Raw genomic sequence first — 55,547 nt, 5'->3', positions numbered from 1 at the left:
TCGTAGTGGCGCTGGCCGATCGAACGGAAGGCGGCTTCACGGGTGACGGCGAAGGCTTCGTCCATCAGCTGGTCCAGCGTCTGTCCCTTGGCCAGGCGTTCCTTGAACAGGACCGTCTGGTGGGCCAGTTCCTCGTCGCTCATCGCCTTGTACTTCGGCTCCAGCGCGTTGATCTTCTGGACCCGGGACATGAAGCCCTTGACCTTGCGATCATTGGAGGAACCGAACAGCAGTTTGGCGATAGCCAGCATGGGAAACCCTAAGTAACAGAGATGCCTAAGCAACAGAGATTAAAGAGCGCTTTTCAGGCCTTGCCTTGGCGGGCATTTTTCTGGCTTATTTCTTGCTTAAGAAGTTTTTGGCCGTAAAAATGCTCTTGAACAGGTAAGGGGTGAAAACCGCTTTTCAAGCGCGGGAATGACTTAAGCGGCGGAATGGTGTATGTCAACGCGGCAGCCGTTAACGGCTCCGGCATTTAAAGTGTTAATGGCGATTGGGGCGGTACTCATGTCATTGAAATCAAACTTCGGACGCATGATCATGCTGTCCGTGCTTGTGGCTGGCAGCCTGACCCTGGCGTCGTGCCAGAAGCCCCAGACGACGGAACGCCCGCCGGAGCCCGGCGACATGGCCGTGGCGCGCGTCGATGGCCACACCATCTGGTCATCGGATGTGCGTAACGAAGCGATTGCCCAAGGCCAGATCGGCCCGGGCGAACCGCTCGACATGACGTCGGACCTGTTCAGCCGCACCCTGGAAGAAGTGATCGACCAGCGGCTTCTGGCGCGCGCTGCGTCGCAAAAGGGCCTGGACCGCTCGATCGCCGCCCAGCGCCGTCTCGATGCCGCCCGCGACCGGATCCTGGGCGACATGCTGGTCGAAAACACCATTGACCGCGATATCGACGAAAAGTCGGTGAAGGCGCACTACGACGAACAGGTCAAGCTGTCGAAGCAGTCCGAAGAGATTCGCGCCCGCATCATTCTCGTCAAGAGCAAGGCCGACGCCGAAGCCATCCTGAAGCAGATCCAGGGCGGTGGCATCTTCGAGGCCCTGGCCATGGAACGCTCGATCGACCAGGCGACGCGCTTCAACGGTGGCGACATGGGCTATTTCACCACCGACATCATGCCGTCCTCGTTCAAGCCGGTGCTGACGACGGCCAAGACTGGCGACACGGTCGGCCCGGTCCAGGCCGAAGGCGGCTGGGCGCTGTTGCGCGTCGAGGACCGCCGTCCCGAACAATTGCCGACGCTTGAGGAAGAGCGCCCCGTCATCATGCGCTTCCTGATCTATAACCAGGTCGCGGGCCTGCTGACCAACCTGCGGAAGAAGTCGAAGGTCGACTACCTGATCCCGAAAGGTCTGAGCGGCGGCGAGGATCAGGAGCCGGCCAGCGCCGGGGCGGTCACCGCCGACAGCCAGGCCTCGGATGCGGCTGCCGAAGCGTCGCAAAGCGCGTCGGGTGTCGCCGTGGCGCAGCCGCTGGGCACTGCCAAGCCAGGGACCTCGCAGCTTCTGGCGGCGACCCCGCCCTTGCCCAAGAAAAATTAGGGCGTGAAACCAAAGGCCGCCGTCTCCAACCGGCGGTCTTTTTTTGCCCGCGCGGTTGCAAAGGCGGCAAAGCGCGATTAAGGCCGGAAGCTGGACTATAATGAGAAGCGCACATGGCCAAGACACCCTCCAAGAGCGATAAATCGCCGAAGCTGGAACGCGCGCTCGATCCGCTGACTAATGCCATAAAAAGTGCCGTGCAGCAGGGCGCAGAGCTGGTGTCATCGCTGGCGCCCCATACCGATGCGCCCAAGCCCGCTACGGCCGCGAGTACCGCTGCTCCGGGCAAGCCTGGCCTGGCCGTATCGCCCCTGGCCGTGCCCCTGCCGGACATGCCTCCTGTGGGCGGCGTCGTCATGGCCACCGACCGCGCCGGCTTCTACAAGCACGACCGCAAGGACGTACTGCTGATGAAGTTCGCCGAGGGAACAACGTGCGCCGGCGTCTTTACGCGACACAGTATCGGCTCTGCACCGGTCGACTGGTGCAAGAAGCAACTGGAGGCCAATGAAGGCAGCGATGTGCGCGCCCTGGTCGTCAATGCCGGCTGTGCCAACGCCTTTACCGGCAAGCAGGGGGCGGATGCCGCCCGTCGCACGGCTTCGGCCATCTCGCGGCGCATTGACTGCCGCCAGCGCGACATCATGCTGGCTTCGACCGGCGTCATTGGGGTGATTCTCGATGACAGCAAGATTGCGGCCCGGCTCTACGACCTCGAAAAGAACCTGCGCGCCGATGCCTGGCATGAGGCGGCGCAGACCATCATGACCACCGATACCTTCCCGAAAGGCGCCTATGAGGTGGCCGAAATCGACGGCGTCAGCGTGCGCATCGCCGGCATCGCCAAGGGATCGGGCATGATCGCTCCCGACATGGCGACCATGCTGGCCTTCATCGTCACCGACGCGACCCTGTCGCCAGGTGTGCTGCAAAGCCTGCTGGCGCTCTATACGCGCACGACCTTCAACTCGGTGACGGTTGACGGCGACACCTCGACCAATGACACCTGCCTGCTGTTCGCCACCGGCGCGGCGGGCGCGCCGCGCATCGCGCGGGCAGGCGACAAACGCCTGGCCGATTTCAAGGAGAAGCTGGAGCGCGTCATGCATTCGCTGGCCACACAGCTGATCCGCGACGGCGAAGGCGCCACCAAGTTCGTCAAGGTCAATGTCACGGGCGCCTCCAATCCGGCTTCGGCGCGCAAGATTGCCAAGTCGATCGCCGAAAGCCCGCTGGTCAAGACGGCGATCGCCGGCGAGGACGCCAACTGGGGCCGGATCGTCATGGCCGTCGGCAAGACCGAAGAACCAGTCGAGCGCGAGCGTTTGGGAATCAAGTTCGGCAAGCTGGTGGCGGCCGAACACGGCGCTGTGTCGCTCAACTACGACGAAGCGGCCATGAGCGCCTATATGAAGCACCAGGAGCTGGAGATCAGCGTTGATGTCGGCGTCGGCCGGGCGTCCGCGCACGTCTATACGTGTGACCTGACGCACGGATACATCTCCATCAACGGCGATTATAGATCGTAGGAACTCGTCATCCTTGCGGGGCGGGCCGTGCCGTCGCCTAGAGCATGATGCGTTTAAGTCGAACCGCCATCATGCTCTAGGTTTTTGTTTTGTCGCGATATTTGGCCAAAAACCGCTGCACACTTTTTGGCATATCGCTCTAATACGCAGTGGTCGCTTGCGGGTATATAAGTACCAGCTGCGCCAGCCGGCTACTATTCGACTTAAGGCTGCTGATTTCCGCTTCAGGAGGTGCGCGTATGAAAACCGTTCTCGTTGTTGCCGCCGCCCTGGTTGATTCCGATGGCCGGGTACTGATCGCCCAGCGCCCCGACGGCAAGCAACTGGCCGGGCAATGGGAATTCCCCGGCGGCAAGGTCGAGGATGGGGAAACGCCGGAGACCGCGCTGATCCGCGAGCTTCAGGAAGAGCTGGGCATTACGGTCAAGCAGGCCTGCCTGGCGCCGTTCGTCTTCGCCTCGCATACCTATGAGAGCTTTCACCTGCTGATGCCGCTCTTTCTCATCCGCCGTTGGGAGGGCGAACCCGAGGCGCGCGAGCACAAGGCGCTGAAGTGGGTTCGGCCCAACGACATGCGCAATTACGAGATGCCGCCGGCCGACTTGCCGCTGGTGGCATGGTTACAGGATTTTATCTAATCGTTAACGCCTCCTGCACACCTGACGTTAGGTCAACAGGCGCAGACTGGACGGTTGCAGGGAGGTGGCGCATGTCTCATTCGCCGATCTATTCCGAACGTCCGCGCGGACGTCCGGATCGACAGGAAGGCCGTGGCTTGATCAGGCTACTGGCCGCCACAAGCGTGCTGGTCGCGGGCATGTCGCTCCTGACCAGCCTGCAGTACGGCACTTCGGATGGCGCGGTGGTGCAGGTCCAGCACCGGATCGCCTATCTGAATTGCAGCGCTGCCCGTGCGGTCAAGCTGGCACCGGCGCGGATCGGCCAGCCGGGATACTGGCGGCATCTCGATACGGACGATGACGGCATATCTTGCGAGCTAACCGACAGGCGCTAGATTTTTCCCTCTTTGACGCCCAGCGCATCGGCCAGGCGCATCCTGGCCGAGCCGGGCCGCAGCGGCTTCTGTTGCGATTCGTGCGGCTTCCAGCCCGACAGGGTAATGATTTCGAAGGTCGCGGCGATGCGGCCTTCATCGTCGGCGAAGCGCTCGAAGTAGAGTTCAGACGCACGGGCCAGGATGGCGCGGTTCAGCCCCTTGCGTGGCCGGTCGATCAATATGTTGCTTTCGCCCATGGCACGCAGGTCGGCCATCAGCTTCAACGGATGTTCGTAGGAGACGACGACTCTGTCGGAATCGACGACCGGCATGTTGAAGCCGGTCCGGCGCAGCAGGTCGATCAGGTCGGGGCCTTCGGCGAATGGGGCGACACGCGGACCATAGCCGCCGCGTATTTCAAGCTCGGCCTCCATCAGGCAACCGCGCAGCTCTTTCAAGGTCTCGCCGCCGAACAGCGAGGCGATGAACAGGCCGTCGGGTTTCAGCGCGCGGCGGATCTGCACCATGACGCCCGGCAGATCATTGGCGGTGTGCAGCGCCAGGGTGCTGACAACAAGGTTGAGGCTTTCGTCGCCGAAAGGTAACTGTTCTTCGTCCATAACCAGGCGCGGGGAAAAACGCTCCGACAGATCGCTCTCGATCAGCACGCCAATCTTGCTGGCCGCCGGCGATGCCGTCAGTTCGCGACCAAAGGCGCCGTCGCGCGCGCCGATTTCGAGCGCCACGTCAAAGTGCCGGTTGATGCCGCTCAGCGAATGAATGAGGTCTTCGATGGCGCGTTCGCGCAGGAAAGAGGCTTGCGCAAAGCCCTTGGCCGCGCGATCAAGACGGCGGGCCAGAAGCGAACGGTCGAACAGGCGGGGCGGGGACATGAACCTCTATATAGGACGGGCGGGCGCGTGCCGAAACTGCTGAACCGTCTAGGCCATATTGCCTCCGAGGTTAAGGACTTTGTCGCCGGCCTTGGTTTCGCGCCCGTGCGACTGGCGGCGGCCGATGCCGTTGACCTGGTCTTTCCGCCGAGCGGCGAGGATGATCCGTCGCTTCAGGGCGGCCTGGCGGCGGGGCCCTGGTCGCGTATCCGCTTTCTGGCCGACGAAGGTTGCGACATGTGCGCCCGGCCGTTCGACGGCGGGCTGCATTACGGCAAGGGTGCGTTATGCAGCGACTGCGCCGACAAGCCCTTTCCGTTCACGCGGACGCGTGCGGCCTGTCTTTATGGCGAGGCGTCAAAGGACCTTATCCTGGGGTTCAAACACGGCGACCGCTTGGATCTTGCGCCCATGCTGTCGCGCTGGCTGGAGCGCGCCGGGAACGATATGCTTCGCGACACCGATATCGTCATGCCGGTGCCGCTCCATGCTTCGCGGCTACGGGAAAGGCGGTACAATCAGGCCGCCGAACTGGCGCGGCCGATCGCGCGGCGGGCCGGGCTCATTTATGCCGCCGACGCCTTGTCGCGCGTCAGGGCGACGAAGTCGCAGGGCCATGCCAGCGCCAGGATGCGCTGGGACAATGTGCGCGGCGCCTTCGCCGTCACGGCCTCCGGACGCAGGCAGGTGGCAGGCAGGCGCGTCGTGCTGATCGACGATGTCTTCACCACCGGCGCGACGTTACGCGCCTGTGCGGACGCCCTCAAAGCCTCCGGGGCGCGGCAGGTCGATACCTTGGTCATTGCCCGCGCCGTGCCCCAACCAGAACTTTAAAACTTCCGGAAATACCCTATATTGAATGCGTATCCGGTTTGCCTCACAACGGGTTTAGCTGAGGCATCAAAGAGTTAGTCATATGGCCAAGATCGAAATCTACACCAAGCCCTACTGCCCCTATTGCGAACGCGCCAAGGCGCTGCTGGAACAGAAGGGGGCAGAGTACAAGGAAATCGTCGCCTCCAGCGATCCCGATCTGCGCGCCGAGATGAATGAGCGCTCGGGCCGCTTCACCTATCCGCAAATCTTTATCGACGACCTGCACGTCGGCGGTTGCGACGACCTGATGGCGCTCAATCACCGCGGTGGACTCGATCCGCTGCTGGCGGCCTGACCGTGGTCAGGGTCGCGCTCGTCCAGACCTCTACGCCCGCCTCGCAACAGGCGGCGCTGGACCATACGCGGCCGCTGATTGTCGAAGCCGCCGAAGGCGCGGACTTCGTGCTTTTGCCAGAATGCGCCAACCTGATGGAGCAGCGCCGCGAGCTCAAGGCCGGCAAGCTGGCTTCCGAGGGCGACGATGTCTTTGTTCAGGGCGTGCGACAGCTGGCGCGCGACCTCAAGACGCCCATTCTCGTTGGCTCGGTAATCATCAAGGCCGAGAACAGTGAGAAGTCCGCCAATCGCTCGCTCATGATCGATGCGGCCGGCGAGATCACGGCGCGTTATGACAAGGTGCACTTGTTCGATGCCGATACGCCCGACGGCAAGTCCTATCGCGAAAGCGCGACCATGCGCCCGGGCACCGAGGCGGTGGTGGCGGAGACGCCGTGGGGCGGGCTGGGCCTCAGCATCTGTTACGACGTGCGCTTCGCCTACCTCTACCGGACCCTGGCGCGGCGCGACGTGGGGATGATTTCGGTGCCGGCGGCCTTCACGGTTCCGACCGGCAAGGCGCACTGGGAGGTGATGCTCCGGGCGCGGGCCATCGAGACCGGCGCCTTTGTGCTGGCACCGGCCCAGGGCGGCGCGCACGAGGACGGCCGGCACACCTGGGGCCATTCGCTGGTCGTCGGTCCATGGGGCGAAGTCATAGCGGCGCTGGACCATGATCGTCCGGCAGTGCTGCGGGCGGAACTGGATTTGAGTGAGGTCGTGAAAGCGCGGCAGGCCCTGCCACAGCTTCTTCATGACCGGGAGTTACTGGCGTGATCAAGTATGCGTTGAAATGTGAAGTCGACCACGGCTTCGAAGCCTGGTTCCCGTCTTCGGACGGGTTCGATGAGCAGAGCCGTCAGGGTCTGGTGCAGTGCCCCATGTGCGGCTCATCGAAGGTCAGCAAGGCGATCATGGCGCCGATGGTGCGGACGTCAAAGGAGATTCCGTCGCCGCAGCAGGTGATGGCGGAGATGCTGCATAAGGTGCGCCAGCACGTCGAGAGCACGCACGATTATGTCGGCTCGGGCTTTGCCGCCGAAGCGCGCGACATGCACGAAGGCCTGACGCCCGAGCGGCCGATCTATGGCGAGGCGACACCGGATGAGGTCAAGGCGCTGGTCGATGACGGCGTGCCGGTAGCGGCGCTGCCGGTCATGGAGCGCAAGGGTGAGGCCGCTAAGACGGGTGTTCAGAAGAAGCTGAACTGATTTCCTTCTCCCCGCTTGCGGGAGAGGGACTTAAAGAAAAACCCTCCGGTTTGGCCGGAGGGTTTTGTTTTTAGGCTTCTTCGGTCGCCGCTTCAGTCTTGCGCTTGGGACGGCCGCGCTTCGGCTTGACGACTTCCTCGGCAGGGGCTTCTTCAGCGGCCGGCGCCGCCACGGGGGCGGGGGCACGCAGGAAGGCCGGCAAGTCGTCGCGGATGGCCGGCTGTTCGGCAGCTTCCGGCTGCGGGGCCGGACGTGAGGCAGGAGCGCCCAGCGGCTCAGTCGACGCGATAAAGCCGCTGCTGGCCGGCGCCTGGGGCGCGTTCAGGTTCAGCTCCTGCTCGCTCAGGCGCTGCTGGCGGCGGCGCTCATAGCGCTCGCGGCGGCTTTCACGGCGGCCGCCTTCGAATTCACCGAGTGTCTCTTCAGCGTCCCCGCGCGGTTCGAAAACGCGCGGCTCGCGTGCCTCATAGGGCTGGCGGTCGCCACGGCCATTGTCGCGGCCGCCGCCATTTTCACGGTCGCGATTACGGTCGTTGCGGTCGCGGTCGCGGTTGCGATCACGGTCGCGATTGCGGTCGTTACGGTCGAAGCGGTCGCGGTTACGGCCGTTTTCGCGCGGTTCACGATCCTCAATCGCCGGCTGGTCGCCTTCGCCCGGAATGACGGCTTCCGCGTCTGTCTCGGCGGTTTCGGTCACTTCGATATCGTCATCGAAGTCGTCATAACCATTGGAGAAGGGATCGCGCTGCACGAATTCCGACACCGGACGCGTGGGTTGCATCTGACGGATCAGGCGGAAATAGTGCTCGGCGTGCTGCAGGTGGTTTTCGGCCAGGACGCGGTCGCCGGACGAATTGGCGTCGCGGGCCAGCTGCTGGTACTTTTCGTAAATGGTCTGGGCGTTGCCGCGCACCTTGGTGCCTTCCGGGCCGTTCGATTCGTAGGCCCGGTTTGGATTGTTCTGGTTGCCAGAGGGTTTGCGGTTCCGGCTACGCTGCCGTTTCATGCCCCTGAAATCTTTCATGTGATGCGACTTCTCTCTACGCTCCGTCCGGTTTCGTTGCGGGACGGCGAAATGTCATAAATGTCTGCACAGGTGCCGCTGTTGACCTTCAGCGATTAAGCGGGCTTCAACCTTGCATTTTTGTCTTGGCTATATGTGGTCAGGCGCATGGACCGTTTACGGTCCGAACCATCGGGCGCCTGAGCCCTTTACCCCTTGCCACGATATTGCCCGTGACTTTCTTAAGAAAGTATGTCGAACGACGCTCGCGATGGGGGAAGACATATTATGATTAGCGGATCACGGCTGTTCTGCCAAGTCCATTTTTCAATGCTACGGTTTTTTCCCGACCACAACGCGTGGAAGGTTCGACAGGTCCAGATAGGTGGAAACGTCGTCAAAGCCGGCCCTTTTCATAAGATCTTCAACGGCTTCCGACTGGTCATAGCCGATCTCCAGCCAGGCGCGGCCGCCGGCTTTAAGCAGCCGGAAGATTTCCGGCGCCAGATCGACATAGGCGTCGAGCCCCGATTCGCCGCCGTCGAGTGCAAGATGAGGGTCGTGATGCAGGACTTCAGGCTCAAGCGTGGGAATCACCTCGCTGCGGATATAGGGCGGGTTCGACGCCACAAAGTCGAACGAGGCATCGGCCAGGCCCGATCCCCACGAGGTGCGTAAAAATGCCGCACGGTTGGCCAGGCCAAGGCCGGCGGCATTGTCACGCGCTACAGCCAGCGCCTCCTCGGAGACGTCGGTGCCGACGCCCTTGGCAGCAGGTCGTTCGGCCAGGACCGAGAGCAGAATGGCGCCTGAGCCGATGCCGAGGTCGGCCAGGGTAAAGGTCTCATTTTCCTGCGTGGTCTTCAGGATCATGTCGACGATCACCTCGGTTTCGGGGCGCGGGATCAGGACGTGTTCATTGAGGTTGAGCAGCAGCTTCCAAAAGCCCTTGCGGCCGAGGATGCGCGCCACCGGCTCGCGCTTTTCGCGGCGGCTCAGGTAGGTTTCGAGCGTCGTTTCCTGCTCATCCGTCAGTTCGCGATAGGGATCGGTGATGATATCGGTGCGCGTGGCACCGGTGGCCGCTTCCAGCAGCAGGCGGGCGTCGATGGCGGGGCTGTCGATGTTGCGGGCCTTGAGGCGCTGCTGCGCTCCGGTCCAGGCTTTGACGAGTGTGGTCATGGGTCTTGGTCTTGGTTCGGGAGTAAGAAACCCCACCACCGCTGCGCTTCGCTTGCGGTCCCCCTCCCCATGCCTTCGGCACAGGGAGGAGATATAGAGCGCTTTCACTCCTCCCTGTCGCGTAGCTTGCCTGCCGGCGAGGCTGGGGAGGGGGACCGCACGAGTAAGTCGTTGCGTAGCAATGACGAACGAGATGTGGTGGTGGGGCTTCTTGCTTGATCAGTTAAAGTATTTCGCGACGACCATGTAGTTGACATCGGTATCGTCCGACAAGCTCCATTTGTCGCTCAAGGGGTTATAGCTCACGCCGACGGCCGGCTCGGCCGTCAGCGGCGTATCGGCCAGAAACTCATGGATTTCGACCGGCGACAGGAACTTGTTCCAGTCGTGCGTGCCCGCCGGCACCCAGCGCAATATGTATTCTGCCCCTACGATCGCCAGGGCGTGGCTCTTGAGCGTACGGTTGAGCGTGGCGCAGAACAGGATGCCGCCGGGCTTGACCAGCGAGGCACAGGTTTGCAGGAAGCTCTTCGGATCGGTGACGTGCTCGATCACCTCCATGCACAGGACAACGTCGTAAAGTACCTCGCCCGACGCGGCCAGTTGCTCGACCGTCTGGTTGAGATAGCGGATATCGAGCCCGCCCTCGGACGCATGCGCGCTGGCCGTGCCGATATTCTTTTCCGAGGCGTCCAGGCCCGTGACCTGGAAGCCCATGCGGCACATAGGTTCGCTTAACAGCCCACCGCCACACCCGACATCGAGCAGTCTCAACCCTTTGAATGGCGCACGCTCACGGGCATCGAGATTGTAATGCGTCAGGCACGTCTCTCGCACGAAGCCGACGCGCGTCGGATTGAATTTGTGCAGGGGGGCGAACTCGCCCTTCACGTCCCACCACTTGGCGGCCAGGGCTGAAAAGCGCGAGACCTCGCCCTGATCGATACTGAAGCCTTCCGCACTTCCCGCATCGGAAGTTCTGGTATCGGACGTAACGGAATTGTTTAGGTTTTCAGGCATTTCGGCCGCCTATTTCTCTTCAGCCGCCGCCGTTTTGTTTCTTGCGGTAGCGAACATTGGGGGCTAGATATGCGCCGCTTTAAAGTCAGGGGTCAATGACCCGCAACAAGGATTTTGTCTTCATGTCCCGTTTGGTGATGAAGTTCGGCGGCACCTCCATGGCCGATCTCGAACGCATCCGCAGGGCCGCCAGGCTCGTTGCCGCCGAGTATGATGCCGGCCACAAGGTCGCCGTCGTCGTGTCCGCCATGTCGGGCAAGACGAACGAACTGGTCGCCTGGACGGACGGCGCCGGCAAGGCGACGGGCAATGGCATCGAAGGCGATGACGAATACGACGTCGTCGTGGCCTCGGGCGAGCAGGTGACCGCCGGTCTCCTGTCCATGACGCTGCGCAATATGGGCTATGACGCCGTCACCATGATGGGCTGGCAGGTGCCGATCATCACCTCGGACGTGCACGGCAAGGCGCGTATCCTCGACATCCCGCCAGCCAAGCTGGAAACGGCGCTGGACGCCGGCCAGATCGTCGTCGTCCCGGGTTTCCAGGGCGTAACCGAGTCGGGCCGCATCACCACGCTGGGGCGTGGCGGTTCGGACACGTCGGCGGTCGCGGTCGCCGCGGCGGTCAAGGCGATCCGCTGCGACATCTATACCGATGTCGACGGCGTCTACACGACCGACCCGCGCATCGAAGCCAAGGCGCGCCGCCTGAAGAAGATATCGTTCGAGGAAATGCTGGAAATGGCGTCGCTGGGCGCCAAGGTGCTCCAGACCCGTTCGGTCGAACTGGCCATGGGCCAGCGCATGCCCGTGCGCGTCCTGTCCAGCTTCGTCGAACCCGGCGAAACCGTAGATCAAGGCACCATCGTGTGCGACGAGGAAGAAATCGTGGAAAAGCATATCATTTCCGGCGTGGCCTTCAGCCGTGATGAAGCCAAGATCACCCTGTTGGGCGTTCCGAACAAGGTCGGCGTCTCGGCCGCCATCTTCGGCAAGCTGGCCAATGCCAACATCAATGTCGACATGATCGTACAGTCGGAAAAGCGCTCGGGCGAATACGCCAACCAGCTCTTCACCGTTGGCCGCCGCGACGCCAAGGCCGCCGCCGAGCTGATGGAAGCCGCCCGCGAGGAGATCGGCTTTGATACGCTGAAGGTCGATGAAGGTGTCGCCAAGGTGTCGATCGTCGGCGTCGGCATGCGGTCGCACACGGGCGTCGCCGAGACCATGTTCCGCGCCTTGTCGGAAAAAGGCATCAATATCCAGGTCATCTCGACTTCGGAAATCAAGATCAGCGTGCTGATCGACGAAGCCTATACCGAACTGGCCGTGCGCGCCCTGCACGCCGCCTACGGCCTTGACAAGATCGGCGCCTGAAGCGTGCAGTAGTGCACGAAAGCCTTATATTTTAAGGCGAGAATCGATTGCATTAACGGCGCATTAGGCTTGAACGCCTATGGCTGACTCTCAAGAGCGCGCCCGTCTGCCGGACGGCAGACCCGCCTCACGGAGACGCCAGCCATGTCATTCATCACCAGCAGCCTGCGCAACCGCCTCATCACTGGCTTCGGTATTATACTTCTCATGCTGATCGCCGTGACGGCGGTCAGCGTCATCCAGGTCGGCAAGATCAGTTCCGACCTGAAGATCGTCAACGAGTTCAACAGCGTCAAGCAACGCTATGCCATCAACTTCCGGGGCAGCGTCCACGACCGCGCTATTTCCGTCCGCGACGTCACCCTGGCCGACACGCCCGACGGCGCGGCCAAGGACGTGGCCGATATTGAGCGCCTGGCTGAATTCTACGCCAAATCCGCCGGTCCGCTTGACGAACTGATGAAGGACAAGAAGGTCACCGACGAGGAACGCGCCATCCTGGCCGAGATCAAGGCTGTCGAGACGAAGACCCTGCCCTTGATCGACCAGGTCATCCAGTTGCAAACCTCGGGTCAGGCGGCCCAGGCGCATCGCGTACTGATGGACGAGGCGCGCCCGGCCTTTGTCGAATGGCTGCGCGTCATCAACAAATTCATCGACTACCAGGAAAACGCCAACAAGGCCGTCGGCGCCGAGGTCAAGACTGTCTCCGACAGCTTCGGCCTGTTCATGACGATCATCTGCGCCATTGCCCTGGCGATCGGCTCTATCTTCGCCTGGTGGAATATCCGTTCGATCACGCCGCTGCGCCAGCTGTCTGACGTGATGGTGAAACTGGCCGGCGGCGAATATGCCGTCACGGTGCCGGCCATGACTTCACGTGACGAAGTCGGCGATATTGCCCGCTCGACCGAAACCTTCCGTACCAGCCTGGCCGAAACCGAAAGCCTGCGCCGCCACGCCGAGGATACGGAAAAGGCCAACGCCGTCCGTCTGCGGGCCGAGCGCCAGGCCATTGCCGATCAGTTCCAGGCCAAGATGGGCGCATTGGCACAGGCGATTTCGCAGTCCTCTGGCGACGTGTCCGAAGCCGCCCAGCGCCTGGCCGCGACGGCCGAGGAAACGGCGCGCCAGACCCAGGCCGTGTCCGGCGCGTCTTCGGAAGCCGCCTACAACGTCCAGACGGCCGCCGCCGCGACGGAAGAAATGAACATGTCGGTGCGCGAGATCAACGGCCAGGTCGTCCGCGCCGCCAATGTGGCCGCCGATGCGTCCGGCGAGGCCGAGCGCACCGAGGCGGAAATCCGTTCCCTGTCGGCCGCCGCCGAAGGCATCAGCGTTGTCGTCAACCTGATCCAGTCGATCGCTTCGCAGACCAACCTTCTGGCACTCAACGCCACCATCGAAGCGGCACGCGCCGGCGAGGCAGGCCGGGGCTTCGCGGTCGTGGCGTCCGAAGTCAAGCAACTGGCGACCCAGACGGCACGCGCCACCGAGGACATCAGCCGGAAGGTCGCGGAAATCCAGTCGGCCACGGGGCGTACGGTCGACTCGATCTCGCACATCGTCGCGACCATCGGCGACATACGGACCATTTCTAACCACGTTGCCTCCGCCGTTGAACAGCAGGGCGCCGCGACCAGCGAAATCGCCGCCAACACCGCCCGCGCCGCGCAGGGGACCGGACAGGTGACGGAAAACATCCTGGGGGTAGGCCGCGCGGCGGAACTGACCGGTGAGGCGTCTACGCAACTGATGGCGCTGTCAGCAAGTCTCACCCAGCAATCCAGTGACCTCCAGCAGGAAGTCGTGGCCTTTATCAGGGATCTGCGGGCAGCCTAATAAAAAGGCACTGCAATACTCGCAGCAACGTGATCCGCTTATAAAATAAAAGCGTCCGCTCGCCGGGCGCTTTTATTTTGCCCTCAGGATTTGTTAACCCCGTTTCGTCATCTTCACGCCTGACGTGCATTGTGCGCGGGTGTTGTGTCAGGTGGTGCCATTGTCCCTTAAAAACATGCCGATGCTGGCCAAGGTGCTGGCGCTGATATCGCTGATGGCCTGTGTGTCGGTTGCGGCCGCTGCGTTTTCATCCTGGCAGATCAACGAGATCACGCACGATTACGATGAGGCCCTGGTCGGCCCGGCGCGGGCCAATGTCGCGCTGTCGCGGGCCGGCCGCCATGCCGTGTGGACCTCGCGCTCGATCCTGAAGCTGGTAACCGCGGAAACGGCGCAGGGCGCCGACGCCGCCCACAGCGACATCGGTGAAGGCCAAAGCTCTTTCGATAGTGAAATGAAGCTGGCCAAGGAGCTGATGCCGCACAAGCACGCTGAGCTCGATGCCCTGCACAAGACGTATAACGACGTCATGACCAGCACCTGCTTCCAGACGATCAACATGGCCAAGGCACAGGCGCGTGACGCAGCCGCCGATCATATGAACGCGGAATGCGGTCCCAGCCTTCTTCTGGTCATCAAGGACCTGTCCAAGATGGTGGACGAGACCATCACACACAATGAGGGCCTGGCCGATCGGCTGAACCGCCAGGCCAATGAAGTCATCATCGTGACCGCCCTGTCTGTCCTCGGCGGGCTGATCGTGGTCATGGCGGTTGCTGTGTGGATGACGACCACAGGCATTGTTTCGCCGCTCAAGCGGCTTAATGCGGTCATGGAGAACATGGCCGGTGGACGGCTGTCGGACGCTGTGCCGGGCCAGGACCGCCGCGACGAACTGGGGGTCATGGCGCGTACAGCTGAGGTGTTCCGCCAGGGGCTGGCCGAAACCGAGCGTCTTCGTGCCTTGGCCGCCGACACCGAAAAGGCCAACGCCGAGCGCCTGAAAGCCGAGCGCAACGCTATTGCTGATGCCTTCCAGTCGCGCATGGGGACCCTGGCCTCGGCCTTCGTCAAATCGTCCGGCGAGGTCTCCGAAGCCGCCCAGAGCCTGTCCGCGACAGCCGAGGAGACCAGCCGCCAGGCTCAGGTCGTCAGCGGTGCCGCGGAAGAGGCCGCCACCAATGTCCAGACAGTCGCCGCCGCCACGGAAGAAATGAGCGTGTCGATCCGCGAGATCAACACCCAGGTTACCACCGCGGCCCGTATTACCTCCGCGGCGGCCGAAGAGGCCGCCGGCACCGAGGCCGACATCCGTGAACTGTCGACCGCCGCCGCCAGCATCGGTGAAGTCGTCAACCTGATCACCAATATCGCTTCCCAGACCAATCTGCTGGCGCTCAACGCCACCATCGAAGCCGCACGCGCGGGCGAGGCGGGCAAGGGCTTTGCCGTCGTTGCCTCCGAGGTCAAGCAACTGGCGACCCAGACGGCGCGCGCCACCGACGAGATCGGCCGCAAGGTCGGCGAAATCCAGGGTGCGACCCAGCGCACGGTCGATTCCATCGCCCGCATCGTCGCCACCATCGGCGAGGTGCGCGCGATCTCAACCGCGATTGCCTCGGCCGTCGAGCAGCAAGGCGCGGCCACGGGCGAAATTGCCTCCAATACCGCCCGCGCCGCTGACGGCACGGGGCAGGTGACTTCGACCATTTTCGGCGTGGGGCGCGCGGCCGAAATGACCGGCGCGGCCTCGACCCAGCTGATGGCCCTGTCGGGCAGCCTGTCGGAACGCGCGGGCGAACTCGACCAGGCCGTGCAACAGTTCGTCGGCGAACTTCGTGCGGCATAGAGCCGCTTCATCTGGAATCGATTTGTATCGGACTGTTAAACCATTGTGATTATAACCCTTTCGTGAGTTGCCGGATGGCGCGCCTGACGGCTAGACAGCGCGGCAAAACCGGCGGACAATAAAAGTTGTTTTGTCGCGATATTTAAGTCGAAAACCGCTACACACTTTTCGACATATCGCTCCGGGGATTATACGGCGAGAGGGCGATTTGGTGACGAAGCAAGGTCCGGTGCGCGGCCAGCGCGGGTTGCTGCGGCAAATCCGCGAAATCATGGAGGACGATCAGTCCGCCCAGGCGCGGCTTGACGCCGTCGTGCGCATCATCGCGTCCAGCATGGTCGCGGAGGTATGCTCCATCTACCTGCGCCGCACCTCCGAAGAACTGGAACTGTTCGCCACCGAGGGCCTGAACCGCGACGCCGTCCACAAGACGCGGATGCGGTTGAGCGAAGGTCTTGTCGGCGAAGTCGCCCGCGCTGGCGCGCCGCTGAACCTGATGGACGCGCCGGAACACCCCAGCTTCTCGTATCGGCCCGAAACCGGCGAAGACCCGTTCCGCTCCTTCCTGGGTGTGCCGCTTCTGCGCGGCGGCCGGACGATCGGCGTTCTGGTCGTGCAGAACAAGGCAGCGCGCGGCTATGAGGATGAAGAGGTCGAGGATCTCCAGATCATCGCCATGGTGCTGGCCGAGATCGTCACGGCCGGCGAACTGGTCGGCCTTGAGGAACTCAAGGACATCGAACTGGCCCCCAGCCGTCCCGAGCGGCTCAAGGGCTCGATCTTCGCCGACGGGCTGGCGCTGGGTGTCGTGGTCCTGCACGACGTGCCGGTGACGCCCGAACACCTGCTGACCGACGATCCCGTCGCCGAGGAGAAGCGCCTGCTGGCGGCCATCAACACCTTGCGCGAGCAGATCGACGAGATGTTCGAAGGCCAGCACGGCCTGGCAGGCCCTACCTTCGACGTGCTCGAAACCTACCGCATGTTCGCCCACGACCGCGGCTGGACGCGCAACCTGGTCGATGCCGTGCGCAACGGCCTGACCGCCGAAGCCGCCGTCGAACGTGTTCGCAACGAGCAGCGCGCGCGTCTCAACAATGCCCGCGACGCCTATTTGCGTGAGCGCGTGCACGATCTCGAAGATCTCGGCAACCGACTGCTGCGCGTCCTGGCGGGCAAGAATACCACTGCGCGCGACATCCCCGACGAATCGATCCTGGTCGCCCGCGACCTGGGGCCAGCCGACCTGCTGGAATACGACCGCACGCGCTTGAAAGGCATCCTGCTCGAAGAGGGGTCGGCGTCGAACCACGCCGCCATCGTCGCGCGCGCCCTGCAGATTCCGTGCGTAGGCCGCCTGCAGAACCTGCGCGATAAGGTCAACCAGGGTGATCCCGTCATCGTCGATGGCGAAACCGGCGAAGCCTATTTGCGCCCGCGTCCGGACATCATAGGCGCAGCGCTGTCGCGGATCGACGTGCGTACGCAGCGCCGCGTCGAATTCTCGCGCATCAAGGACGTGCCCGCCGTCACCAAGGACGGCCAGCGTGTCACCCTGCTGATGAATGCCGGTCTCGAATTCGATATCGAGATCATGGACGAGGTCGGTGCCGAGGGCATCGGCCTGTTCCGCACCGAATTCCAGTTCATGGTCTCCGAGGACCTGCCGCGCCTCAAGCGCCAGACCGACCTCTATCAGCGCATCATGGACGGTGCCGGCGACCGGCCGGTGACCTTCCGCACGCTCGATCTCGGCGGCGACAAGATCCTGCCCTACATGGAGATGGAGCGCGAGGAGAACCCGGCCCTGGGCTGGCGCGCCATCCGCATGGGCCTGGACCGGCCGGCTCTGCTGCGCATGCAGGTGCGGGCGCTGTTGACTGCCGCCAAGGGCCGCGAACTGCGCATCATGTTCCCGATGGTCGCCTCCATCGATGAGTTCCGCACGGCGCGGGAAATGGTCGATATCGAAATGGCCTGGGCCAAGCGGCGCGGCCGGCCCTTGCCGTCGCTGCTGCGCGTCGGCGCCATGATCGAATGTCCGTCACTGCTGTGGCACCTCGACGCCCTGTTGCCGCTGGTCGACTTCGCCAGCGTCGGCACCAACGACCTGACGCAGTACCTGTTCGCCGCGGACCGCACCAACCCCAAGATGAGCGAGCGCTACGACGTCCTGTCGCCGCCCTTCCTGCGCGCTTTGGCCAGCATCCAGCGCGCCGCCGAAGAGTCAGGCACGCCGGTGTCCGTCTGCGGCGAAATCGCCGGCAAGCCGCTGGAGGCCTTTGTGCTGATCGCGCTCGGTTTCAACCGACTGTCCATGCCGCCGGCCGGCCTCGGTCAGGTCAAGCGCATGATCCTGTCGTGCGACCGCGACGCCGCCTTCAAGGCGATCAACAAGCTGATGAGCAGCTCCAACGGCAGTCTGCGCAGCGAAATCCTGTCGCTGGCGCGCAAGCTGGATATCGATCTGTAGGGCTTCCTCTCTTGATGTGATGGGTGGGGCTTTGACAAGGCGCGGTAGCCTGTTAAGCTTTACACGTCTCGAGAGAGGGGGCGATCATATGAAAATCCTGAAGATCCTGGCCGTGCTGCCTTTGGCGCTTGCGCTCGGCAACTGTGAGCAAAAGCCTGCGGCCGGGCCGTCGCCCTACGCCTTCGACGTCAGGCTGGAGATCACGCCCGAAGCCGACGCCCTGATGAAGGCCAAAGGCAATCACTTCGTCGCCGCGGCCTTCTATTTCGGCCGCCCCAAACCCGAAACGCGCGCCCAGGCCAATGCAAATGGCCGGATCAAGCTGGGCTATGAGCAGATCGGCCTGGCACCGGGCGCCACGAGCTTCCATCTGGCAGCGGACACAATCGACGCCAGCCTGCTTGGCGCCATCAACGGTGAACCGCAGGTCATGCTCAACGTCTTCTCGGCTGGTGAGGTGGGGGCGCGTGACGATCTTGTCCGCTGTAAGACCTATTTCGGCATTATCTCGACGGCGCGGGCGCAGAGCCCCGTCCTGGCCTGCGATATCAATCGGCCCTAACGCGCGAGAACAAGGCGGAAATCTGGGCCTTATGCTTAACGCCCGTTAACTGACACCGATGTCAGTTTGGCCGCCAGATTCCGGACAAGAAAAAGCCCGCTCAGGGGGGATAACGACCTGGCGGGCTCTTTTGTTTTTAAAGCGAGCGTTTCCTCCCCGAAACGCTGGAACTGACCTCTCTCTTCGGGGGAGGTTCCGTTCTCATGACGGGGATATAGCCGGGTTTTTTCAGGCCGGTCAACTCATTTTATAAGATCGTGTCAAAATTTTTTTGCATTTTTTTCCGTTATGCAAACGATGCGCAAAAACATGTCCGGCACTGTCCACATTTTGACAACGTTGTCAGGTCATATTCATTATAGATTTCAAATGGTTGATGGCATCTTGGCGCGGTAATGTGACCTGTCCCGGACGGGCTTCGCGCCACTGCTGATTGTCACTTATTTGTAACGCTGCCTGGCGTCCGGCGTCGAGATCCTTAATGGTTACGGTACCGTTTGCCAGTTCATCGCCGCCCAGCATGACGGCGGCCGGTGAAACGCGGCGGTCGGCATATTTCATCTGCGCCTTCATGCCGGATCGGCCGACATAAACCTCGGCCGACATGCCTGCCGCGCGAATCTCCGCGGCCAGCTTGAAGTACTCACCCATGTCGCTGTCGGAAAAGGCGATGATGACGATGGGACCGCGCGCGCGGGTCGTGTGGCTGTCGCCGACAAGGGCCAGAGCGGCCGCCAGGCGCGACACTCCGAAGGAGAAGCCGGTCGCGGGGGTCTTTTCACCGGTGAAGCGCGCCACCAGGTCGTCATAGCGCCCGCCGCCGCCGACGCTGCCGAACTGGACCAGATTGCCCTTTTCGTCGCGCGTCTCCAGCAGCAGTTCGGCTTCGAAGACGGGGCCCGTATAGTATTCCAGGCCGCGCACGATGCCGGGGTCGAAGACGGCCGAGGCCTCGTCGACGCCCATGGCGGCAAGCGCCGTGCCGATGCGGCCGAGATCCTCGACGCCCGCAAGGCCTTCCGGCGAATTGGCGAGAACATTGGCCAGACGGTTCAGCACGTCGCCGCGCGTGTCGGCGCCGCCGGCCGACACGAAGTCGAGCACGGGCTGGATGGCGGACGACGGCAGACCGGCGCCCTTGGTGAAGTCGCCACTTTCGTCCTTGCGGCCAGCGCCCAGCAGCAGCTCGACGCCCGGCAGGCCAAAGCGGTCCAGCTTGTCGATGGCGCGCAGCACGCCCAGTTGCTGCACGGGATCGATGACGCCAAGCGAGGTCAGCAAGCCGTTCAAAAGCTTGCGGTTATTGATGCGGATGCGCGTCGGGATATCCAGCGCCTTGAAGCCGGTGACGGCCAGGGCGATGACCTCCGCGTCGGCTTCGGGGCGGTCGGAGCCGACGATGTCGGCGTCGCACTGCATGAATTCCCGCAGGCGGCCGGGGCCGGGCTTTTCATTGCGCCACACCGGGCCGTAGGCGTAGCGCCGGAAGGGCTTAGGCAGGGTTTCCCAGTTCTGGGCGGCGAACCGGGCCAGGGGCGCGGTCAGGTCGTAGCGCAGCGCCATCCATTGGTCGTCGTCGTCCTGGAGCGCGAAGACACCGACATTCGGCCGGTCCGAATCGGGCAGGAACTTGCCAAGCGCATCAGCATATTCGAAGGCCGGCGTCTGCAGGGCTTCGAAGCCGAACGATTCATAGACCTTCGACACCGTCTCGATCAGGCGGCGCTCGATGGCGATTTGCGCATTGCGCTTGTCGATGAAGCCGCGCGGGCTGCGGGCTTCGGGACGGAAGGGGGTGTCTGGGTTCTCGGTCATGCGGGCGCGATAGACTATCACGCGAAAAGTGACAACCGAAATTGCCGCGATCAGGCCGGCGAAATCGCTCTAAGTCTTCTCCCGTCAGGGGAAATTGGCAAAACGCCGGTATATTGACACCTATGTCAAAAAAGCTGACAATAAGGCGGTAGAGTGTTATGATTAAGGCCACCTAAAACAAGGAGGAAGTCATGTCCAAGCGTTCTCATGCCGCGGAAACCTTTTCACATTTCGTGATCGCGCTCATCGGCGCGACCGTTATTATCGGTGGCGCGGCCTGGGCCTTTATGGCGTTCGACAATGGCGGCTGCTCCGGCGGGATTGAATGCCGGACGCCCGAACAGATGGCGCAGGTCAACTATTAAGGCCTGCCTGCGCGCCTGCCGGGAAATCAGGCGCGCAGTTAACCCTGCCACTTAACGGAGTATTGGCCGGGATCTTGCATGATGGGCAATCTGATCCGGAGTGCCTTTCATGAAACGCGCCGTAATAGCTGTCCTGTTATGTCTTTCTCTGCCTGGTCAATTGATGGCGCAACCGCTTGACACCGTCGCGGTCGAGCCCATCAGCCTCGCTCAGGAACCCTTCTATTCCAACATCATTGCCGATGCGACGCGTTTGCGCGCCCAGACAGAGGAATTCGCTACTCGCCCGTCGCTGCAATGGCTGAAGAGCCAGCATTTCCGCATGTATGCCGAAGCCGTCACCGAGCTGGCGGCGCGTGATATGAAGGGCCATGACGACCTGAAGGCGCGCGGCACCGACAACGATCTCAAATGTATCCTCAAAGGCGTATCGATCGACCTGCGCCTGAAGCTTGACGCCATGCGCTCCGCCCGCAGCGATCATGATCTCGGCCGGGCGCTGGAAGACATGACCCTGCTGCTCGACGACAATATTGATGTCGTGACGACGCCGGCAACGGCGGTTTCGGGACTGGACTGCGTTATCGAATTCGGTCCGGACGCTTAAAGCGTCTTCGCTCCGTCCTTCAGCATCCTGATAATGGCCGCCTTGTCCAGCATCTGTGGCAAGACCTTCGGTTCGGCATTGCCGCCGCCGTAATAGACATAGAGCGGTACGCCCGAGCGGCCGTAAAGCTGCAGGTAGCGCGAAATCTCCGCGTCCTGGTTGGTCCAGTCGCCGACCATGTAAGCCGTGCCTGTGGCTTTCAGCGCGTCGGCCACGTCCTTCGTCTGCAACACCAGCCGTTCATTGACCTTGCACGTCACGCACCACGCCGCCGTCAGGTCGACCAGCACGGGCCGGCCGGCGGCGCGCAGTTCCGTCAGCTTTCGGACGCTGAACGTCGTATGCGGCGTTTGCGCGGCATCCGCCGGATCGCCCGCCGAGCGCTCGACCGGCGGCAGGGCGCCGGCGCCAAGCGCCAGCACTAACCCTGCGCCCAATATGCCGGCCTTGATCATTTTCGGAATGGCGCGGATCGGCAGGACGGCGACGACGATGGCGGCAAAGGCCAGGATCAGCAGCCACACGCCCATCATCTGGACCTGCTGGGCGAACACCCAGACCAGCCACAGGGCGGCGCCGTACATGAGAAGCGACAGGGCGATCTTCAGCCGGTTCATCCATTCGCCGGGCTTTGGCAGCACCTTCGCAAAACCCGGCACAAGCGTGACGAGGAAGGTCAGGAGGACGATCGGCAAGGCAAAACCGACGCCAAGCGCCGCGAAGATGGCAAAGCCCGTCAGCCCGCCCTGGGCCAGGGCGACGCCGATCGCGGTGGCCATGAAGGGCGCGGTGCACGGGGCGGCGACGACCACAGCCAGCACGCCGGTCAGGAAGGCCGAAAGCAAGGGGCGCTTCTGGTCGAAGGCGCCCGCGCCCACGCCTTGCAGCGACGAACCGATATGGAAAACGCCCGACATGTTGAGCGCCACCAGCAGCATGACGACGGCCAGCGCCGCCACGACATAGGGCGATTGCAGTTGAAAGCCCCAGCCAAGCGATGCACCGGCACCCTGCGCCAGTTGCAGCAGGCCGGCCAAAACCATAAAGCTCAGGATCGCGCCCGCGCCATAGACCAACGACTCGGTGCGCGCCAGTTTGGTGTCGTGGCCAGCGCGCGACAGGGCCAGAAGCTTCATCGACAGGACCGGGAAGACGCACGGCATCAGGTTGAGGATCAGCCCGCCCAGGAAGGCCAGGCCCATGGCGACGAACAACCCGCCCGAAGCCAGTTCCGGCGCGGGCGCGGCCCCCAGACCATAGGTGCCCGCCGGCAAACCCGCACGGATAAGCGTAATGTTGTAGGCCTTGTCGCCCAAGGCCAGCACGCCCTGCAGCGGACCTTCGGGCAGGGCAGGGGCGCCCGGCTGGGTGCGCAGCGCAAAACCGTCCGCGCCCATGTCGAGGACCTGGGGCGCCTGAGCGCTCAGCATCTTTTCCTGTACCGGGAAGAAGTAGGCGCCCTGGGGCCGCGCCAGGGCTTCGCGCGCGGCCTCGTCGCCCGCCTTGAAACCCAGTTCGGCCTTGCCATTGTTCAGCGCGATCGTGCCGGTGATATTGGCGGCCTGGGGGAGGGCGGCCGCGGCCTTTGCGACCACGCCCGCGTCGGGGCCAGGCTTGGCGGGGCCTACGGTCAGGCGCGTCGAGACCTCAAGCGTTTCGGGGATGCACTGGGTTTCGCAAACCAGAAAGTTGACGCGCGCCCGGATTGGCAATGTTTCGCCCGCCGCCAAGCCGGATTTATTGGTCACGATAATGACGGCCGAGGTTCGGCCGTCATAGCCGAAACTGTTGAGGCCCAGGGTCGGCAGCATCTTCGGCGCCGGCCAGGCGGGCGTATCGGCGGTCATGCCATCGGGCAGGCTCCAACTGATCCGGGTCGGCAGCCCGGCATCGCCGGCATTGACCCAGTAGGTGTGCCAGCCTTCGGCCGGGGTGTGTTCCAGCACCAGCCGGACCTGCCCGCCTTCGGGCACCGACGTGGATTCCGCGACCAGCCGCGCCTTGACGTGAGCGCTTTCGCCTTCGGCGGCCAAGGCCGCCGGGGTAAAGGACAGCGCCGCGATGACAGTCAGCAGAAACCGGGCAAGAAAACGCACACGTCACCTTTTCGATGGGTCTGACCGTGTTGTGCCGCGCCGCGAAGGCTACGTAAAGCCCCACGCGCCGCAAAACCGCCGGATGCGTGGCTGGGAAGATTAAGAAAAATTCAGAATACAAACGGTTTCATCTGTATCATGGTTCGCCCCTGGGGGCGGCGTATGACGGTCGCCTGTATCTGCTTTCGCGAGAGACCTCATGCGTATCCTTCGCACGCTCCTTGTCACCACAGCCCTTGTCCTGCCGCTGGCCGCGCCGGCCTTCGCCGTCGTCACGTCGAACGAACGCGCGCCCGTGCATCAGCCGCGCACCTTTCTTGACGAGACCTTGAGCGCCGAAGATGCCGCGCGCATGGCCGAACTCGGCAAGAGCTACGGCGTCTGGGGTTTTGATACGGCCGGCATGGACACCTCGGTCAAGCCCGGCGACGATTTCAACCTCTATGCCAACGGCAAGGCGCTGGCCGCCATGAAGATCCCAGGCGACCAACCGGGTTACGGCAGCTTTAACCGCCTGGCCGACCTGTCGGAGCTCCAGCTCAAGGCGATGGTCACGGGTCTGGCGGCGCGCAACGACCTGACAGGCAGCGACCTCAAGGTCGCCGACCTCTACCGCAGCGCCACCAACGAAGCTTTGAAGAACAAGCTGGGCGCCGCGCCCCTGGCGCCGGAACTGAGCCGCATCCGCAACATCACTAACAAGTCGCAAATGGCGAAGTTCATGGGCTGGACCTCCGAAGGCTTCGGTTCGGCCTTCTTCAGCCTATACGTCTATGACGACGCCAAGAAACCCGGCTACTACGCCCTGCAACTGGCGCAGGGTGGCTTAGGGCTGCCCGACCGCGACTACTACCTGTCGGACACCTATACCGACAAGAAGGCCGGCTACGAAGCCTATGTGACCGACATGCTGCGTCTGGTTGGCTGGCCGGACGCCGCCAAGGCTGCCAAGGACATCGTGGCCATGGAGACGAAGATCGCCGAGGCGCACTGGACGCGCATCGAAAGCCGCGACGACACCAAGACCTACAACCCGATGAAGCTGTCGGACCTGCCGGCTTACGCGCCTGGCTTTGACTGGAACGCCTTCTTCGCCGGTGCGCGCGTCACGTCCGCGAAAAAGGTCGTCGTCGCCCAGAACACCGCCTTCCCCAAGATCGCCAAGGTCTATGCCGATGCGCCGCTGGAGACGCTCAAGGCCTGGTCCGCCTTCCGCGCGGTCGACCAGGCCGCGCCCTATCTGTCGGACGCCTTTATCGAACGGCGCTTTCAGTTTCGCCTCAAGTCGCTCTACGGCATCGAAGAGCAGCGCCCCCTGTGGAAGCGCGCGCTCAGCGTAACCGACGAACGGATGGGTGAGGCGCTGGGCAAGGCCTATGTCGCCACCTACTTCCCGCCCGAATCCAAAGCCAAGATGGAAGGCCTGGTCCAGGACCTTCTGGCCGCCATGAAGCTCCGCATCGAAAAGCTCGACTGGATGAGCGCGCCGACCAAGGCCAGGGCGCTGGAAAAGCTGTCCACCTTCGGCGTCAAGATCGGCTACCAGAACAAGTGGCGCGACTATTCTTCTCTCGTTATCAAGCCCGACGACCTGGTCGGCAATCTCAATCGCTCAAGCGTTTTTGAGTGGGACTACCAGCGCGCCCGCATCGACAACACAATCGACGACGACGTCTGGGAAATGACGCCGCAGACGGTCAATGCCTACTATTCGCCGACCAAGAACGAAATCGTCTTCCCGGCCGCCATCCTGCAGCCGCCCTTCTTCGATCCGAAGGCCGATCCAGCCGTCAATTATGGCGGCATCGGCGCCGTCATCGGCCACGAAATCGTCCACGGCTTCGACGACCAGGGCCGCAACTACGATGCGACCGGGGCCCTGGCCGACTGGTGGCAGAAGGAAGACGCCGACAAGTTCAATGTCCAGGCCAAGAAGCTGGGTGAACAGTTCGACGCCTACGAAGTCGCGCCCGGCGTAAAGGTCCAGGGCGGCCTGACCATGGGCGAAAACATCGGCGACCTTGGCGGTCTCACCATTGCGCTGGACGCCTATCATCTGTCGCTTGATGGCAAGGAAGCGCCGGTACTCGATGGCCTGACGGGCGATCAGCGCGTCTTCCTAGGCTTCGCGCAGATATGGCAGTCGAAGTACCAGCCCGACTTCCTGAAGTTTCTGGTCGCATCGGACCCCCACGCGCCGGACCAGTTCCGCGCCATGTCCGCGCCGCGCAACATGGACGCCTGGTACAAGGCGTTCAACGTGACGGAGGGCAAGTATTACCTGAAACCCGAAGACCGCGTCCGCATCTGGTAAGGGTGCGAGGCACCCTTAACCCGAAATCGTGACGTCACGGGTGGATGGGCCACATGCTCACTTCATCTACGGTTTAAACAAAAGCCCGTCTCGGCAGAGGCGGGCTTTTGCGATTCTTCTCCTCCCTGTCGCGCAGCGATGGGGAGGGGGGGACCGCACGAGTGAGGCATTGCGTAAGCAATGTCGAATGAGATGTGGTGGTGGGGTTGCCTAAGCAACGCCGTCGATGACGCTTTTGCGCACCTTGCCGCCATGGCTCTCGCCATCCGTCGGCTGGTATTTCAGGAAGGCCGCCACGCCCTTGCCGGTATTGGCCATGTCCTTTTCCCAGTCGCGGTCTGGTCCTTGCGCGAAGCTGTGAGCCGCGAACATCAAGGCGGCAACGGCGGCAAAGCCTGTGACGATAGTCGTGAAAAGGCCCTTCATTGTCCATCTCCATTGTTGGACGTGAGTTCGGACGCAACTAACTGAAAACACTTGGAAACGAGGGGTGGGGAAGTCGGATTACCTTCCCCACCCCTGTTTTCTCCCCCCTCGGCCCCCCGAGGTGTGAAAAACGCTTCCATCATCGGGGCTGTTGATGATATGAACGTCGTTCACGAATTCTGTATAGCAGTGAAGTGAACGATGTTCAACAACTATTTTGAACATTGTTCAATTTATTTTTTGGAGCAGGTATGGCGCAGACATCCAAGACGGCTGATAAACGGCAAGCGCAGCTTGAGGCGCTTATGGACGCCGCAGAAAAGCGCATCTGCGAGCAGGGGCTGGCCAGTCTCAAGGCGCGCGACCTGGCGGCCGATATCGGCGTCGCCCTGGGCGGGCTTTATAATATCGTTGCCGACATGGACACGCTGCTGCTGCTGATCACGGCGCGGACCCAGAAGCGGTTGGATGCGGCGTTTGAAGGGGCGACCGGGCATCTGAAGGTCACGACGCGCGCCGAAGCTGTCGATACGCTGGTTGTGATCGCCCACGCCTACCTGGCATTCGCGCGCGAAAACCTGCCGCTGTGGCGGATGATGTTCGAAGTGCGGATCGCCGCGCCCCTGCCGGAGTGGGCGATACAGGACCAGTTGCGGCTGTTCCGGCATATCGCCGGACCGCTGCGCGTCATGCTGCCGGAGGCGAATGACGGAACGCTGACCGTGCGGGCGCGGACCTTGTTCGCGGCTGTGCATGGCATCGTCAGCATCGGGCTGGAAGAGCGGCTGATTGCCGTGCCGGTGCAGAAACTCTCCGACGAAATCGAGTGGCTGACGCGGGCGGCCTGCCGGGAGTAGACCATTTTATCGGTCGATTTGCGAGCCATTGAATTTTCACATGCGAAAGCACATTAATGTGTGAAAGAGATATTCGCCTGTGAGTTGTCAAATTGCCGTCGCCTTACGTAAATATTCGCTTCAACACAATCACGGGAGGAATATATGCGTAAGATCATAGCTGTTATTGCCGGTGCGGGTCTGCTTGCCGCCGCGGGATATGCCATCGCCCAGGACAATACGCCGCCTGTCTGCTCCAGCCGGACGATCAATATGACCGGTATTCCCAATTACGCCACGGCGACCGTCACCGTGACGGCGAGCCAGATCCTGCAGCAGTGTTCTGACGCCAATGGCCATACGCTGACAGTGGTGTCGCCCGGCGTGCCCTACAGCTTCCAGATCAATGCCGGCCAGACGCATATAACCAGTTTCACGGTCTCTGACGGCTATGGCGGCACGGCTTCGGGTTCGATCACCTGGACTCGCCCGTCGTAACCGATACGGATCGCTAGATCGGTATGATTTTAAATGGAAACATCATACCGATCTAAGTTTTTGTTTTGTCGCGATATTTAAGGCGAAAACCCCAAAGACGCTTCTTGGCACTTTTCGCCATATCGCTCTAAACGAAAAGCCCGCCTCTGACGAGACGGGCTTTTTTACTTCCCCAGAAGACGTGAGCCTGAGGCCTAATTGCCCGTGACGTCACGATTCCGGGTTAAGGGGCCTCGGACCCTTACCAGATGCGGACGCGGTCTTCGGGTTTGACATAATATGCGTCGCCCGGCTTGACGCCGAAGGCATCGTACCAGGCGTCGATATTGCGTACGGGGCCGATGACGCGGAAGACGGCCGGCGAATGCGGGTCGGCTGTGACCTGCTGCTTCAGCGTGTCGTCGCGGTACTTCGAGCGCCAGACCTGCGCAAAGCCCATGAAGACGCGCTGGTCGCCCGTAAAGCCGTCGAGCACCGGCGACGGCTGGCCCTTGAGGGACAGGCGGTAGGCGTCGAGCCCGAGCAGATTGCCGGCGAGGTCGCCGATGTTTTCGCCCATGGTCAGGCCGCCCTGGACGTGCACGCCCGGCAGGACTTCGAAAGCGTCGTATTGGGCGCCGAGCTTCGTGGCCTGGACTTTGAACTTCTCGGCGTCTTCGGCGGTCCACCAGTCGGTGAGCACGCCGTCGCCGTCATAGTTACGGCCCTGGTCGTCGAAGCCATGGCCGATTTCGTGGCCGATAACGCCGCCGATGCCGCCGTAATTGACGGCCGGATCGGCCTCCGGATCGAAGAATGGCGGTTGCAGGATGGCGGCCGGGAAGACGATTTCGTTCTCGGTCGGCGAATAGTAGGCGTTGACCGTCTGCGGCGTCATGCGCCACTCCAGTGGATCGGCCGGCTTATCGATCTTGGCGGCCTGATAGGCCCAGTTGAAAGCGCTGGAACGTTCGGCATTACCATAGAGGTCGTTGACCTTGACCGTCAGACCGGAATAGTCGCGCCACTTTTCGGGATAGCCGATCTTGACGCCGAACTTGCCGAGCTTTTCCTGCGCCTTGAGCTTGGTGGGGGCCGACATCCAGGTCAGGTTGTCGATGCGGGCCTTGAGGGCCACACGCAGGTCGGCGACCAGGGTCTCCATCTTGGCCTTAGATTCGGGCGGGAAGTAGGTGGCGACGTAGGTGCGGCCCAGGGCTTCGCCAAGGCTGCCTTCGACGGCGGAGATAGCGCGCTTCCAGCGCGGACGCTGGGCCTGCGCGCCGGCGAGGTCGCGCGAGCGGAATTGCCACTGGCGCTCGACGAAGGCCTTCGACAGGTAGGGCGCGGCCTGATCAGCGGTGCGGAAGGCTTCCCATGCCTTAAGCGTTTCGAGCGGCGTGTCGGCGAAGATTTTTGCGATCTTTGGGAAGGCGGTGTTTTCGTTGACGATGACCTTTTTGGCCTGGCCCGCGCTGGCGCCGGCCAGGAAGCCGCTCCAGTCGAAGCCCGGCGCGTAGGTTGCCAGTTCGGCGGGCGTCATCGGGTTATAGGTCTTGGTCGAGTCGCGGCGTTCGATGCGCGTCCAGTGGACTTCGGCAATCTTTGTTTCCAGAGCCAGGATGTCCTTGGCGGTCTGTTCCGGATTGGCGTGGCCCGTGAGGCGCAGCATGTCGGCGATATAGGTCTCGTACTTGGCCTTTTTATCCGCGAAGCTGTCCTTGAGGTAGTAGTCGCGGTCGGGCAGGCCCAGCCCGCCCTGGGAGATCAGCAAGACCTTGACCTTCGGGTTCTTCTCGTCGGAATCGACGTAAGGGTTGAAGAAGGCGGCGCCGAACGTGCCGCTGGTCTGGCCCATATATTTCGCCATTTCAGCCTTGGTCTTGATGGCCTTGATGGCGGCAAGGCGCGGCTTAAGCGGCGCGGCCCCCAGCTTTTCAGCGGCGGCTTCGTCCATGAAAGCATTGTAGACGGCGGCGATCTTGGCGTCGTCGCCGGTCAGATCCGTGCGCGCGGCAAGTCCCGTGACGATGGCGTTGGAGCGGGCCTCCGACAGGTCGCGCAGGGCAATGAAACTGCCGATCGAGGTCTTGTCGGCCGGGATGACCATGGCCTTTACGGCAGTGCCGTTGACATAGTTGAAGAAGCTGTCGCCCGGCTTGACCGAGGTGTCCATGCCGGAGGTGTCTATGCCCCAGGTACCGAAGCGCTTGGCCACGGTGGATACATCACCGCCTCCGGTCTCCGCGCCGGCGAAGACGCCGTCGAGGCTGTGCACGCTTTGCATCCGGCAATGGTCGTCGATGCACCGGTCGGGTATTTCGGCGGCGGCGCCGAGCGCCAGGCCGCTCAACAGGGTCGTGGCGAGAAGGAGTTTGGACAGTCGCATAAGCTACCCACTGTGCTTGCGGCGTTTCGCCGTCGTTAAAAAAGATACGATCGGTACACTAACCAATAATCCCCACACACCACATGAATTATTTGTCATGTTTGTGACGAGGCTTATCTGTCAGGAAAAGTGATGTTTTCTGGCATTTTTCGCATTTTTGGGGTTTTCAAACTGTCCGCGTACGGGTTTTAATGGACATACGGCCGCGCCGTTCCCAAAATCGCTGAAATGTCCATGCCCTCCGCCGTGTCCGACGGAAACGGGGCGTGATGTCATTTTGCCGGGACGGTGGCCGCGCAACCGATGAAAAAGGAAGAATCTAATGCTGCATGCCCAACAAGCCCCACCCGTCATCAGTGAAATGGCCGCCGACACCGCCCACAAGGCGGCTAATGCCTCGCAGGGCTATGAAGTCGTTATTATCGTCTTCCTGCTGGCCTCGGCGGTCATCGTTCCCATTTTTCAGAAATATAGAGTTTCCGGCGTTCTCGGTTTCCTGCTGGTCGGCGTCCTTCTCGGACCTGACGGCGTAGGCCGGCTGGCCGACGTGTCCCCCGTCTTCGACAGTTTCGCGCTCATGCGCTCGCACAGTGTCCATGCGCTGGCTGAGCTGGGCGTGGTATTCCTTTTGTTTTCCATTGGTCTGGAACTGACGTTTGAGCGCCTGAAATCGATGCGGCGCATGATCTTCGGTTTCGGCGCGGCGCAGATGGCGCTGTGTTCCGTGGTCCTGGCCGCGCTCTTCTATGTGCTGGGGCGCAGCGTGTCGGGGTCGGCGACGCTCGGCATGGCGCTGGCCATGTCTTCGACCGCCGTCGTCATTCCCGTCCTGTCCGATCGCAAGCAGTTGCGCACGGCGTCCGGCCGCAGCGTCTTCGCCGTCCTGCTGGCCCAGGACGTGGCCGTTGCTCCTATTCTTATCACCGTCGCCATCCTGGCTGGCACCAGCGCCGGGACCGGCGTCGGCTGGCAGGGGTTGCTGGCGCTGATCCCGGCCCTGATCGGCATGGGCGTTATCATTATCGGCGGCCGTTTCCTGCTGCGTCCTCTGTTCAACCTTGTCGCCGCCGCCAAGAGCCGCGAACTGTTCATGGCCGCCTGCCTGCTGGTTGTCCTGTTGTCCGGCCAGGTGGCCGTTATCGCCGGCCTCAGCATGGGGCTGGGCGCCTTTATCGCCGGCGTACTGCTGGCCGAAACCGAATATCGCCGTGAGGTTGAGGTCCTGATCGATCCGTTCAAGGGCTTGCTGCTGGGATTGTTCTTCGTGACGGTCGGGGCGCGGCTGGAGCTGTCGGCCATCTTTGCCAATCCGACCCTGATACTGGGCTTGGTCGTCGCCATGGTCGCCATCAAGGCGGTCATCGTCTATCCGCTGGCGCGGGCCTTTGGCCTGGGTCATATCGCGGCGATCGAGACCGCGGCGGTGCTGGGGCCGGCGGGGGAGTTCGCCTTCGTTATTATCGACCAGGCGGTCGGCAACAAGGCGCTCGACGCCGGTTTCGGCCAGGCCGTGATCCTGTCGGCGACGCTCAGCCTGTTCCTGGTGCCGCTGCTGGCATCGCTGGCCAGCCGCTTCGGCAAGATGACGGCCAAGCCGGGCGTCCAGACCGCCGAGGCGCCCGAAGTCGTCAGCGAAGGCAATCCGGTCATCATCGTCGGCTATGGCCGCGTCGGCGCCTTGGTCGCCGACATGCTGAAGGTCCACGACATTCCGTTTACCGTGGTCGACTTCAACCCCAATGTCACCTCGCGCGCACGGGCGGCCGGGGTCGAAGCTTGGTACGGCGATGCCTCGGTGCCGGACTTCCTCGAGCGCATGGGGCTTGAGCGCGCCCGCGCCGTGGTGGTGACGGCATCGACGACGGCCTTTACCGACGCGGTGGTCAAGACGGTGCGGGGTTTGCGCGCCGACGTGCACATCATCGCCCGCGCCCGCGACGCCGGCCACGCCCAGAAACTCTATCAGATGGGCGCCACCGACGCTGTGCCGGAGACGATCGAGGCCAGCCTGCAACTGGCGGAAAACACACTGATCGACCTTGGCATCCCGATGGGCCTGGTCCTGGCCAGCGTCCACGAACAGCGCGACGTCTTCCGCCGCCAGTTCGGGGTGCGGGAAGGCGCCGCTCCAATATTGCGGCCGAGGATGCAGGGGGAAGCTTAAGCGCTTGGTTCGTTAAATCGAATGCCCGGCCGTCTGAAAAGTCTCCCTTCCGTCAGCTTCGCTTGCGCTCGCTGCCACCTTCCCCGTAAACGGGGAAGGAACCACAGTCTCTCTCCTTCCCCGTTTACGGGGAAGGTGGCATTTGCGGAGCAAATGACGGAAAGGGGGGACTTGATATCAAACTTTTTTCGCCTGCGTGATGAACAGGCCCGCGAGCAACAGGGCCAGGCCGCCAGCGCGCGTCAGGTCCACCGGCCTTTGCGCCGCGCCGAACAGGCCGAAATGGTCGATGACGGCGCTCATGACGATCTGGCCGGCGACGGCGCAGGTTATGGTGCTGACGACGCCAATGCGCGGCGTCAGCACCGATACGCTTAGCACATAGAAGGCGACGATCAGGCCACCGCAGAACAGATAAGGCGGGGCGGTCATGAGGGCGGCGGCGCCCTTGAGGCCGCTGATGGATGTGACCACCGCCGTCGCCAGCAGCCCGACCGCGAAGACGCTCAGCATGACCGGCGCCGGATTGCCGGTCAGCCGCGTCAGCGCGCCATTGCTGGCAGCCATGATGGGGATCAGCACGCCTGCCGCAAACGCCCAGCCGAGATACCCTGCCTGCATGGTCTAGCCCTTTCTTTGCCGGCGTACAGTGACGGTGTCTCCGCCTATACCCCAGTTGTCGGCGTCGATCTCGTCGATTACGACAAAGGTCGTTTCGGGGTTCTTGTCGAGGACGGTCACCAGCAGGTCGGTGACGCCCTTGATCAGCGCCGCCTTTTGTTCAGGCGTCGCCGCCGGGGTGATCTTGATGTTCACGTAGGGCATGGTCAGTCCTTTATGTCGTAGTGGAAGACTTTCGAGATGATCCGCCATTCGCCACCATCGCGGATCAGGGTGAGGAAGTCGGTGAAAAACTTCGGGCCGATACGGCATTCGACGTGGGCGCGCGCCGTCACCGGCCCCGCGAAGTCCACCGAGACGATCCGGTCGGCGCGCACCTCATTGCGGCTGGCGGGCGAGGGCCGGGCGGCGACGATCGGCAGGTAGGTTTCGACCGTATGATAGGTCAGGCTGCCATCCGTCACCGTCACGTAGTGGGCGCGCGGGTGCAGGACTTCGCGCAAGGCCTCCGCGTCGCTGTGATAAAGGCCGTCGAAATAGCGGTTCAGCACGACCTCGACGCCAGCGCGTTCAGCCGTCATGCCGCAAGACCTTCGGCCGCCAGGGCGGCCTTGACCGACGGCCGCTCGGCGATACGCGTGACCAGGGCCTTAAGGCGCGGCCAGGCGCCAAGCCCGATGCCGGTAGGGATGGCCCAGTTGGCGACCGTAAAGAGATAGGCGTCGGCGACCGTGAAGTCCTCGCCCATCAGATAATCGCGGCCGTCTGCGAGCTGCTGCTCGATCTGGCCGAGGCGACGGCGAACATTGGCCTTTGCGGCCGTTTTCATCTCGTCGGTCGAGTCTGGCTTGAAGAGCGGCGTGAAGGCCTTGTGCAGTTCCGAAGCGATGAAGTTCAGATGTTCCTGCAGGCGGGCGCGTTCCAGTGATCCGGCGGCCGGCGCCAGTTTCGCATCCGGATGCTGGTCGGCGATGAACTGGACGACGGCGGCGCCCTCGGTCAGGACCGCGCCATCCTCGATCTGCAGGGCCGGGACATAGCCCTTGGCGTTGATGCGGCTGTAGTCGGCGCCGCTTTCGGTCGTGCCGGTAACGGTATCGACCTTCTCGAGCGTGAAGGTCACACCGGCTTCACGCAGAACAATATGGGGCGACAGCGAGCAGGCGCCCGGCGCATAAAAAAGCTTCATAATCAGGGCCTTGTTTTGAGTGGATAGCGAGCGGACAATAGGCGTCAAGACTAACATTTGTAAACCTGATTACTTTAAGTTACTGCATTATCGGGTATCGAAACGGTAACCTGTCATGACCCTGAAAATGCGTAAAAACATGTCGCCCGCCCTGCCACCGCGCTGCGCCGTCGGTGAATGCATGGCAGTGCTCGGCGGAACCTGGACACCCAACGTCATCTGGTACCTGAGCGGTGGCGCGCGCCGGTTCAGCGAGCTGAAGGCCGACATGCGGCCGATTTCGGCCAAGATGCTGAGTGCGCGGCTGAAGGACTTGGAAGACAAGGGTGTGGTCAGCCGGACGGTGGTGGCGACCTCGCCGCCGTCGGTCGAATACGCCCTGACGGCCCTGGGCCAGGAATTCGTGCCCGTCATCCAGAAGATCGCCGAGGTCGGCGAGCGGCTGAAGGCGCGTCAAGCCACTGCTCAAGCCACTGGCACAGTTATTGAAAACCGGAATCCGGTTGCCGAAATTGCGGCAGAGCTATAGATGGGCCATGGGCGAACGCATCTATCTTTATGACTCCACTCTGCGCGACGGTGCGCAGGCGCAAGGCATCGACTTCACGGTAGCCGACAAGCAGGCGATTGCCGCCGCGCTTGACGCCTTCGGCATCGACTACATCGAAGGTGGCTGGCCCGGCGCCAATCCGACCGACGACGCCTTTTTCGCGGCCCTGCCCGCGACGAAAACATCGAAGATTTCGGCGTTTGGCATGACGCGCCGCGCCGGCCGTTCGGCATCCAACGACCCGGGTCTGCAAGACCTGCTGGCCGTCAATACGCCGGCCATCTGCCTGGTCGGCAAGAGCTGGGACTGGCAGGTCGAAACGGCGCTCAAGGTCTCCAAGTCCGAAAACCTGCGCATGGTCGGCGAATCCCTGGCGCACGTGAAGGCGCAAGGCCGTGAGGCCGTATTTGACGCCGAGCATTTCTTTGACGGCTACAAGGCCAATCCCGCTTATGCGCTCGAAGTCCTGAAAGCCGCCCATGAGGCCGGTGCCAGCTGGCTGGTGCTGTGCGACACCAATGGCGGTTCTCTGCCGGCTGAGGTTCGCCGCATCGTCTCTGAGGTCAAGGCCGCCCTGCCGGACGCCAATCTCGGCATCCACTGCCACAACGACACCGAACAGGCGGTCGCCAATTCGCTGGCGGCGGTGGAGGCCGGCGTGCGCCAGATCCAGGGCACGATCAATGGCATCGGCGAACGCTGCGGCAATGCCAACCTGATCGCTATCATCCCGACCCTGATCCTGAAGATGGGCTTTGACACCGGCATCAGCGCCGAGCAACTGACCCATATCGGCCAGCTGTCGCGCATGGTCGATGACCGGCTGAACCGCGCGCCCAACCGCTATGCGGCCTATGTCGGCGCCTCGGCTTTCGCGCACAAGGGCGGACTGCACGTCAGCGCCATGAACAAGGACAGCCGGTCCTACGAACATATCGATCCGGCCCTGGTCGGCAACAGCCGCCTGATCCTGGTGTCGGACAAGGCCGGCCGCGCCAATATCCTCAGCCGCTTCGAGCAGATGGGCATTGAGGTCTCGCCGGACGACGACCGCATCGGTGACCTGGTCAAGGCTGTCAAGGAGCGCGAGGCGCTGGGCTATGCCTATGAGGACGCCAGCGCCAGCTTCGAGTTGATGGCGCGCGAGCTTCTGGGCGTGCTGCCGAAATTCTACAACCTGCACAGCTATCGCACGCTCGACGACTGCCGTGTCGACGCCAAGGGACGGCACAATACCGTGGCCGAAGCGACGGTGAAGCTTAGCGTCGGCGGCGAAACGGTCATGACCGTCGCTGAGGGCAATGGTCCGGTCAATGCGCTCGATGCGGCTTTGCGTAAAGCGCTGCTGCCGCACTATCCGGAACTGGAGGCCATGCACCTGGCGGACTACAAGGTGCGTATCCTGACGCCCTCGGAAGCGACGGCGGCGCTGACGCGGGTCATGATCGAGAGCCGCGACGACCAGGGCCATAGCTGGAATACTTTGGGCGTCAGCCACAACATCATCGACGCGTCGAACAATGCCCTGTTCGACGCCGTGACCTATCACCTGCTCAAGCGCGGCGCGAAGGCGAAGTAATTCCTTCTCCCCGTTTAAGGGGTATAGCGCCAGCGAAAGTATAGCTTTCGCCAGCGTTGGGTGGTCGCTTGCGACCGGATGAGGGGCAGAAACTGTTTCCGAGCGCGCGTCCGCTACCGCTGCCCCTCACCCTAACCCATGGCTTGCGAAAGCTATACTTTCGCTCACGCCAAACCCCGCAAGCAGGGAGAGGGGACTTTAATGCGATAACTCACTTCCCCACCGTCTCATGCGCTTCCAGGCGGTTGCGCAAGGAATCGATCTCGTGGAAGAAGCGCTTGCGCACCTCGGCCGCAAACGGGTTGTCGCGTTCAATCGACAGGAACAGCTCGTCGGAATCGCCCTGGACCAGGCCGATCCCCTGCATCATCAGATCGTAGGACTTGGTGGTGTGGACGCGCGGCAGGGGCTCGAGCCCGCTCATCACCTTGGCGATCAGGTGGGTCAGGCCCTGCACGGCGGCCAAGGCCTTGTCGTGCTCTTCCGGCGTCGCGGTCGTGACCTTGAGGTCGAGCGTTTCCGACAGGAAGCGAACAATCGGCTTCACGCGGCGCAGACGCACCGGACAAATGACGATTTCCAGGTCATGGATGCCTTTGCGCGCCGACTGCGGCCCGAACAATGGGTGCGTGCACAGGATGTAGACGCTTTCCGGCAGGGCAGCCTTCAGCCATGCCGCCGGTTTCATCTTGACCGAACCGACGTCAATGACCAGGGCGTGCGGATGGACGTGCGGCGCGATCTTTTCGGCCAGGGCCTTAAGCGTGCGGATCGGCGTCGCCAGGACGACGATGCGACAGGCCGCGGCCTCTTCAAGGCTGCACAGGGTGACATTGTGCCGATGCGCGAAGGCGCGGGCTTCCGGCGAGGGATCGCAGGCATAGATATCAAAATAGGGCGCCAGATGCTTGACGATGAGGCGGCCGAATGCCCCCAGACCAAAAAGACCGAGCTTGTGTACTGTCTTGCCCACGAATGCCGTCGCGTTGCTTGCCAAACCGAAACAGCGCCCGTAACACACTCAAACGGGCGTGGCGAGGCAAAACGTGCCTGGCGTGCAATTTACAGCTGATTTTCAAGTTTTTCCATGGTTATATTGCGTTTGAAACAAGGTTCGCGCAATAATTATCCCTGAAAAGCGCTACCAGCCGAAACGTTTTTTCTTGCCGTCCTTGCCTTTGTCGCCCTTGCCCTTCTCGTCCTTGGGCGCTTCCAGGGCGACCTGCAGCGGGGTCTTGGGCAGTTCGTCGGCGGTGAGGAAACCGTCGGCATTCTTATCGAGCATTTCGAAGCGTTGTCCGGTCGCGTTCATCCATTCCGCGCCTGAGACGCGGAAATCGAGATTGCCGTCAGCAGCGCGCACCGGCTGGGGCTCGTTGATCAGGCCGTACTGCGCCGCGCCCTGCACCGACTTCTGGTAACGGCCTTTCGTCGGGTCCTGATCGACGCCCATGTTCGGGTCGTACTGGGCGCGGTAGTTCTTCGGCTGGGTGACGCGCGGGTCAAGGCGGGTGATCTCCGGCACGATCTTGGTCTCGAACACCGTGTTTTCCGGCGAGTTGATATAGCCGTCCTTCGACGTATCGAGCCGGACGAAGAAGGCCTTGGCGTCGTTGTCGAATTCCTCGTGGCTGATCTTGCCGTCCTTGTCGGCGTCGGCGGCGGCGAACCAGGCCGCGACGGGATAGGGCTTGTCGGCCGGGGCGCGGAAGGGCTGGCCCGACGGCGAGGTGAAGATCTGGCTGTTCACGCTGGTGACGATCTGCGCGCCCGCCGCGCCGGCTAGGCCCAAGGACCCAAGGCTGGCGACGACGATCAGGTAGGACCGGAGCAGGTGAGACATGGCGTGAACTCGCGAAGAACGGATGATCGAGGCTTAAAAAGGCTTTGTGGTCGATTTGCGACCGGTTTCTTGATTATCGGCAATCCTCGCCTCTGGCAAGTGGGCGCATGATGCAGGCAAGACTTGCCGGGAAAATTTTTCCTAAGAAAGAATGATTTGAAATTATGTAATTTGTGTTGTATTTGAGATTAAATTCTTTCATTTTGAGGTCAATATAAAGTCTATTTTGTTTATATTTTGAAATAATATTTAAAATAACCTGTTGTTAATTTCGAATGGCGCCACTGAGTTCGCGAAAACTATTTTTCGCGTTTGATCAGGAGACACGTCATGCATATCAGCTCCTATTCCGGAGCCGGAACTACGCAATCGCTGGCGCAATTGGCCAGGCTGCTGTCCCAGTCGTCTGAGGCCTCAGCGGATACGGAAACCCAAGGTGCGACTACCAAAACTTCGTCCGCTGGTCCCTTCAGCGAGAACGAATCCTTCTTCACCGGCGCGCTGTCATCCGGCACATTCAGCGGGCTTTTGCAGGCGCAGGAGGGCCAGACTTCTGGCCAGATCCCGGGCCAGCGTCCCGCCGGTCCGCCGCCTGGCGGCGGGTTCGCGCCGCCGTCACTGGAAGACATCGACAGTGACGGTGACGGCAGCCTGACCCAGACGGAAATGGAAAGTTGGGAGGCCTCGGCGCGCGGCGGCAGCGATACGTCAAGGGCGTCCGAACTGTTCGGCAAGATGGACACGGATGGCGACGGATCGGTCACGGCCGAGGAAAAAAGCGCTTTCGACGATCAGATGGCCACACAGGGACCGGGGCGCGGTGGACCGCCGCCGGGTAGTGCGCCGCAGGGCGCTGAAACCAGCAGTGAAGGGACATCGGCGGAGACGCTTGCGGCCCTGATGCAGGAACTGATGACGGCGCTGGAAAGCTACAGTTCCACCGCGACATCCGACACGCAGACGGCGACGGTCTCGGTTGCGGCATAAAGGAAAGGACGGGCCTGGCGGCCCGTCCCTGATCTCAGGATATCAGGCAAATGTCTCGGCGACGTTCTTGCCCGGTCGCGGGCCGTACTTGTTCGGGCCCGGCGTGCTGTCCAGGCAGGTGAAGACCAGCAGGACAATGCTGCCGAACGGAACGAAGCTGAGCAGGATCCACCATGCGCTGCGGTCGGTGTCGTGCAGGCGGCGAAACAGCAGTCCAAGCGCCGGCAAGATCATGCCCAGCGCGGCGATGAGGTACAGAAAGCCGAATATGCCGGCAATCACGTTGTTGTCGCTGAATACGACCATGGGGATCACCAAGACGATCAGGACCAGGATTTCAAACAATGCAAACCACCAGTATTCCGACCGCGTGGCACGGCCATCGAACTTGGCGTAATTTTTAAACGCGCTTTTGACGGCTTCAGGAAAAGTCATTGGGTAACCTTTTGGATGGAGGGAAAGGGTTACGCGCACAGATACTCTTGTTCTATTTTGACGCGGATGCGTATTGCGACTTTGGGCCGCAAAGTCTTAACAGAGTATGCATGATTTTCCTGAAGCGGGAAGAGGGCGAAATGAGGTATTATTTTGCCGCCTTCAGGGTCGGGTTGTCAAGGTCCAGCGCGGTGACCGGGATGACCTCAGCCTTGGGCAGGGCAGCGGTAATCGCGTCGCCCATCTTCGACCTGTCGCCGACGATGATGACGCTGGCCTTCGCCGGATCAAGCACCGTTCCGGCAAAGGCCGAAACCTGCGCTGCAGTCACGGCGGTGACATTGGCGGTGTAGCTCTGGATTTCCTTCAGGTTGATCTTGTAGAAGGACAGGTCGCCGAGAATGCCGGCCAAGCCGTCGGCCGTGCCCAGGCTTCGGCCGTAATTGCCGATCAGCGCCGATTTGCGCGCCGTCAGTTCATCCGCCGGCACAGGTGCGGTGGCCAGGCGAACCAGTTCGCCGCGGATCAGGCCCACGACCTCGGCCGCCGACTCGTTCTTGGTCTGGGCCGCCGCCGTGAAGCCGCCGGTCGTCAGGCGCGGCGACAGCGCGGCGCTGGCACCGTAGGAGAGGCCGCGCTTAATGCGGATTTCCTGGTTTAGGCGCGCCGAATAGCCGCCACCCAGCACGCTGGCCGTGACGATGCCGGGGTAGTAGTTGGGATCGTTGCGAGCGATCGTCGTCTTAGCCAGCATGACGGCGCTCTGGCCGGTGCCGGGCAGGTCGACAATGACGTCGCGCGCCGTGCCTGAGGGTTTGATCGCCGGAGCGGTCAGGGCCTGACCGGCCGGTGCCTGCCAGGTGCCGAAGGCCGATTTCGCCAAGGCGAAGCCTTCTTCGGGCGTGATGTCGCCGGTCAGGACCAGGACGGCATTGTCCGGCCGCCAGGCGCCCTTGTGCGCGGTCGTCAGGTCATCGCGCGTGACCTTGGGCAGCGAGGTGGGCGTGCCACCGGCGACGTGGCCCATGGCCGTGCCGGCATAAATGACCGGCGCCGTGACATAGCCCGCCAGTGATCCCGGTTGCTGGAAGTTGACTTTCAGGCCGTCGAGCGACTGGGTGCGGACGCGGTCGACCTCTTCCTCGGCAAAGGCCGGATTTTGCGCCACGTCGGCCAGTATGCCGAGCGCCGGTGTCAGATTGCTCTTCACGACGGTCAGCTTGAGCGACGACTGCTCCCAGTCCGACGCCGAGGCGATCGAGGTGCCGAGCGATTCCGTCTGGGCGGCGATAGCTTGCGCCGAGCGCGTGGCCGTGCCTTCGGTGATGACGTCGGACATCAGGCTCATCGTGCCGGCCTTGCCCGACGGATCGGACGAGGCGCCGGCGCGCGCGATCAGCTTGACGGCGACCAGCGGCAGGTCGGAGCTTTTGGCGACCACGACCTTCAGGCCATTGGGCAGGGTGGTTTCGGCCGGAGCCGGCAGGACCGGGTCGACGGCCTTGCCGACCGGCGGCAGGGCTTCGCGCTGGCCTTCGGGGCGCAGGGTGACGATATCACCGGTGAACTTCACGCTTTCGACCTGCGGGATGGCGGGTGCGGTCGCAGCCTCACCGGCCGGGCGCTCGGATTCGGCCAGGTAGCGGATGGTCAGGGCGCGGTCCTCGCGCAGGTACTTTTTCGCGGCCGCCTGGACGTCGGCGGCGGTGACGGCCTGAAGCTCGGCAATGGCGCTGTTGGCCTTGGCGGCGTCGCCTTCGGTCAGCAGCGCGTAGCCCAGCGCAAAGGCGCGGTCGTCGATCGATTCGCGCGACGCCACGGCGGCGGCGATCAGCTCGGTTTTGGCTTCGTTCAGTTCGGCGGCAGTGACGGCCTCGTTGCGGACGCGGGCGATCTCGGCCTTCAGCAGGGGCTCGACCTCGTCCAGCCTCTTGCCGTCGGACAGGATGGCGCCGGCATAGACCAGGCCCGGCTGGGCCGGCAGGTCGGCGGTCGAAAAGACCTCGGCGGCGACCTGCTTGTCATAGACCAGGCTGTTATAAAGGCGCGACGACTTGCCCGATGACAGGATGGCGTTCAGCACGGCGGTGGCGGCGGCGTCCTTGTCGGATGCCTTGGGCCCCAGCCAGGTGATGACGAAGGCGGGCAGGGGGACGTTCGGGCCGTAGGTGGTGACGGTCCTGGATCCCGTGCGCTGGGGCTCGACGGCGTAGGTACGCGGCGCCTGTGCGCCGTGGCTGGGGATCGGCGCCAGGTACTTGTCGACCCAGGCGTTGAACTGGGCCTCGTCGAAATTGCCGGCGACGATCAGGGCGGCGTTGTCCGGGCGGTAGAATTTCTGATGGAAGGCGCGGACGTCGTCGATGGTCGCTGCGTCCAGTTCCTCGATCGAGCCGATGCCCGGGCGCTTGTAGGGATGGGCGGCGTAGGAGTATTGCGGGATGTAGAGGCCGAACAGGCGGCCATAGGGCGAGGCGAGAATGCGCTGGCGCAGTTCTTCCTTCACGACGTCGCGTTCGGACTTGAAGATGGCGTCGTCGACGACCAGGGCGCCCAGGCGCTGCGATTCCGCCCACAGCAGGCGTTCCAGGCTGGCCGACGGCACAACCTCGTAATAGTTGGTGAAGTCGTCATAGGTCGAGGCGTTGTTGAAGCCGCCGACGTCCTCGGTCAGGCGGTCGAGCGTCTCCGACGGCATGTCGCGCGTCGCCTTGAACATCATGTGCTCGAACAGGTGCGCGAAGCCCGAGCGGCCGTGCGGATCGTCCTTTGAGCCGACATTATACCAGACCTGGACCGTGACGTTCGGCGTCGTCGTGTCGCGCGACCAGTAGACCTTCATGCCATTCTTCAGCACCCGCGTCTTGTATGCGATCGGCGGCACGGTGATCCCGGCGTCCGCCTTGGGCGCGGCGTGCGCGATCGGCGCGGCAACGAGGGCGGCAACGACCGCCAGGCTGGCGCGGGACAGTAGGGATTTGCGGGAAAGGATCATGGCGGAGGCGCCCCTGAAAAGGTCCGGAGATAATTCCGGAAACTATTTCACAAGGCGCCCTGCCGGAAAAGTTACAAGAAAGTTATGAAAGCAAAGCGCTTGCCAAAAAGTGCGCAGCGGTTTTTGGGAAACAAGCGCGATAAAACAGAGCGCTTGCCAAAAAGTGCGCAGCGGTTTTTGGGAAACAAGCGCGACAAACAAAAACGCGCTTTACTGCACGCGCAGTTCGCCTTCGTCATGGCCGTCCCAGTATTTGACGCTTGAGGCGTGGACGTGGATCATGACCAAGCCGGGTGTATCGAGCCCGTCCTTGAACCAGAGCTCGACATCCTTGTCCCAGTGCTTTTCCATTTCGGCGCGATCGGTGACCAGCTCGGCTTCGCCCGTCACCGACAGGAAGACAGGTTTCTGCAACAGACCCGGTTCTTTCGAAAAGGCGACATTGACCTGAGGATTGGAGGCAATGTCCTGGGCGGCGGACGATGATCCGTCGGCGAAGAACCAGTTGTCGCCATCCCAGTCGACATTCTTGTTGTTGCTCATTGGCCGCGACTCGAGCCCGCCGGCCGGCGAGCGCGTTGTCAGCATGCAGATGTCGATGTCGCGCATGCGCTTGGCGACGTCCTGAAGCGATAGATTTCCCATGATGGCCTCCATGTGTGTGAGGCAGGCACGGTGAGGGAAGGCCGCTAATGGCGAAATCGGCGGAAGCTTTAGTGAGTGCAAAAAGCCGGTAAGGCTACTTGGTCTCGTTGCTGAAGAATTCGCGGCGTACCGACGTCCAGACGTATTCCAGAACCAGGAAATAGAAGACGGTCTTGACCAGTTTGAAGGTCGGCCAGTCGGTAAAATATTCAAGGCCGATCGCGACCCACAGGGTCAGCATCATCACGTAAGCCGCGACCAGCAGCTTTTTCGGCATAATCAGCTTGTCAGCCAAAGACATAAACGCGTCCCAATGTACAGAAATGACCGCCCGGACCCTACGTCATGGCGGTTTAATAAAAGTTAACACTTACGGCCCGTTTATAAAAGTAACGATTTGTCCGCACCTGAAAGAAAAAAAGAGCGGGCCGCATGACCCGCTCTCTTTGCTCTGCAAAGCTTGTGATTTATATTTCCGAATACTTAGAAATAAAGATCATCGAGACCGGCCTCGAAGGTGGCGGTCAGTTCCTCGTGGCCGAGCGGTGCAGCCAGGGCGGCGGCCGTGAAACGATTCAGTGCCTCGGGGAAGGCGATGACCCGACGATCCAGCGCCACGAGATTGGCCCGGACGAAGAAGCCCAGTACGCCGACCTGATAATCTTCGCGCGAACACATGCGCAGGGCAATGAGTTCGATAATGTCCAAGGCTACGGCTTCGCCACCTTCCGCGCCCGTCTCGAAGTTGACGAGGTAGGCTGCGAGTTGCGCCTTGACGAGATTGGAACTGCATTCGACAAACATGGCAGGGCTCCGTGGCTTAACCTTGCAACCAGCTTAGCTCTACACCCGTAAGACGACAGCACTATGTGGCGCGATGCGCGGCAAGAAGTCGATGAGGCGGAGCTTCCCACCAAAAACTTACGCGAACGGCAGTTTCGGCAAACGGTCGCGTAACCATTTTGAATTAGGGTGCGCTCAGTATGGATGAGTGCCGACATGTCCCAATCGCCGAATTTTTCTGACCAAAGCAACCCTTTCGCAGGCGCCCGCCGCCCGACCTCGCTGGCCGGCCTGAAGGTCCTTGTCGCCGAGGACCAGGAAATGGTGCGCGACCTGATCACAATCCTGCTGATGCGCGAAAAGGCGGTGGTCACCGCCGTGCGTGACGGCGCCGCCGCGCTCAATGCCGTCGAAACCCAGGTCTTCGACGTCGTGCTCATGGACATGAACATGCCGGTGATGAGCGGTTTCGAGGCGACGCGCCGCATCCGCCAGTCGGGCCTGGCCAGCGCCGATGTGCCGATCCTGGCCTTGACCGCCAACGTCCAGAAGGCCGAGATCGCCCAGTGTCAGCGCGCCGGCATGGACGGCCACATCGCCAAGCCGTTCACCAGCGACGTGCTGGTCTCGGCTATCGCGAATGCGGTCGCCGGCCGGTAATTAGGACGTTACATACGTCGCCTGGAAATGCATGCCGTCGGGATGCGGCCAGTTGCCGCCCCACGCCCAGCCCTCTTTACGAAAGGCATCGATGACGTAGCGGTTTTCCGGCAAGGCCAGGAATGGCGTGTCGTCGCCAAGCGCATTCCTGACCGGGTCGAAATCGACCGCGCAGCCATAGGCATGGGTCGACAGGCCGGCATTGCTTCGGTTTTCCCGGAAATTATAGCCGCCGCCGACCTGTGACAAGCCGATGCGATCGATCTCCGTCTGGCTCTGTCCCGCCTGCGTCCATATGGCATTGAGCGCGCGTTCCAGCGACGGGGCGGCTTGTCTGTGCACCTGAAGCGCACGGATGGGCAGCTTGCGGTTCCAGGCGGCCTTCGCCTTCCACGGCAGTTTGACCATGACGAGGTTTTCGGCTTCCCAGTCGGGATTGGCCTTGAACTTGCCATTCACCGACAGGGCCGGATCGCCATAGGTGGTGCGGCAGTCCGTCCATTGCGGCCATTTCATGGTTTCCGGAACCGTCTTGATGGTGTCGAACAGGTTCTTGGCGGCAGGGAAGTTGACGGTCTCGAACGACGTGCCGACGCAGGCCGACAGGACGCTCAGCGCGGCGCCGAACGCGAGCAGTTTGAAAGCAGTGGAGTCTTGCATGGATTGCGGCGGCCGACCCGCCGGTTTACGCGGTTACTGACGGGTGATCTTATAACCGGCGATCATGTTTCCATTATGGGTGAACTGTGGCGGAATACCGCCGAAGTTCCCTCTCCCCGTTTACGGGGAGAGGGTTAGGGTAAGGGGCCTGCTTGTCCAAGACTTTTACTCTAACCGCTTAGCTTCGATAAGGTGACTGTTGGAGTTGGTTGAACCATACGCGCTATACATCAACGCATCAGTCCAGTTGAAAAAGCCCCTCACCCTAGCCCTCTCCCCGTAAACGGGGAGAGGGGACTAAGGCGCACTCGCACTCGTTGACGTCGTCCCCGCCGTTCCACTCACCCGCACCGCGGAATTGATCAGCACCTGTTCGGCCAGCATCTGGCCGTCCCAGCCGCCATCGACCTTTTCCTTGCGGATCTTGCCGCGCAGGATGGATTTCACCACGTCCATGCCTTCGATGACATAACCGAAGGCGGCGTAGCCCTGGTTGTCGCCCTTGGGGTCGCGGCCAGCGTCCATATAGGTCATGTCGCCGACGCAGATGACGAATTCATTGGTGGCGGTGTTGAGATCGTAGCGGCCCATGGAGATCGCGCCGTTGGTGTGGCTGAGGCCGGTTTGGCTTGTCGGCTCGTGCGGAATCGGCGGGTACTTGAGGCCGATGGCCGAGGCCTGGATGAAGCCTGAACCCTGATAGCCCTTCATGGCGCGCCAGAAATAGGCGCCGTTGAGCTTCTTGGCGTCGAGATAGCGCAGGAAGTTGGCGGTGGTGATCGGCGCCTTCTTGTTCTCGAGACGGATGACGATCGGCCCCTTGGCGGTGTCGATTCGCACCGTCACGGTTTCGGGCGGCGGGGGAGGGGGCGCCGGCGGCGGAGGCGGCGCCGCTTTTTTGGCTTCAGGCGGTTTGGAACACGCCAGCAGGGTCGTGGTCGCAAGGGCCAGTCCGGCCGCCAGGAAATTCCGTCTCATTGTGCCTCACCAACGCAAAAAACGCTCTTGATACTTGTTGGCACAAACCCGATCAGTCGTAAAGCGTGGCCAGTCCCGCCAGTTCCATGTCCGCCGCGCGGGTGCGAAAGACGGGAATATCGGCGACGTAGCCGCTGCGTGGTCCCTTGTCGAGATACCGCTGTGTGAAGACCGCCGCGTCGAACAAGTCGCCGATCATGTCGAGCAGGGCGCCGGTCAGATAGACCCCGCCGCTGGTGCCCATAATCAACGCCACATCCGACGCCATTGCCCCCAGCCAGGCGGTCATGACGTCGATAGCCTCGCGGGCGCGGGCATTGCCGCCGCGCGCGGCTTCGATGATCTCATGGGAGGAGAGGGCAGGGACGGGTACGCCGGCGATAACGTGCAGGGCATGCCAAATGTCCGCCAGGCCGCTGACTGAAATGCCGGATTCGCGCGAGACATAGCCATTCTTCTCGCGGATGGCTTCAGCGATGCGCCACTCCCGTTCCGTCTTGACCGGCAGGTCTGAATGGCCGCCTTCGCCGTGCAGGGCGGTCCAGCCGCCCATGCCGTCCGACACCAGCGCCGCCAGTCCCAGCCCGTGATGGGGCCCCAGGACGGCGATGGCGTGCTCGTTGGTGATTTCGCCGCCGCAGATCTGGATGCGGTCGTCGCGGCCAAGCCCCGGCACGGCCAGGGCGCGCGCCACGAAATTGTTGAGAAAGTTGACGCGCTGGATGCCCAGCAGGGACCGGATGGACTCGCGGTCAAGAGTGAAATCGACGCCGACAAGGTGCAGTCCGTCGGTTTGTTCCCAGCCGCGCGCCGACAGGGCCGCACCGATCAGGCCGGGATTTTGGTGGTCGGCCAGGAAGCCGGTGACTGTATCGTCAAAAGCCTGGCGCGTCGTGCACTGTCCGCGCGAGACCGCGCCGGGCCGGCGGCCGGGCGACGACAAGGCCAGGCTGATCGTTGGCGCCAACGACAAATCGCACAGCAGAACCTCAGTCATACGCTACTCCCCATCGCGGCTGTTTTACTCATGTGCCGCTTTGGCGCGATAGTGTTCCGATTCTTATAACAAACTGCAAACGGTCACGGCCGGACCGGCCAGGCGGCGTCCGGGCCAACGACAGTGGTCCACTCACGCACATGCCACGCCGTCACCAGCCCGTTGGTGACGTAAGGATCGGTCCTGGCAAAGGTCTCGGCGGCGTTCTGCGTTTCGCTCCGGAAAAGCAGCAGGCCGCTGTCGACCGGGTCCGCCAAGGCGCCGCCCAGCACCAGTTCGCCGGCTTCCACCGACCGCCAGGCGAGTTGCAGATGCGCGTCGCGGTATTGCGTCCGGCGCTCCAGATAGTCGGGAACAAAGCTGTAGAAGAGCAGGAAGTGTTTCATGGCGGTCTTCGACGGTAGGAGGATAACGCTGTTGTTCCGGCGCGATCGGGCCTATAGTGGCGTTAATTATGATAAGGGGGTTTTATGGTCCAGGAAACGCCGAATGGCGAACTGATGCGCCGTCATTTTCTGGCGGGTGCCGCCTGCCTTGCCGGACTGACGCCCTATGGGGTGACCGCCCAGACGGTTACGCCCCCCGATCCCGGCCCGTTGCCCAATGTGGCGGCCGACAGCGATGTCGCCTCCGTCACCGCGGGCCGCAATGTCTCCCAGCACCTGACGATAAAGGTCATGATCAATGGCGGCGGTCCCTATGACTTTGTCGTTGATACGGGCGCCGAACTGACGGTGCTGGCGGACAATGTCGCCGCGCAGCTCAACTTGCCTGCGGGCGCACCGATTACCGTCGAAGGCGTGACGGGCCGCATCCAGACACGGCTGGTGCCCGTCGGGGAGCTCAGAGTCGGGCCGTTTCGCCACGAGAATATGAAACTGCCCATCCTGCCGCGGTCCTTTCTTCAGGCGGACGGCTTCCTGGGGCTGGATGTTATCGGTGAAAGCCGTGTCACGTTCGATTTCTCGGCAAAGGCCCTGAAGATCGAACGGCCCAGGATGCGGTTCGAGCCGAATGGCCTGAACGCCACGCGAATAAGGACTTCGGGCGTGGGGGGGCGGCTGCGCGCCACCAATTGTTTCGTCGATAACGTCCGGGCGTCGGCCTTCATCGATACGGGCGCCGAACTGTCGGTTGGAAATCCCGCGCTGGAGGCGGCGCTGCGCAAGCGCCGCCGGGGTGTCACGGTCCTGGGGCCAGCTATCCTCAGGGACATTACCGGCACACAGGTCAATGGCGAAGTGATCGCCATTCGCGAGATCGCCTTGCAGAGTCTGCAATTCACCAGCGGCTCGCTGGTCATTGCCGATGTGCCGAGCTTTGACACTTTTGACCTGCGGAACGAACCCGCCATGCTGATTGGCATGGACTTCCTGCGCCAGTTCGCAAGTGTTTCCATAGACTACCGGCTGAAGGAAATCCGCTTTGAACTGGCGGAGATGACACCGCCAGCACCCATTCGTATCCAGCGTGGCTAAAAACGCTTTCTAAAAAAAGTGAAGCGGTTTTCGGACATAAGCCGCGATACGAAGGAGCGTTACCGCGCTTTTTCCATCAGGGGCTCGACGCGCATCGAAATGACGTCGGTGCGCGCGGATCGCGTCAGGGTGAACAGGATGGTTTCGGCCAGTTCCTCGGCGTAGAGCATTTCCATCTTCTCGATGGCCTGGCGCTGCTCTTCCGGGCTCTTTTCCTGCATGTCAGCGCCGACCGAGCCGGGCTCGATCAGGGTGACCTTGATGTTCTTTTCCTGCACCTCCTTGCGCAGGGTCTCGGCGAAGACCCTTATGCCGGCCTTGGTGGCGGCATAGGTGCTGGTGCCGGGCGATTTGAAATCGGCGCTGACGGAACCGATGAAGACCAGTTGGCCGCCCTGGCCTTCCATCCGCTTTATGGCGGCGCGGGCACACGACAGGTAACCCACGAAATTGGTCTCGACGACGTAGCGCCATGCCTCTTCGTCCATGTCCTGGGGGCCTTCGGCGGCCAGGCCGGCATTGTTGATAAGGATGTCGATTCCGCCCAGTTGGTCGTCGACGGCCTTGAATACGGTTTCGACGCCTTCGCGCGTCGCGACATCGGCGGTCAGGCCGAAGACTTCGCCGCCGTTGCCGGCCTTGCCGCGGGCATTGTCCAGCGACACGTCCAGTTCGGGCTGATGACGGCCGAAGGTCAGGACGCGCGCGCCTTCCTGGGCCAGCAAGGCGACGGTTGCCCGGCCTATGCCGGTCGTGCCGCCGGTGACAAGTATGCGCTTACCTTTGAGGGTGTCGTGGTCGATGGTCATGGCGAGGCTCCGTGCCGGCTGTTGCAAATCGCCGGGCACACTCATCCTGAACGCCGTAAGAAGTCGCTTGCGATGCCACCGCGCTCTGTAAAAAATCGCGCAAAGGCATGCGGCCGTTTTTTTACCGCACCCTTAGTCCTGGGCCGGTCCCGCGGATGGGAACATTATCGCCCGCGGGCGTAAAACGACAGGGTTCACCTTTCCGGAGCCCTTGTCATGGACGACTACAATACCTTTGCCGGCGGTAGCGCCTCGACCGCCGAAGACCGCACCATCGCTGCCCTGTTCCATAGCCAGGGCGAGGCCGAAAGCGCGCATGACGCCCTGCGCACAGCGGGTTTCAGCCATGTCACCCTGTCGCGCAAACCCGGCGACGGTGGCGATGACAAGGGGCTGTGGCAGTCGATCAAGGACTTCTTCAGCGGCGACCGGGACGCCGACATCTATGGCGAGGCCGTGCGTCGCGGCAAGGTTTTGCTCACCTTGCACGTCAGCGCCGGGCGCGCCGCAGAGGCCATCGACATCATTGATCGGTATGCGCCGATCGACCTCGACGCGCACGAAAAGAGCTGGCGTGAAGACGGCTGGACCGGCGAGTCGGTCGCCGCGGTCGGCGATACGTCCGAAGGCCACAACCGCGAGGGCTATAATGCCGAACCTGGGCCTATCCCGGGCCGGCGTGACCTCGATCGCGGAAACTTGCGCGTCCGCAGTTACGTGCGCGACCTGGGCTGATCGATCCGCGCGCCTTGCCCTTGCCACCCCTTTGTTTTCTGACGCGGGGCCCGGCCAGACTATTTATCGCAAAAGGTGCAGGTTCCGATGGGTGGGCGAACACATGGAGAAGCTCCCATGGCAACTATGCATCACGCCTCGGACGACATGACGCCGCGCCGCAACTGGCGCACAGTCTGGATCGTCCTGTTGATTATTTTGGCGGTCGCCATTGTCTACGGTGTCGCTTCGGCCGTAAGCCAGAGCGGCGCGTCGGACACGCCCATCATGCCGGCTGATGAGCCTGTGACAGGCGGTGTAACGGCTGATGGCGGCATTATCGAAACGCCCCGACAGGCAGGGCAGGATACGCCCCAAGGTAGAGCCCAGGAAACGCCCCTAACCGGCAGGACGGTAACGGACGGCGCGGGCGCCGGCACAGTTACCGACGCCACGACGGGCGCGACCGAGAACGGCGCGGCGACGGGGACGACCCACAGGACGCCGATCGACCAGTAGAGTGCTGGCTTTAAAGTCTATTTTGTTTCGACGTGGCCGCCGAAGCCGAAACGCATGGCCGAAAGCACTTTTTCGCCGAAGGTATTGCCGGTCCGCGAGCGGTAGCGCGCATAGAGCGCCGCCGTCAGCACATGGGCGGGAACGGCCTCTTCCATCGCGGCTTCGATCGTCCACTGGCCTTCGCCGCTGTCCGCGACCTGCCCCGAGAAGCCGTCGAGCTTGCCGTCCTTGGCCAGGGCCTGGGCGGTCAGGTCCAGCAGCCAAGACGATACTACGCTGCCGCGCCGCCAGACTTCGGCGATATCGGTCAGGTTCAGCTCGAAGCGCTCGTCTTCCGGCAGGCGGGGAGAGGTCTTGTTGGCCATGATATCGAAGCCTTCGGCGAAGGCCTGCATCATGCCGTATTCGATGCCATTGTGGACCATCTTGACGAAGTGGCCGGCGCCGGCAGGGCCGGCATGGATATAGCCGCGCTCGGCGCGGTCGTCCTGCTCGGTGCGGTGCGGTGTACGAACAATGTCGCCATAACCCGGCGCCAGGGTCGCAAAGATCGGGTCCAGCGCCGATACGACCGTGTCCTTGCCCCCAATCATCATGCAGTAGCCGCGCTCCAGGCCCCACACGCCACCGGAAGTGCCGACATCGACATAGTCGATGCCGCGCTTGGCCAGGACTTTCGACCGGCGGATATCGTCCTTGTACATGGTATTGCCGCCATCAATGACGACGTCACCGGGCTGGGCCAGGTCGGCCAGTTGCGCGATCGTGTCTTCGGTGGGCGCGCCGGCCGGCAGCATGACCCACATGATGGCCTGGCTCTTCTTGCCCATGCCCAGGAAGGCGCTGGTGGGCGCGCTCAGGCGGCGATGCAGGTCGAATAGGCCTTCGGCGGCGATGGCGCCTTCGGAAGCCAATTGCCGCAGCAGCGCCGGATCGCGGTCAAATACCACCACTTCATGGCCGCCGCGCATCAGCCTGCGCGCGATATTGCCACCCATCCGGCCCAAGCCGACGATCCCCAGACGCATAACGCCACCACCCTTTACCGCATTTGTGCGCAAGAGATGCTTGGTTAGCCGCTCGGAGTCTAATCACAAACACTGTTCGGCTGAAACGCGAATGAAAGCGTTGATTTCAGGTAACGGTACCACATTGCGGCGGACGCACATCCTAATCCATTTTTTATGTCGACACAGATAGGTTGAAAGCCTTCAGGTGGAAAACTGGATGGGCTGCAGCCGCCGGCGGATATTCCGTGGGCGGAAGACGACGTTTGTGCCCGAGTCCGCCATGATGACACAGTACCGCGTTCTTGTTGCCGATGCGCCCGCTGGCGCTGACCTGGTTGCCCGGGCGTTGCGTGGCGCGGCAGGAGTGTTGCCGGTCGCGACCGGTGACGAGGCCATCAATCGCCTGCGCGAGGCGCATCTGCTGGCCCTCAGCATCCATTTCAACAATTACCGCATTTTCGACGTCATCCGCATGACCAAGTCGAATCCGGTCACGCGCGACACGCCGCTGCTGTGTTTCCGCGCGAATGATCAGGAGATTCCCCTGAAAGTGCTGGAGGCGCTCGACCTAGCGCAGAAACTCTTCGGCCACATCGAGTTTCTCGACGTCGCCGCCGCGCGCCAGCTGCACGGCGATGATGCGGCACTGAGACTGCTGCGTGCGGCCCTGCTGATGCCGTTGCAGGCACGGATGGCGGCCGAATAGAGCGACGGATTTACTGGTGGCTCGCGTATGATACCGGTGTCAGAACGATAACAGGAAATGCCATGCACCGCCGCGCCCTGCTCTCCAGCCTCGCCATCTTACCCTTTCTGCCGCCGGCAGCCGCCTCGGCGGCGCAGGTCGGCGTCAATGTGCCGTTTCCGCCGCTAAGCCTTGAGCGCGTCAATACCTTGCCGGCCAAGGAACGCGATGCCTGGCTGGCCTATCGTAAGCGTTCTGAAGCCCAGATGGCGGCCGACCGCGCGGCTTTGCGCGCCGAACGCACAGGCCTGACGGAAATCCCGGCAGCGCCCAAGGACGGCAATGGCCAGAACACCATGCCGCTCGACAAGCCCGCCGAATGGTATGGCTCGGATGAGGCAAAGGTGCTGACCGCGAATATCATCAGCTTCCAGACGCCGGCCGGTGGCTGGGGCAAGAACCAGCCGCGTAATGCCCCGCCTCGCCAGCGTGGCCAGGCCTATGTCATCGGTGAGGAACCGGTACGCCCGACCGGCGACTTTGACATCCCGTCTGATCGCAGCTGGCACTATGTCGGCACGACCGACAACGGCGCCACTATCCACGAAATCCGCTTCCTGGCCCGGGTTGTCGCCGCGACCGGTGACACCGCCGCCAAGGCCAGTGCGATCCGGGGTCTGGAATATTTCCTCAATGCCCAGTTCCCCAATGGTGGCTGGCCGCAGGTTTGGCCGCTGGAAGGCGGCTATCACGACGCCCTGACGCTTAACGACAATGCGATGATTTCGGTAACGTCGCTGGTCGGTGAAGCGGGGCGCGGGCAGGGCGACTACGCCTTTGTGCCTGCGGATCTGCGTCCGCGCCTGCTGGCGGCAGAACAGCGGGCGCAGAACGTCTTCCTCAACATTCAAGTCCGGATCAACGGCAAGCCGACCCTGTGGGCGCCGCAGTATGATGCCCTGACCTTGACGCCCTGTTCAGCGCGCAATTTCGAGATGCCGGCTTTGAGCACGACCGACAGCGGGTCGCTGCTGGTCTACATGATGAAGCTGCCCAATCCGTCGGCCGGCATGAAGGCGGCGATCCGCACGGGCATTGCTACGCTGCGGGCCCAGGCGATCCGCGACATGGACTTTGCCTACGTCGACGCCATCGGAGCCCGCCGCTTTATCGAAAAGCCCGGCGCTCTGCCCATTTGGGGCCGCTACCTCGATCTCAAGACGATGCAGCCCATCTTCGGTGACCGCGCCAAGATCATCTACGACAGCGTCGCCGACGTCGAAAAAGGCGGCCGCAAGGGCTATGCCTGGTACAGCCGCAATCCGCAAAAGGCCATCGATGCCTTTGCGGAATGGAGCGCGAAGCATTCCTGATAAATAAGAAAAGAAGCTTGCGAGCTGCTCTTCTTATTTATCATTCAACATAGACTTAAATTGAGCATTAAATGTCGTACCCGTAATGGGTGAATATCTGCTTTTGTTTCGAATTTAAGTTTGCCTCCCAGTAATTGGAGGGGAGCAAAACAAGTCCTTGCTGCGCGATCCGCTCCTTTTTACGTGCCATAATGGGCATCAACGTCATGGCATTTGCAGCTGTCCAAGCCTTATGGTTCGATGTTTCCACCGCTTGATAAAATGCACTTGCGGCAATATCGGCGAGTTGTAATCCGCCATTGCAGGAGTGGGGAATTGATTCAATCAGCCTTCTGTCAAGAACCTCGGCTTTTATTTCCCGTGTATTTAAATATGTTTTTCCTGAACGAGCTTGATTTATAAGTTTATCAATATAGGCGGATGTTTGGCTGTAAGAGTGATTGTCTCTTTGACTAAATATTATCTTTAATTTCTTGGTAGATTTGTAACACCTCGAGGCATCGTAGGCGCATAATTCTGTTGCGCGTTCTAACAATATACGAAGGCAAAAATTATAAAACCAATTAGGATTATTTTGAACGGATGCTCTTGGGTTATCATACCCTCTCATATTTTTCTTGTTAGACGCCACCGTGAAGCATCTTATGGGAAGCTCCGATATTAAGTTGCAGCACTTAGCTCTAAAATGTGGAGACATTTTTCGGTAGTGTAGCCCATCGCCTTGGACTTGACCAACTTGCAATCGAATGTTGGTAATCCACTCATCTACAAGATGCTCGTTGCACTTTCGAACTAATATTCCAGATAGAATAAACCATTCTGTTCCTCCTTTTTTGTCAATGGGGGTTACAGATCGGGTTGAGTCGTCACCAGCTTCGTCTACGTATAACACGTACTCGTAATTTGGTTCTGAAAATTCTTGCGTCGGCTTTATCTTGTGAATGTTGAAGGTGATTCTCCTAGGAGGGCTGATTTAGTTCGTGATGATAGTAGATTCAAGCGTTCAAGTAAATGCATACAAAAAGAGCGGGTCTTGCGACCCGCTCTTTCCATTTCCAGCTGAGAGCTGAGAGGCTGGATTAGAAATCCATACCGCCCATGCCGCCCATTCCGCCGCCGCCCGGCATCGCCGGCGCCGCGTCCTTCTTGGGGCTTTCGACCACGGCGGCTTCCGTCGTGATCAGCAGGCCCGACACCGAAGCGGCGTCTTGCAGAGCCGTGCGGACAACCTTGGCCGGGTCGATGACGCCATCAGCAACCAGGTCGACATACTTTTCCGTCTGGGCGTTGAAGCCGTAGGTCGTCGAGTCGTTGCCAAGCACGTTGTTGACGACGACCGAACCTTCGACGCCGGCGTTTTCGGCGATCTGACGGATCGGGGCCTGCAGGGCGCGACGGACGATGTTGATGCCGGCCGTCTGGTCGTCATTGGCGCCTTCGAGGGTTTCGAGGGCCTTCGACGCCTTCAGCAGGGCCGTGCCACCGCCCGGGACGATGCCTTCGTCCACGGCAGCGCGCGTGGCGTTCAGGGCGTCGTCGACGCGGTCCTTCTTTTCCTTCACTTCGACTTCGGTCGAGCCACCGACGCGGATAACCGCGACGCCGCCGGCCAGCTTGGCCAGACGCTCTTGCAGCTTTTCACGGTCGTAGTCCGACGTGGTTTCTTCGATCTGCTTCTTGATCTGCGAAACGCGGCCTTCGATCTCGGACTTTTCACCGACGCCATCGACGATGGTGGTGTTTTCCTTGGTGATCGTGACCTTCTTGGCGCGGCCCAGCATGTCGAGCGAAACGGTCTCGAGCTTGATGCCCAGGTCTTCGCTGATGACCTGGCCGGCGGTC

Annotated in this window: 56 protein-coding genes (2 of these 56 only partly in view); 28 read left to right on the top strand and 28 right to left on the bottom strand. The window is 62.1% G+C overall.

The window, feature by feature from the left end:
- Positions 1-251, bottom strand: partial view of a preprotein translocase subunit SecA gene (secA, locus tag J2X24_RS02830; RefSeq protein WP_209716235.1) — the 5' end (the start) only. 2,632 nt of this gene lie to the left of the window's left edge; the window shows 251 of its 2,883 coding nt (coding positions 1-251); its start codon is at positions 249-251; its stop codon lies beyond the left edge, outside the window.
- 256 nt (positions 252-507) lie between these two features.
- On the opposite strand from secA, the gene J2X24_RS02825 reads away from it, so the two are divergent.
- The 4 genes from J2X24_RS02825 to J2X24_RS02810 all read left to right on the top strand — a co-directional run bounded on the left by J2X24_RS02825 (position 508) and on the right by J2X24_RS02810 (position 4,098).
- A complete protein-coding gene (locus J2X24_RS02825; protein WP_209716231.1) occupies positions 508-1,554 on the top strand; it encodes a peptidylprolyl isomerase in 1,047 nt (348 codons plus the stop codon).
- A 113-nt stretch (positions 1,555-1,667) separates the two neighbouring features.
- Positions 1,668-3,083: a bifunctional glutamate N-acetyltransferase/amino-acid acetyltransferase ArgJ gene (argJ, locus tag J2X24_RS02820; protein WP_209716228.1), complete on the top strand. Its 1,416-nt coding sequence runs from the start codon at positions 1,668-1,670 to the stop codon at positions 3,081-3,083.
- 239 nt (positions 3,084-3,322) lie between these two features.
- A complete protein-coding gene (gene mutT, locus J2X24_RS02815; protein ID WP_209716223.1) occupies positions 3,323-3,721 on the top strand; it encodes an 8-oxo-dGTP diphosphatase MutT in 399 nt (132 codons plus the stop codon).
- A gap of 71 nt (positions 3,722-3,792) precedes the next feature.
- Complete coding sequence (locus J2X24_RS02810; protein ID WP_209716220.1) at positions 3,793-4,098, top strand: excalibur calcium-binding domain-containing protein; 306 nt, start codon at positions 3,793-3,795, stop codon at positions 4,096-4,098.
- Here J2X24_RS02810 and J2X24_RS02805 read toward each other — a convergent pair.
- Positions 4,095-4,973, bottom strand: a complete 879-nt coding sequence (locus J2X24_RS02805) for a methyltransferase domain-containing protein (protein WP_209716217.1) — start codon at positions 4,971-4,973, stop codon at positions 4,095-4,097. The genes J2X24_RS02810 and J2X24_RS02805 overlap by 4 nt on opposite strands.
- Positions 4,974-5,000: 27 nt before the next feature.
- Between J2X24_RS02805 and J2X24_RS02800 the strand changes: the two genes are divergently transcribed.
- From J2X24_RS02800 to J2X24_RS02785, 4 genes are all read left to right on the top strand, one after another.
- Positions 5,001-5,807: a ComF family protein gene (locus J2X24_RS02800; protein WP_310002379.1), complete on the top strand. Its 807-nt coding sequence runs from the start codon at positions 5,001-5,003 to the stop codon at positions 5,805-5,807.
- An 82-nt stretch (positions 5,808-5,889) separates the two neighbouring features.
- Positions 5,890-6,144 (top strand): glutaredoxin 3, encoded by a 255-nt coding sequence (gene grxC, locus J2X24_RS02795; RefSeq protein WP_209716213.1) that lies wholly within the window; start codon positions 5,890-5,892, stop codon positions 6,142-6,144.
- Positions 6,145-6,146: 2 nt separating this feature from the next.
- Positions 6,147-6,962 carry a carbon-nitrogen hydrolase family protein gene (locus tag J2X24_RS02790; RefSeq protein ID WP_404977806.1) on the top strand — a complete coding sequence of 272 codons (816 nt, stop codon included), beginning with the start codon at positions 6,147-6,149 and terminating at the stop codon, positions 6,960-6,962.
- A complete protein-coding gene (locus J2X24_RS02785) occupies positions 6,959-7,396 on the top strand; it encodes a DUF1178 family protein (protein WP_209716210.1) in 438 nt (145 codons plus the stop codon). The genes J2X24_RS02790 and J2X24_RS02785 overlap by 4 nt, the downstream gene beginning before the upstream one ends.
- A 70-nt stretch (positions 7,397-7,466) precedes the next feature.
- Here J2X24_RS02785 and J2X24_RS02780 read toward each other — a convergent pair whose 3' ends face one another.
- The 3 genes from J2X24_RS02780 to ubiG form a co-directional block, all read right to left on the bottom strand.
- Entirely contained in the window at positions 7,467-8,402 is a 936-nt protein-coding gene (locus J2X24_RS02780) for a DUF4167 domain-containing protein (RefSeq protein ID WP_245344375.1), read from the bottom strand.
- Between the two features lie 330 nt (positions 8,403-8,732).
- Positions 8,733-9,581, bottom strand: a complete 849-nt coding sequence (gene prmC, locus J2X24_RS02775) for a peptide chain release factor N(5)-glutamine methyltransferase (RefSeq protein WP_209716202.1) — start codon at positions 9,579-9,581, stop codon at positions 8,733-8,735.
- A 219-nt stretch (positions 9,582-9,800) separates the two neighbouring features.
- On the bottom strand, positions 9,801-10,601 hold the full coding sequence (gene ubiG / locus J2X24_RS02770; protein WP_209716199.1) for a bifunctional 2-polyprenyl-6-hydroxyphenol methylase/3-demethylubiquinol 3-O-methyltransferase UbiG: 801 nt from the start codon (positions 10,599-10,601) through the stop codon (positions 9,801-9,803).
- A gap of 122 nt (positions 10,602-10,723) precedes the next feature.
- On the opposite strand from ubiG, the gene J2X24_RS02765 reads away from it, so the two are divergent.
- From J2X24_RS02765 to J2X24_RS02745, 5 genes are all read left to right on the top strand, one after another.
- Positions 10,724-11,980, top strand: a complete 1,257-nt coding sequence (locus J2X24_RS02765) for an aspartate kinase (protein ID WP_209716196.1) — start codon at positions 10,724-10,726, stop codon at positions 11,978-11,980.
- A gap of 144 nt (positions 11,981-12,124) precedes the next feature.
- On the top strand, positions 12,125-13,822 hold the full coding sequence (locus tag J2X24_RS02760; RefSeq protein ID WP_245344374.1) for a methyl-accepting chemotaxis protein: 1,698 nt from the start codon (positions 12,125-12,127) through the stop codon (positions 13,820-13,822).
- Between the two features lie 160 nt (positions 13,823-13,982).
- Positions 13,983-15,671: a methyl-accepting chemotaxis protein gene (locus J2X24_RS02755; RefSeq protein ID WP_209716194.1), complete on the top strand. Its 1,689-nt coding sequence runs from the start codon at positions 13,983-13,985 to the stop codon at positions 15,669-15,671.
- A gap of 271 nt (positions 15,672-15,942) precedes the next feature.
- Positions 15,943-18,144, top strand: coding sequence for a phosphoenolpyruvate--protein phosphotransferase (ptsP, locus tag J2X24_RS02750; RefSeq protein WP_209716484.1), 2,202 nt, complete (start codon positions 15,943-15,945; stop codon positions 18,142-18,144).
- An 88-nt stretch (positions 18,145-18,232) separates the two neighbouring features.
- Positions 18,233-18,706, top strand: coding sequence for a hypothetical protein (locus J2X24_RS02745; protein ID WP_209716191.1), 474 nt, complete (start codon positions 18,233-18,235; stop codon positions 18,704-18,706).
- A gap of 342 nt (positions 18,707-19,048) precedes the next feature.
- Here the strand turns inward: J2X24_RS02745 and hisS are convergent, their stop codons facing one another.
- Positions 19,049-20,521 (bottom strand): histidine--tRNA ligase, encoded by a 1,473-nt coding sequence (gene hisS / locus J2X24_RS02740; protein WP_209716188.1) that lies wholly within the window; start codon positions 20,519-20,521, stop codon positions 19,049-19,051.
- A gap of 191 nt (positions 20,522-20,712) precedes the next feature.
- Here hisS and J2X24_RS02735 point away from each other — a divergent pair, with 191 nt between their 5' ends.
- Positions 20,713-20,886 (top strand): hypothetical protein, encoded by a 174-nt coding sequence (locus J2X24_RS02735; protein ID WP_192622349.1) that lies wholly within the window; start codon positions 20,713-20,715, stop codon positions 20,884-20,886.
- Between the two features lie 109 nt (positions 20,887-20,995).
- Positions 20,996-21,493 carry a hypothetical protein gene (locus J2X24_RS02730; protein ID WP_209716185.1) on the top strand — a complete coding sequence of 166 codons (498 nt, stop codon included), beginning with the start codon at positions 20,996-20,998 and terminating at the stop codon, positions 21,491-21,493.
- Here the strand turns inward: J2X24_RS02730 and J2X24_RS02725 are convergent.
- Positions 21,490-23,589: a protein-disulfide reductase DsbD family protein gene (locus J2X24_RS02725; protein WP_310002378.1), complete on the bottom strand. Its 2,100-nt coding sequence runs from the start codon at positions 23,587-23,589 to the stop codon at positions 21,490-21,492. The two genes, J2X24_RS02730 and J2X24_RS02725, sit on opposite strands and share 4 nt — an antisense overlap.
- 199 nt (positions 23,590-23,788) lie before the next feature.
- Between J2X24_RS02725 and J2X24_RS02720 the strand changes: the two genes are divergently transcribed.
- Positions 23,789-25,903, top strand: a complete 2,115-nt coding sequence (locus tag J2X24_RS02720; RefSeq protein ID WP_209716182.1) for a M13 family metallopeptidase — start codon at positions 23,789-23,791, stop codon at positions 25,901-25,903.
- Between the two features lie 210 nt (positions 25,904-26,113).
- On the opposite strand, the gene J2X24_RS02715 is transcribed toward J2X24_RS02720, so the two are convergent.
- Positions 26,114-26,329 carry a hypothetical protein gene (locus J2X24_RS02715; protein ID WP_209716180.1) on the bottom strand — a complete coding sequence of 72 codons (216 nt, stop codon included), beginning with the start codon at positions 26,327-26,329 and terminating at the stop codon, positions 26,114-26,116.
- A 251-nt stretch (positions 26,330-26,580) separates the two neighbouring features.
- On the opposite strand from J2X24_RS02715, the gene J2X24_RS02710 reads away from it, so the two are divergent.
- Both J2X24_RS02710 and J2X24_RS02705 read left to right on the top strand, forming a co-directional pair.
- On the top strand, positions 26,581-27,186 hold the full coding sequence (locus J2X24_RS02710) for a TetR/AcrR family transcriptional regulator (protein WP_209716177.1): 606 nt from the start codon (positions 26,581-26,583) through the stop codon (positions 27,184-27,186).
- 144 nt (positions 27,187-27,330) lie between these two features.
- Positions 27,331-27,663 carry a hypothetical protein gene (locus J2X24_RS02705; RefSeq protein WP_209716175.1) on the top strand — a complete coding sequence of 111 codons (333 nt, stop codon included), beginning with the start codon at positions 27,331-27,333 and terminating at the stop codon, positions 27,661-27,663.
- 241 nt (positions 27,664-27,904) lie between these two features.
- Here J2X24_RS02705 and J2X24_RS02700 read toward each other — a convergent pair whose 3' ends face one another.
- The gene (locus J2X24_RS02700; protein ID WP_209716173.1) at positions 27,905-30,031 is read right to left on the bottom strand and encodes a M13 family metallopeptidase; all 2,127 of its coding nucleotides are present in this window, start codon (positions 30,029-30,031) and stop codon (positions 27,905-27,907) included.
- A gap of 322 nt (positions 30,032-30,353) precedes the next feature.
- On the opposite strand from J2X24_RS02700, the gene J2X24_RS02695 reads away from it, so the two are divergent.
- Positions 30,354-32,195, top strand: a complete 1,842-nt coding sequence (locus J2X24_RS02695) for a cation:proton antiporter domain-containing protein (RefSeq protein WP_245344373.1) — start codon at positions 30,354-30,356, stop codon at positions 32,193-32,195.
- Between the two features lie 177 nt (positions 32,196-32,372).
- Here J2X24_RS02695 and J2X24_RS02690 read toward each other — a convergent pair whose 3' ends face one another.
- The 4 genes from J2X24_RS02690 to gstA are packed head-to-tail and all read right to left on the bottom strand — an operon-like array spanning position 32,373 to position 34,005.
- The gene (locus J2X24_RS02690; RefSeq protein ID WP_209716171.1) at positions 32,373-32,816 is read right to left on the bottom strand and encodes a DMT family transporter; all 444 of its coding nucleotides are present in this window, start codon (positions 32,814-32,816) and stop codon (positions 32,373-32,375) included.
- Positions 32,817-32,819: 3 nt separating this feature from the next.
- A complete protein-coding gene (locus J2X24_RS02685) occupies positions 32,820-33,020 on the bottom strand; it encodes a tautomerase family protein (RefSeq protein ID WP_209716169.1) in 201 nt (66 codons plus the stop codon).
- A 2-nt stretch (positions 33,021-33,022) separates the two neighbouring features.
- The gene (locus J2X24_RS02680) at positions 33,023-33,397 is read right to left on the bottom strand and encodes a nuclear transport factor 2 family protein (protein WP_209716167.1); all 375 of its coding nucleotides are present in this window, start codon (positions 33,395-33,397) and stop codon (positions 33,023-33,025) included.
- Positions 33,394-34,005 carry a glutathione transferase GstA gene (gstA, locus tag J2X24_RS02675; RefSeq protein WP_209716165.1) on the bottom strand — a complete coding sequence of 204 codons (612 nt, stop codon included), beginning with the start codon at positions 34,003-34,005 and terminating at the stop codon, positions 33,394-33,396. Before gstA ends, J2X24_RS02680 begins: the two co-directional genes overlap by 4 nt.
- Before the next feature lie 115 nt (positions 34,006-34,120).
- Here gstA and J2X24_RS02670 point away from each other — a divergent pair, with 115 nt between their 5' ends.
- Positions 34,121-34,534, top strand: a complete 414-nt coding sequence (locus tag J2X24_RS02670) for a winged helix-turn-helix transcriptional regulator (RefSeq protein WP_209716163.1) — start codon at positions 34,121-34,123, stop codon at positions 34,532-34,534.
- 7 nt (positions 34,535-34,541) lie between these two features.
- Positions 34,542-36,134: a citramalate synthase gene (gene cimA, locus J2X24_RS02665; protein ID WP_209716160.1), complete on the top strand. Its 1,593-nt coding sequence runs from the start codon at positions 34,542-34,544 to the stop codon at positions 36,132-36,134.
- Positions 36,135-36,345: 211 nt separating this feature from the next.
- Here the strand turns inward: cimA and J2X24_RS02660 are convergent, their stop codons facing one another.
- Complete coding sequence (locus J2X24_RS02660) at positions 36,346-37,107, bottom strand: prephenate dehydrogenase/arogenate dehydrogenase family protein (RefSeq protein ID WP_209716157.1); 762 nt, start codon at positions 37,105-37,107, stop codon at positions 36,346-36,348.
- Positions 37,108-37,275: 168 nt separating this feature from the next.
- Positions 37,276-37,977, bottom strand: a complete 702-nt coding sequence (locus J2X24_RS02655; protein WP_209716154.1) for a hypothetical protein — start codon at positions 37,975-37,977, stop codon at positions 37,276-37,278.
- Between the two features lie 330 nt (positions 37,978-38,307).
- Between J2X24_RS02655 and J2X24_RS02650 the strand changes: the two genes are divergently transcribed.
- Entirely contained in the window at positions 38,308-38,964 is a 657-nt protein-coding gene (locus J2X24_RS02650; RefSeq protein ID WP_209716151.1) for an EF-hand domain-containing protein, read from the top strand.
- Positions 38,965-39,006: 42 nt separating this feature from the next.
- On the opposite strand, the gene J2X24_RS02645 is transcribed toward J2X24_RS02650, so the two are convergent.
- From J2X24_RS02645 to J2X24_RS02625, 5 genes are all read right to left on the bottom strand, one after another.
- Positions 39,007-39,399, bottom strand: coding sequence for a DUF805 domain-containing protein (locus tag J2X24_RS02645; RefSeq protein ID WP_209716147.1), 393 nt, complete (start codon positions 39,397-39,399; stop codon positions 39,007-39,009).
- Positions 39,400-39,547: 148 nt separating this feature from the next.
- Positions 39,548-42,394, bottom strand: coding sequence for a M16 family metallopeptidase (locus J2X24_RS02640; RefSeq protein ID WP_209716144.1), 2,847 nt, complete (start codon positions 42,392-42,394; stop codon positions 39,548-39,550).
- A gap of 210 nt (positions 42,395-42,604) precedes the next feature.
- A complete protein-coding gene (locus J2X24_RS02635; protein ID WP_209716142.1) occupies positions 42,605-43,039 on the bottom strand; it encodes a pyridoxamine 5'-phosphate oxidase family protein in 435 nt (144 codons plus the stop codon).
- 94 nt (positions 43,040-43,133) lie between these two features.
- Positions 43,134-43,340: a hypothetical protein gene (locus J2X24_RS02630; RefSeq protein ID WP_209716139.1), complete on the bottom strand. Its 207-nt coding sequence runs from the start codon at positions 43,338-43,340 to the stop codon at positions 43,134-43,136.
- A 182-nt stretch (positions 43,341-43,522) separates the two neighbouring features.
- Positions 43,523-43,843, bottom strand: a complete 321-nt coding sequence (locus J2X24_RS02625; RefSeq protein ID WP_209716136.1) for a hypothetical protein — start codon at positions 43,841-43,843, stop codon at positions 43,523-43,525.
- A 195-nt stretch (positions 43,844-44,038) separates the two neighbouring features.
- On the opposite strand from J2X24_RS02625, the gene J2X24_RS02620 reads away from it, so the two are divergent.
- Complete coding sequence (locus J2X24_RS02620; protein ID WP_209716133.1) at positions 44,039-44,482, top strand: response regulator; 444 nt, start codon at positions 44,039-44,041, stop codon at positions 44,480-44,482.
- Here J2X24_RS02620 and J2X24_RS02615 read toward each other — a convergent pair whose 3' ends face one another.
- From J2X24_RS02615 to J2X24_RS02600, 4 genes are all read right to left on the bottom strand, one after another.
- The gene (locus J2X24_RS02615) at positions 44,483-45,142 is read right to left on the bottom strand and encodes a M15 family metallopeptidase (RefSeq protein WP_209716130.1); all 660 of its coding nucleotides are present in this window, start codon (positions 45,140-45,142) and stop codon (positions 44,483-44,485) included.
- A gap of 297 nt (positions 45,143-45,439) precedes the next feature.
- A complete protein-coding gene (locus tag J2X24_RS02610; protein ID WP_209716128.1) occupies positions 45,440-46,120 on the bottom strand; it encodes a peptidylprolyl isomerase in 681 nt (226 codons plus the stop codon).
- A 52-nt stretch (positions 46,121-46,172) separates the two neighbouring features.
- Positions 46,173-47,117 carry a glucokinase gene (locus J2X24_RS02605; RefSeq protein WP_209716125.1) on the bottom strand — a complete coding sequence of 315 codons (945 nt, stop codon included), beginning with the start codon at positions 47,115-47,117 and terminating at the stop codon, positions 46,173-46,175.
- Positions 47,118-47,200: 83 nt separating this feature from the next.
- A complete protein-coding gene (locus J2X24_RS02600; RefSeq protein WP_209716122.1) occupies positions 47,201-47,503 on the bottom strand; it encodes a YciI-like protein in 303 nt (100 codons plus the stop codon).
- An 84-nt stretch (positions 47,504-47,587) separates the two neighbouring features.
- On the opposite strand from J2X24_RS02600, the gene J2X24_RS02595 reads away from it, so the two are divergent.
- Complete coding sequence (locus J2X24_RS02595; protein ID WP_209716119.1) at positions 47,588-48,595, top strand: retroviral-like aspartic protease family protein; 1,008 nt, start codon at positions 47,588-47,590, stop codon at positions 48,593-48,595.
- A 59-nt stretch (positions 48,596-48,654) separates the two neighbouring features.
- Here the strand turns inward: J2X24_RS02595 and J2X24_RS02590 are convergent, their stop codons facing one another.
- Complete coding sequence (locus J2X24_RS02590; protein ID WP_209716116.1) at positions 48,655-49,404, bottom strand: SDR family oxidoreductase; 750 nt, start codon at positions 49,402-49,404, stop codon at positions 48,655-48,657.
- Positions 49,405-49,620: 216 nt separating this feature from the next.
- Between J2X24_RS02590 and J2X24_RS02585 the strand changes: the two genes are divergently transcribed.
- Together J2X24_RS02585 and J2X24_RS02580 are read left to right on the top strand one after the other, a co-directional pair.
- Positions 49,621-50,139 carry a hypothetical protein gene (locus tag J2X24_RS02585; RefSeq protein ID WP_209716114.1) on the top strand — a complete coding sequence of 173 codons (519 nt, stop codon included), beginning with the start codon at positions 49,621-49,623 and terminating at the stop codon, positions 50,137-50,139.
- Positions 50,140-50,256: 117 nt separating this feature from the next.
- A complete protein-coding gene (locus J2X24_RS02580) occupies positions 50,257-50,637 on the top strand; it encodes a hypothetical protein (protein WP_209716111.1) in 381 nt (126 codons plus the stop codon).
- Positions 50,638-50,654: 17 nt separating this feature from the next.
- Here the strand turns inward: J2X24_RS02580 and gnd are convergent, their stop codons facing one another.
- Positions 50,655-51,665 carry a phosphogluconate dehydrogenase (NAD(+)-dependent, decarboxylating) gene (gene gnd / locus J2X24_RS02575; protein WP_209716108.1) on the bottom strand — a complete coding sequence of 337 codons (1,011 nt, stop codon included), beginning with the start codon at positions 51,663-51,665 and terminating at the stop codon, positions 50,655-50,657.
- 262 nt (positions 51,666-51,927) lie between these two features.
- Here gnd and J2X24_RS02570 point away from each other — a divergent pair, with 262 nt between their 5' ends.
- Positions 51,928-52,353: a hypothetical protein gene (locus J2X24_RS02570; RefSeq protein ID WP_209716105.1), complete on the top strand. Its 426-nt coding sequence runs from the start codon at positions 51,928-51,930 to the stop codon at positions 52,351-52,353.
- 62 nt (positions 52,354-52,415) lie between these two features.
- Entirely contained in the window at positions 52,416-53,705 is a 1,290-nt protein-coding gene (gene pelA / locus J2X24_RS02565) for a pectate lyase (RefSeq protein WP_209716103.1), read from the top strand.
- 67 nt (positions 53,706-53,772) lie between these two features.
- On the opposite strand, the gene J2X24_RS02560 is transcribed toward pelA, so the two are convergent.
- Together J2X24_RS02560 and groL are read right to left on the bottom strand one after the other, a co-directional pair.
- The gene (locus J2X24_RS02560) at positions 53,773-54,597 is read right to left on the bottom strand and encodes a DUF3800 domain-containing protein (RefSeq protein ID WP_209716100.1); all 825 of its coding nucleotides are present in this window, start codon (positions 54,595-54,597) and stop codon (positions 53,773-53,775) included.
- Positions 54,598-54,784: 187 nt separating this feature from the next.
- Positions 54,785-55,547, bottom strand: partial view of a chaperonin GroEL gene (gene groL / locus J2X24_RS02555; protein WP_209716098.1) — the 3' portion only. Its footprint extends 884 nt past the window's final position; the window shows 763 of its 1,647 coding nt (coding positions 885-1,647); its start codon lies off the right edge, out of view; it ends in the stop codon at positions 54,785-54,787.

It is taken from the genome of Asticcacaulis solisilvae, from assembly GCF_017875235.1.
GTDB lineage: Bacteria > Pseudomonadota > Alphaproteobacteria > Caulobacterales > Caulobacteraceae > Asticcacaulis > Asticcacaulis solisilvae_A.
This window is presented reverse-complemented; position numbering and strand designations above follow the sequence as displayed.

What these genes read in the sequence shown, in the direction of transcription:
- J2X24_RS02825 (WP_209716231.1), top strand. Translation starts at nt 508, where the DNA reads ATGTCATTGAAATCAAACTTCGGACGCATGATCATGCTGTCCGTGCTT.
- argJ (WP_209716228.1), top strand. Translation starts at nt 1,668, where the DNA reads ATGGCCAAGACACCCTCCAAGAGCGATAAATCGCCGAAGCTGGAACGC.
- mutT (WP_209716223.1), top strand. Translation starts at nt 3,323, where the DNA reads ATGAAAACCGTTCTCGTTGTTGCCGCCGCCCTGGTTGATTCCGATGGC.
- J2X24_RS02810 (WP_209716220.1), top strand. Translation starts at nt 3,793, where the DNA reads ATGTCTCATTCGCCGATCTATTCCGAACGTCCGCGCGGACGTCCGGAT.
- J2X24_RS02805 (WP_209716217.1), bottom strand. Translation starts at nt 4,973, where the DNA reads ATGTCCCCGCCCCGCCTGTTCGACCGTTCGCTTCTGGCCCGCCGTCTT.
- grxC (WP_209716213.1), top strand. Translation starts at nt 5,890, where the DNA reads ATGGCCAAGATCGAAATCTACACCAAGCCCTACTGCCCCTATTGCGAA.
- J2X24_RS02780 (WP_245344375.1), bottom strand. Translation starts at nt 8,402, where the DNA reads ATGAAACGGCAGCGTAGCCGGAACCGCAAACCCTCTGGCAACCAGAAC.
- prmC (WP_209716202.1), bottom strand. Translation starts at nt 9,581, where the DNA reads ATGACCACACTCGTCAAAGCCTGGACCGGAGCGCAGCAGCGCCTCAAG.
- ubiG (WP_209716199.1), bottom strand. Translation starts at nt 10,601, where the DNA reads ATGCCTGAAAACCTAAACAATTCCGTTACGTCCGATACCAGAACTTCC.
- J2X24_RS02765 (WP_209716196.1), top strand. Translation starts at nt 10,724, where the DNA reads ATGTCCCGTTTGGTGATGAAGTTCGGCGGCACCTCCATGGCCGATCTC.
- J2X24_RS02760 (WP_245344374.1), top strand. Translation starts at nt 12,125, where the DNA reads ATGTCATTCATCACCAGCAGCCTGCGCAACCGCCTCATCACTGGCTTC.
- ptsP (WP_209716484.1), top strand. Translation starts at nt 15,943, where the DNA reads ATGGAGGACGATCAGTCCGCCCAGGCGCGGCTTGACGCCGTCGTGCGC.
- J2X24_RS02745 (WP_209716191.1), top strand. Translation starts at nt 18,233, where the DNA reads ATGAAAATCCTGAAGATCCTGGCCGTGCTGCCTTTGGCGCTTGCGCTC.
- hisS (WP_209716188.1), bottom strand. Translation starts at nt 20,521, where the DNA reads ATGACCGAGAACCCAGACACCCCCTTCCGTCCCGAAGCCCGCAGCCCG.
- J2X24_RS02735 (WP_192622349.1), top strand. Translation starts at nt 20,713, where the DNA reads ATGTCCAAGCGTTCTCATGCCGCGGAAACCTTTTCACATTTCGTGATC.
- J2X24_RS02730 (WP_209716185.1), top strand. Translation starts at nt 20,996, where the DNA reads ATGAAACGCGCCGTAATAGCTGTCCTGTTATGTCTTTCTCTGCCTGGT.
- J2X24_RS02720 (WP_209716182.1), top strand. Translation starts at nt 23,789, where the DNA reads ATGCGTATCCTTCGCACGCTCCTTGTCACCACAGCCCTTGTCCTGCCG.
- J2X24_RS02715 (WP_209716180.1), bottom strand. Translation starts at nt 26,329, where the DNA reads ATGAAGGGCCTTTTCACGACTATCGTCACAGGCTTTGCCGCCGTTGCC.
- J2X24_RS02710 (WP_209716177.1), top strand. Translation starts at nt 26,581, where the DNA reads ATGGCGCAGACATCCAAGACGGCTGATAAACGGCAAGCGCAGCTTGAG.
- J2X24_RS02705 (WP_209716175.1), top strand. Translation starts at nt 27,331, where the DNA reads ATGCGTAAGATCATAGCTGTTATTGCCGGTGCGGGTCTGCTTGCCGCC.
- J2X24_RS02700 (WP_209716173.1), bottom strand. Translation starts at nt 30,031, where the DNA reads ATGCGACTGTCCAAACTCCTTCTCGCCACGACCCTGTTGAGCGGCCTG.
- J2X24_RS02695 (WP_245344373.1), top strand. Translation starts at nt 30,354, where the DNA reads ATGCTGCATGCCCAACAAGCCCCACCCGTCATCAGTGAAATGGCCGCC.
- J2X24_RS02690 (WP_209716171.1), bottom strand. Translation starts at nt 32,816, where the DNA reads ATGCAGGCAGGGTATCTCGGCTGGGCGTTTGCGGCAGGCGTGCTGATC.
- J2X24_RS02685 (WP_209716169.1), bottom strand. Translation starts at nt 33,020, where the DNA reads ATGCCCTACGTGAACATCAAGATCACCCCGGCGGCGACGCCTGAACAA.
- J2X24_RS02680 (WP_209716167.1), bottom strand. Translation starts at nt 33,397, where the DNA reads ATGACGGCTGAACGCGCTGGCGTCGAGGTCGTGCTGAACCGCTATTTC.
- gstA (WP_209716165.1), bottom strand. Translation starts at nt 34,005, where the DNA reads ATGAAGCTTTTTTATGCGCCGGGCGCCTGCTCGCTGTCGCCCCATATT.
- J2X24_RS02670 (WP_209716163.1), top strand. Translation starts at nt 34,121, where the DNA reads ATGACCCTGAAAATGCGTAAAAACATGTCGCCCGCCCTGCCACCGCGC.
- cimA (WP_209716160.1), top strand. Translation starts at nt 34,542, where the DNA reads ATGGGCGAACGCATCTATCTTTATGACTCCACTCTGCGCGACGGTGCG.
- J2X24_RS02655 (WP_209716154.1), bottom strand. Translation starts at nt 37,977, where the DNA reads ATGTCTCACCTGCTCCGGTCCTACCTGATCGTCGTCGCCAGCCTTGGG.
- J2X24_RS02650 (WP_209716151.1), top strand. Translation starts at nt 38,308, where the DNA reads ATGCATATCAGCTCCTATTCCGGAGCCGGAACTACGCAATCGCTGGCG.
- J2X24_RS02645 (WP_209716147.1), bottom strand. Translation starts at nt 39,399, where the DNA reads ATGACTTTTCCTGAAGCCGTCAAAAGCGCGTTTAAAAATTACGCCAAG.
- J2X24_RS02640 (WP_209716144.1), bottom strand. Translation starts at nt 42,394, where the DNA reads ATGATCCTTTCCCGCAAATCCCTACTGTCCCGCGCCAGCCTGGCGGTC.
- J2X24_RS02635 (WP_209716142.1), bottom strand. Translation starts at nt 43,039, where the DNA reads ATGGGAAATCTATCGCTTCAGGACGTCGCCAAGCGCATGCGCGACATC.
- J2X24_RS02630 (WP_209716139.1), bottom strand. Translation starts at nt 43,340, where the DNA reads ATGTCTTTGGCTGACAAGCTGATTATGCCGAAAAAGCTGCTGGTCGCG.
- J2X24_RS02625 (WP_209716136.1), bottom strand. Translation starts at nt 43,843, where the DNA reads ATGTTTGTCGAATGCAGTTCCAATCTCGTCAAGGCGCAACTCGCAGCC.
- J2X24_RS02620 (WP_209716133.1), top strand. Translation starts at nt 44,039, where the DNA reads ATGTCCCAATCGCCGAATTTTTCTGACCAAAGCAACCCTTTCGCAGGC.
- J2X24_RS02615 (WP_209716130.1), bottom strand. Translation starts at nt 45,142, where the DNA reads ATGCAAGACTCCACTGCTTTCAAACTGCTCGCGTTCGGCGCCGCGCTG.
- J2X24_RS02610 (WP_209716128.1), bottom strand. Translation starts at nt 46,120, where the DNA reads ATGAGACGGAATTTCCTGGCGGCCGGACTGGCCCTTGCGACCACGACC.
- J2X24_RS02605 (WP_209716125.1), bottom strand. Translation starts at nt 47,117, where the DNA reads ATGACTGAGGTTCTGCTGTGCGATTTGTCGTTGGCGCCAACGATCAGC.
- J2X24_RS02600 (WP_209716122.1), bottom strand. Translation starts at nt 47,503, where the DNA reads ATGAAACACTTCCTGCTCTTCTACAGCTTTGTTCCCGACTATCTGGAG.
- J2X24_RS02595 (WP_209716119.1), top strand. Translation starts at nt 47,588, where the DNA reads ATGGTCCAGGAAACGCCGAATGGCGAACTGATGCGCCGTCATTTTCTG.
- J2X24_RS02590 (WP_209716116.1), bottom strand. Translation starts at nt 49,404, where the DNA reads ATGACCATCGACCACGACACCCTCAAAGGTAAGCGCATACTTGTCACC.
- J2X24_RS02585 (WP_209716114.1), top strand. Translation starts at nt 49,621, where the DNA reads ATGGACGACTACAATACCTTTGCCGGCGGTAGCGCCTCGACCGCCGAA.
- J2X24_RS02580 (WP_209716111.1), top strand. Translation starts at nt 50,257, where the DNA reads ATGGCAACTATGCATCACGCCTCGGACGACATGACGCCGCGCCGCAAC.
- gnd (WP_209716108.1), bottom strand. Translation starts at nt 51,665, where the DNA reads ATGCGTCTGGGGATCGTCGGCTTGGGCCGGATGGGTGGCAATATCGCG.
- J2X24_RS02570 (WP_209716105.1), top strand. Translation starts at nt 51,928, where the DNA reads ATGATGACACAGTACCGCGTTCTTGTTGCCGATGCGCCCGCTGGCGCT.
- pelA (WP_209716103.1), top strand. Translation starts at nt 52,416, where the DNA reads ATGCACCGCCGCGCCCTGCTCTCCAGCCTCGCCATCTTACCCTTTCTG.